The organism is Cryobacterium glaciale (genome assembly GCF_004402535.1).
GTDB classification, from domain to species: Bacteria; Actinomycetota; Actinomycetes; order Actinomycetales; family Microbacteriaceae; genus Cryobacterium; species Cryobacterium glaciale.
Genome location: NZ_SOEY01000006.1, coordinates 1 through 57,671, shown reverse-complemented (window position 1 = coordinate 57,671; position 57,671 = coordinate 1). Strand labels below are relative to the sequence as shown.

At 64.2% G+C, this 57,671-nt stretch carries 54 protein-coding genes, 1 tRNA gene, 1 other RNA gene and 2 pseudogenes (1 of these 58 running past the window's edge); 27 read left to right on the top strand and 31 right to left on the bottom strand.

Translation table 11 applies throughout. The features are described 5' to 3' along the window. The 3 genes from E3O06_RS02010 to E3O06_RS02000 form a co-directional block, all read left to right on the top strand. On the top strand, window positions 1-731 hold the end of the coding sequence (locus E3O06_RS02010; protein WP_134501359.1) for a leucyl aminopeptidase. Its footprint begins 763 nt before the window's first position; 731 of the gene's 1,494 nt are visible here — the last part of the coding sequence; its start codon lies off the left edge, out of view; its stop codon occupies window positions 729-731. Between the two features lie 99 nt (window positions 732-830). Then, window positions 831-2,204, top strand: coding sequence for a dihydrolipoyl dehydrogenase (lpdA, locus tag E3O06_RS02005; protein WP_134501358.1), 1,374 nt, complete (start codon window positions 831-833; stop codon window positions 2,202-2,204). Window positions 2,205-2,266: 62 nt separating this feature from the next. Next, the gene (locus E3O06_RS02000; protein WP_134501357.1) at window positions 2,267-3,670 is read left to right on the top strand and encodes a 2-oxo acid dehydrogenase subunit E2; all 1,404 of its coding nucleotides are present in this window, start codon (window positions 2,267-2,269) and stop codon (window positions 3,668-3,670) included. 26 nt (window positions 3,671-3,696) lie between these two features. Here E3O06_RS02000 and E3O06_RS01995 read toward each other — a convergent pair whose 3' ends face one another. Continuing rightward, complete coding sequence (locus E3O06_RS01995; protein ID WP_166788070.1) at window positions 3,697-5,658, bottom strand: protein kinase domain-containing protein; 1,962 nt, start codon at window positions 5,656-5,658, stop codon at window positions 3,697-3,699. Window positions 5,659-5,817: 159 nt separating this feature from the next. On the opposite strand from E3O06_RS01995, the gene lipB reads away from it, so the two are divergent. From lipB to E3O06_RS01980, 3 genes are read left to right on the top strand one after another with little or no spacing between them, the layout of a single operon-like run. Continuing rightward, window positions 5,818-6,498 (top strand): lipoyl(octanoyl) transferase LipB, encoded by a 681-nt coding sequence (lipB, locus tag E3O06_RS01990; protein ID WP_134501355.1) that lies wholly within the window; start codon window positions 5,818-5,820, stop codon window positions 6,496-6,498. After that, entirely contained in the window at window positions 6,495-7,484 is a 990-nt protein-coding gene (lipA, locus tag E3O06_RS01985) for a lipoyl synthase (RefSeq protein WP_134501354.1), read from the top strand. Before lipB ends, lipA begins: the two co-directional genes overlap by 4 nt. A 60-nt stretch (window positions 7,485-7,544) precedes the next feature. Beyond that, window positions 7,545-8,252, top strand: a complete 708-nt coding sequence (locus tag E3O06_RS01980) for a DUF4191 domain-containing protein (protein ID WP_134501353.1) — start codon at window positions 7,545-7,547, stop codon at window positions 8,250-8,252. 82 nt (window positions 8,253-8,334) lie between these two features. On the opposite strand, the gene E3O06_RS01975 is transcribed toward E3O06_RS01980, so the two are convergent. Continuing rightward, window positions 8,335-8,763: an RDD family protein gene (locus E3O06_RS01975; RefSeq protein ID WP_134501352.1), complete on the bottom strand. Its 429-nt coding sequence runs from the start codon at window positions 8,761-8,763 to the stop codon at window positions 8,335-8,337. 144 nt (window positions 8,764-8,907) lie between these two features. Here E3O06_RS01975 and glnA point away from each other — a divergent pair, with 144 nt between their 5' ends. After that, entirely contained in the window at window positions 8,908-10,332 is a 1,425-nt protein-coding gene (glnA, locus tag E3O06_RS01970) for a type I glutamate--ammonia ligase (protein WP_134501351.1), read from the top strand. A 93-nt stretch (window positions 10,333-10,425) separates the two neighbouring features. On the opposite strand, the gene E3O06_RS01965 is transcribed toward glnA, so the two are convergent. Together E3O06_RS01965 and E3O06_RS01960 are read right to left on the bottom strand one after the other, a co-directional pair. After that, complete coding sequence (locus E3O06_RS01965) at window positions 10,426-13,536, bottom strand: bifunctional [glutamine synthetase] adenylyltransferase/[glutamine synthetase]-adenylyl-L-tyrosine phosphorylase (RefSeq protein ID WP_134501350.1); 3,111 nt, start codon at window positions 13,534-13,536, stop codon at window positions 10,426-10,428. A 57-nt stretch (window positions 13,537-13,593) separates the two neighbouring features. Continuing rightward, window positions 13,594-14,931 carry a glutamine synthetase family protein gene (locus E3O06_RS01960; protein ID WP_092108031.1) on the bottom strand — a complete coding sequence of 446 codons (1,338 nt, stop codon included), beginning with the start codon at window positions 14,929-14,931 and terminating at the stop codon, window positions 13,594-13,596. Window positions 14,932-15,046: 115 nt separating this feature from the next. Between E3O06_RS01960 and panB the strand changes: the two genes are divergently transcribed. Next, the gene (gene panB / locus E3O06_RS01955; RefSeq protein ID WP_134501349.1) at window positions 15,047-15,931 is read left to right on the top strand and encodes a 3-methyl-2-oxobutanoate hydroxymethyltransferase; all 885 of its coding nucleotides are present in this window, start codon (window positions 15,047-15,049) and stop codon (window positions 15,929-15,931) included. Window positions 15,932-15,952: 21 nt separating this feature from the next. On the opposite strand, the gene E3O06_RS01950 is transcribed toward panB, so the two are convergent. Beyond that, window positions 15,953-16,141, bottom strand: a complete 189-nt coding sequence (locus tag E3O06_RS01950) for an SPOR domain-containing protein (RefSeq protein ID WP_092108035.1) — start codon at window positions 16,139-16,141, stop codon at window positions 15,953-15,955. A 12-nt stretch (window positions 16,142-16,153) separates the two neighbouring features. Between E3O06_RS01950 and map the strand changes: the two genes are divergently transcribed. After that, a complete protein-coding gene (map, locus tag E3O06_RS01945; RefSeq protein WP_134501348.1) occupies window positions 16,154-17,017 on the top strand; it encodes a type I methionyl aminopeptidase in 864 nt (287 codons plus the stop codon). 51 nt (window positions 17,018-17,068) lie between these two features. Continuing rightward, window positions 17,069-17,827, top strand: a complete 759-nt coding sequence (gene ppgK / locus E3O06_RS01940) for a polyphosphate--glucose phosphotransferase (RefSeq protein ID WP_134501347.1) — start codon at window positions 17,069-17,071, stop codon at window positions 17,825-17,827. 64 nt (window positions 17,828-17,891) lie between these two features. Here ppgK and rnpB read toward each other — a convergent pair. The 8 genes from rnpB to E3O06_RS01900 form a co-directional block, all read right to left on the bottom strand. Continuing rightward, window positions 17,892-18,287: RNase P RNA component class A (gene rnpB / locus E3O06_RS01935), an RNA gene on the bottom strand. Window positions 18,288-18,335: 48 nt separating this feature from the next. After that, entirely contained in the window at window positions 18,336-19,073 is a 738-nt protein-coding gene (locus E3O06_RS01930; protein WP_134501346.1) for a zinc ribbon domain-containing protein, read from the bottom strand. A gap of 60 nt (window positions 19,074-19,133) precedes the next feature. Then, window positions 19,134-19,952: a Nif3-like dinuclear metal center hexameric protein gene (locus E3O06_RS01925; protein WP_134501345.1), complete on the bottom strand. Its 819-nt coding sequence runs from the start codon at window positions 19,950-19,952 to the stop codon at window positions 19,134-19,136. 82 nt (window positions 19,953-20,034) lie between these two features. Next, window positions 20,035-20,370, bottom strand: a complete 336-nt coding sequence (locus E3O06_RS01920; RefSeq protein ID WP_134501344.1) for a hypothetical protein — start codon at window positions 20,368-20,370, stop codon at window positions 20,035-20,037. Window positions 20,371-20,518: 148 nt separating this feature from the next. After that, window positions 20,519-21,232, bottom strand: coding sequence for a GAF and ANTAR domain-containing protein (locus tag E3O06_RS01915; RefSeq protein WP_174843195.1), 714 nt, complete (start codon window positions 21,230-21,232; stop codon window positions 20,519-20,521). A gap of 9 nt (window positions 21,233-21,241) precedes the next feature. Then, entirely contained in the window at window positions 21,242-21,874 is a 633-nt protein-coding gene (locus E3O06_RS01910; RefSeq protein ID WP_166788069.1) for a GAF and ANTAR domain-containing protein, read from the bottom strand. 261 nt (window positions 21,875-22,135) lie between these two features. After that, window positions 22,136-22,208: transfer RNA gene (locus E3O06_RS01905), tRNA-Val, on the bottom strand. 72 nt (window positions 22,209-22,280) lie between these two features. Beyond that, window positions 22,281-22,751 (bottom strand): peroxiredoxin, encoded by a 471-nt coding sequence (locus E3O06_RS01900; RefSeq protein WP_134501342.1) that lies wholly within the window; start codon window positions 22,749-22,751, stop codon window positions 22,281-22,283. A gap of 257 nt (window positions 22,752-23,008) precedes the next feature. Between E3O06_RS01900 and aceE the strand changes: the two genes are divergently transcribed. The 6 genes from aceE to E3O06_RS01870 all read left to right on the top strand — a co-directional run bounded on the left by aceE (window position 23,009) and on the right by E3O06_RS01870 (window position 30,657). Next, window positions 23,009-25,735, top strand: coding sequence for a pyruvate dehydrogenase (acetyl-transferring), homodimeric type (gene aceE / locus E3O06_RS01895; protein WP_134501341.1), 2,727 nt, complete (start codon window positions 23,009-23,011; stop codon window positions 25,733-25,735). A 6-nt stretch (window positions 25,736-25,741) separates the two neighbouring features. Further along, the gene (locus tag E3O06_RS01890; protein WP_105036859.1) at window positions 25,742-26,944 is read left to right on the top strand and encodes a PucR family transcriptional regulator; all 1,203 of its coding nucleotides are present in this window, start codon (window positions 25,742-25,744) and stop codon (window positions 26,942-26,944) included. A gap of 106 nt (window positions 26,945-27,050) precedes the next feature. Next, window positions 27,051-27,971 (top strand): ACP S-malonyltransferase, encoded by a 921-nt coding sequence (locus E3O06_RS01885; protein WP_134501340.1) that lies wholly within the window; start codon window positions 27,051-27,053, stop codon window positions 27,969-27,971. Between the two features lie 35 nt (window positions 27,972-28,006). Next, window positions 28,007-29,011, top strand: coding sequence for a beta-ketoacyl-ACP synthase III (locus E3O06_RS01880; RefSeq protein WP_134501339.1), 1,005 nt, complete (start codon window positions 28,007-28,009; stop codon window positions 29,009-29,011). Window positions 29,012-29,069: 58 nt separating this feature from the next. Beyond that, window positions 29,070-29,318 carry an acyl carrier protein gene (locus E3O06_RS01875; RefSeq protein ID WP_092108059.1) on the top strand — a complete coding sequence of 83 codons (249 nt, stop codon included), beginning with the start codon at window positions 29,070-29,072 and terminating at the stop codon, window positions 29,316-29,318. A gap of 103 nt (window positions 29,319-29,421) precedes the next feature. Further along, complete coding sequence (locus E3O06_RS01870; RefSeq protein WP_134501338.1) at window positions 29,422-30,657, top strand: beta-ketoacyl-[acyl-carrier-protein] synthase family protein; 1,236 nt, start codon at window positions 29,422-29,424, stop codon at window positions 30,655-30,657. Window positions 30,658-30,830: 173 nt separating this feature from the next. Here the strand turns inward: E3O06_RS01870 and E3O06_RS01865 are convergent, their stop codons facing one another. The 12 genes and pseudogenes from E3O06_RS01865 to E3O06_RS18225 all read right to left on the bottom strand — a co-directional run bounded on the left by E3O06_RS01865 (window position 30,831) and on the right by E3O06_RS18225 (window position 43,742). Beyond that, window positions 30,831-31,301, bottom strand: a complete 471-nt coding sequence (locus tag E3O06_RS01865; RefSeq protein WP_241979811.1) for a DUF3145 domain-containing protein — start codon at window positions 31,299-31,301, stop codon at window positions 30,831-30,833. Between the two features lie 339 nt (window positions 31,302-31,640). Further along, entirely contained in the window at window positions 31,641-33,401 is a 1,761-nt protein-coding gene (locus E3O06_RS01860) for a bifunctional 3'-5' exonuclease/DNA polymerase (protein WP_241979810.1), read from the bottom strand. A 752-nt stretch (window positions 33,402-34,153) separates the two neighbouring features. Next, complete coding sequence (locus E3O06_RS01855; RefSeq protein WP_134501336.1) at window positions 34,154-34,654, bottom strand: COG4315 family predicted lipoprotein; 501 nt, start codon at window positions 34,652-34,654, stop codon at window positions 34,154-34,156. Window positions 34,655-34,983: 329 nt separating this feature from the next. After that, entirely contained in the window at window positions 34,984-36,123 is a 1,140-nt protein-coding gene (locus E3O06_RS01850) for a ScyD/ScyE family protein (protein ID WP_134501335.1), read from the bottom strand. Window positions 36,124-36,342: 219 nt separating this feature from the next. Continuing rightward, entirely contained in the window at window positions 36,343-38,232 is a 1,890-nt protein-coding gene (locus E3O06_RS01845; RefSeq protein ID WP_134501334.1) for a CASTOR/POLLUX-related putative ion channel, read from the bottom strand. Between the two features lie 204 nt (window positions 38,233-38,436). Further along, the gene (locus tag E3O06_RS01840) at window positions 38,437-38,853 is read right to left on the bottom strand and encodes a hypothetical protein (RefSeq protein WP_134501333.1); all 417 of its coding nucleotides are present in this window, start codon (window positions 38,851-38,853) and stop codon (window positions 38,437-38,439) included. A gap of 69 nt (window positions 38,854-38,922) precedes the next feature. Then, window positions 38,923-40,136 (bottom strand): annotated as a pseudogene (locus E3O06_RS01835) (MFS transporter). A 2-nt stretch (window positions 40,137-40,138) separates the two neighbouring features. After that, complete coding sequence (locus E3O06_RS17845) at window positions 40,139-40,879, bottom strand: respiratory nitrate reductase subunit gamma (RefSeq protein ID WP_134501332.1); 741 nt, start codon at window positions 40,877-40,879, stop codon at window positions 40,139-40,141. Then, complete coding sequence (locus tag E3O06_RS01825; RefSeq protein WP_134501331.1) at window positions 40,827-42,167, bottom strand: CFI-box-CTERM domain-containing protein; 1,341 nt, start codon at window positions 42,165-42,167, stop codon at window positions 40,827-40,829. The genes E3O06_RS17845 and E3O06_RS01825 overlap by 53 nt, the downstream gene beginning before the upstream one ends. A 150-nt stretch (window positions 42,168-42,317) precedes the next feature. After that, window positions 42,318-42,701: pseudogene (arr, locus tag E3O06_RS01820) on the bottom strand (NAD(+)--rifampin ADP-ribosyltransferase); the annotation flags it as partial. 146 nt (window positions 42,702-42,847) lie between these two features. Next, the gene (locus tag E3O06_RS17390; RefSeq protein ID WP_166788068.1) at window positions 42,848-42,988 is read right to left on the bottom strand and encodes a hypothetical protein; all 141 of its coding nucleotides are present in this window, start codon (window positions 42,986-42,988) and stop codon (window positions 42,848-42,850) included. A gap of 37 nt (window positions 42,989-43,025) precedes the next feature. After that, entirely contained in the window at window positions 43,026-43,742 is a 717-nt protein-coding gene (locus E3O06_RS18225; protein WP_277612232.1) for an ATP-binding cassette domain-containing protein, read from the bottom strand. A gap of 10 nt (window positions 43,743-43,752) precedes the next feature. On the opposite strand from E3O06_RS18225, the gene E3O06_RS01810 reads away from it, so the two are divergent. The 11 genes from E3O06_RS01810 to E3O06_RS18345 all read left to right on the top strand — a co-directional run bounded on the left by E3O06_RS01810 (window position 43,753) and on the right by E3O06_RS18345 (window position 54,617). Then, window positions 43,753-44,145, top strand: a complete 393-nt coding sequence (locus tag E3O06_RS01810; RefSeq protein ID WP_134501330.1) for an ArsR/SmtB family transcription factor — start codon at window positions 43,753-43,755, stop codon at window positions 44,143-44,145. Next, the gene (locus tag E3O06_RS01805) at window positions 44,063-45,376 is read left to right on the top strand and encodes an MFS transporter (protein WP_478213377.1); all 1,314 of its coding nucleotides are present in this window, start codon (window positions 44,063-44,065) and stop codon (window positions 45,374-45,376) included. The genes E3O06_RS01810 and E3O06_RS01805 overlap by 83 nt, the downstream gene beginning before the upstream one ends. Beyond that, complete coding sequence (locus E3O06_RS01800; protein WP_134501328.1) at window positions 45,322-46,002, top strand: hypothetical protein; 681 nt, start codon at window positions 45,322-45,324, stop codon at window positions 46,000-46,002. The genes E3O06_RS01805 and E3O06_RS01800 overlap by 55 nt, the downstream gene beginning before the upstream one ends. A 94-nt stretch (window positions 46,003-46,096) precedes the next feature. Next, window positions 46,097-46,690: a DUF305 domain-containing protein gene (locus tag E3O06_RS01795; RefSeq protein WP_134501327.1), complete on the top strand. Its 594-nt coding sequence runs from the start codon at window positions 46,097-46,099 to the stop codon at window positions 46,688-46,690. Between the two features lie 336 nt (window positions 46,691-47,026). After that, a complete protein-coding gene (locus E3O06_RS01790) occupies window positions 47,027-47,686 on the top strand; it encodes a M23 family metallopeptidase (RefSeq protein WP_166788067.1) in 660 nt (219 codons plus the stop codon). Between the two features lie 34 nt (window positions 47,687-47,720). Beyond that, on the top strand, window positions 47,721-48,932 hold the full coding sequence (locus E3O06_RS01785; RefSeq protein ID WP_134501325.1) for a M23 family metallopeptidase: 1,212 nt from the start codon (window positions 47,721-47,723) through the stop codon (window positions 48,930-48,932). Continuing rightward, the gene (locus E3O06_RS01780; protein WP_134501324.1) at window positions 48,925-49,890 is read left to right on the top strand and encodes a F510_1955 family glycosylhydrolase; all 966 of its coding nucleotides are present in this window, start codon (window positions 48,925-48,927) and stop codon (window positions 49,888-49,890) included. Before E3O06_RS01785 ends, E3O06_RS01780 begins: the two co-directional genes overlap by 8 nt. 66 nt (window positions 49,891-49,956) lie before the next feature. Beyond that, window positions 49,957-51,462 carry a multicopper oxidase family protein gene (locus E3O06_RS01775; protein ID WP_241979809.1) on the top strand — a complete coding sequence of 502 codons (1,506 nt, stop codon included), beginning with the start codon at window positions 49,957-49,959 and terminating at the stop codon, window positions 51,460-51,462. A gap of 374 nt (window positions 51,463-51,836) precedes the next feature. Beyond that, on the top strand, window positions 51,837-53,297 hold the full coding sequence (locus E3O06_RS01765; RefSeq protein WP_134501648.1) for a multicopper oxidase family protein: 1,461 nt from the start codon (window positions 51,837-51,839) through the stop codon (window positions 53,295-53,297). Window positions 53,298-53,343: 46 nt separating this feature from the next. Continuing rightward, entirely contained in the window at window positions 53,344-53,766 is a 423-nt protein-coding gene (locus E3O06_RS01760; protein ID WP_134501321.1) for a DUF302 domain-containing protein, read from the top strand. A gap of 332 nt (window positions 53,767-54,098) precedes the next feature. After that, window positions 54,099-54,617, top strand: coding sequence for a DUF4395 family protein (locus tag E3O06_RS18345; RefSeq protein ID WP_134501320.1), 519 nt, complete (start codon window positions 54,099-54,101; stop codon window positions 54,615-54,617). Between the two features lie 46 nt (window positions 54,618-54,663). On the opposite strand, the gene E3O06_RS01750 is transcribed toward E3O06_RS18345, so the two are convergent. The 6 genes from E3O06_RS01750 to E3O06_RS01730 form a co-directional block, all read right to left on the bottom strand. Continuing rightward, on the bottom strand, window positions 54,664-55,110 hold the full coding sequence (locus E3O06_RS01750; RefSeq protein WP_241979808.1) for a P-type ATPase actuator domain-containing protein: 447 nt from the start codon (window positions 55,108-55,110) through the stop codon (window positions 54,664-54,666). Further along, window positions 55,100-55,207 carry a hypothetical protein gene (locus E3O06_RS18340; protein ID WP_420898860.1) on the bottom strand — a complete coding sequence of 36 codons (108 nt, stop codon included), beginning with the start codon at window positions 55,205-55,207 and terminating at the stop codon, window positions 55,100-55,102. The genes E3O06_RS01750 and E3O06_RS18340 overlap by 11 nt, the downstream gene beginning before the upstream one ends. Window positions 55,208-55,552: 345 nt before the next feature. Then, entirely contained in the window at window positions 55,553-55,834 is a 282-nt protein-coding gene (locus E3O06_RS01740; RefSeq protein WP_241979807.1) for a hypothetical protein, read from the bottom strand. Between the two features lie 24 nt (window positions 55,835-55,858). Further along, entirely contained in the window at window positions 55,859-56,737 is an 879-nt protein-coding gene (gene lgt / locus E3O06_RS01735; RefSeq protein ID WP_134501318.1) for a prolipoprotein diacylglyceryl transferase, read from the bottom strand. After that, window positions 56,734-56,907 (bottom strand): hypothetical protein, encoded by a 174-nt coding sequence (locus E3O06_RS17380; protein ID WP_166788063.1) that lies wholly within the window; start codon window positions 56,905-56,907, stop codon window positions 56,734-56,736. The genes lgt and E3O06_RS17380 overlap by 4 nt, the downstream gene beginning before the upstream one ends. A gap of 96 nt (window positions 56,908-57,003) precedes the next feature. Next, window positions 57,004-57,471, bottom strand: a complete 468-nt coding sequence (locus tag E3O06_RS01730) for a hypothetical protein (RefSeq protein ID WP_134501317.1) — start codon at window positions 57,469-57,471, stop codon at window positions 57,004-57,006. Window positions 57,472-57,671 lie beyond the last annotated feature (200 nt).

The following is a 57,671-nucleotide window of genomic DNA, read 5'->3' as shown; positions in this document are numbered from 1 at the left end:
GCAAGGGCATCACGTTCGACACCGGCGGGCTCTCTCTCAAGCCGCCGGCATCGATGGTCGGCATGAAATACGACATGACCGGTGCGGCCACGGTGCTCGCCGTGGTGGTCGCCGCCGCGCGGCTCCAGCTGCCGGTGCGGATCACCGCGTGGATGTGTATCGCCGAGAACATGCCGTCGGGTTCGGCTATTCGCCCCAACGACGTGCTGCGAATGCGCGGTGGCCGCACCGTCGAAGTGCTCAACACGGATGCCGAGGGTCGCCTGGTGCTCGCCGACGGCCTCGTCGCCGCGGCCGAAGAACACCCCGACGCCATCGTCGATGTCGCCACCCTCACCGGGGCCCAGGTGGTCGCCCTCGGCAACCGGTACTTCGGCGCGATGGGCGATGACGCTCTCGTGCAGCGGGTGCTCGCGGCCAGCGCCGCGGTCGGCGAGGCTGCCTGGCCGATGCCGTTCCCGGACGAGTTGCGCGCCACCCTCAATTCGGACGTCGCCGACATCGCCAACGCGAAGATCGGCAGCACAGCGGGCGGAATGCTCCTCGCAGGGGTCTTTCTGCGGGAATTCATCGGAACCGATGCCGCCGGGCAGACGATTCCCTGGGCTCACCTCGACATCGCCGGGCCGGCCCAACACGACGGTGCCGGGTGGGGATTCACCGCAGCCGGACCGACCGGGGTTTCCGTGCGGGCGCTGCTTCGACTGGCCGAGGACTTTTCACGCCCGTAGTACAGTCGTAGGGGCAAGAAAAGCTTGTCAAACCACGCGGCCGATCAGCACAATCTGTCGGTCGTCGTGACAGAGCGTAATGCGCGAGGGAGTAGCTGAGTGTCGGAACAGAATTTTGACATTGTCGTTCTCGGTGGCGGAAGCGGTGGATACGCAGCAGCGCTGCGGGCCGTGCAGCTGGGATTCACCGTTGGCCTGATCGAGAAGGGCAAACTCGGCGGCACCTGCCTGCACGTCGGTTGTATCCCGACCAAGGCCCTCCTGCACTCGGCCGAGGTCGCCGACGTCAGCCGGGAAGCCGCCAAATACGGCGTCAAGACGGCGTTCGAGGGCATCGACATCGCTGCCGTCACCGCGTTCCGCGAGGGAATCGTGGCGAGCAAGTACAAGGGACTGCAGGGTCTGATCAAGGCTCGCGGTATCACCGTGATCACGGGTGAAGGCCACCTGGTCTCCCCCACTTCCGTTCAGGTCGGCGACGACCTGATCGTCGGCAAGAACGTGATCCTGGCCACGGGTTCCTACTCTCGCTCGCTGCCCGGGCTCGAGATCGGCGGCCGCGTCATCACGAGCGAGACCGCACTCGCCCTGGACTACGTTCCGAAGAAGGTCGCCGTGCTCGGCGGCGGAGTCATCGGCGTCGAGTTCGCGAGCGTCTGGAAGTCCTTCGGCGCCGACGTCACGATCATTGAAGCCCTGCCGCACCTCGTGCCCAACGAGGAAGAGTCGATTTCCAAGCAGCTCGAGCGCGCGTTCCGCAAGCGCGGTATCGAGTATTCCCTCGGCATCCGCTTTCAGAGTGTCACGCAGTCCGACACTGGCGTTGTCGTCACCCTTGAGAACGGTGCGACCGTTGAGGCCGATCTCCTGCTCGTGGCCGTCGGCCGCGGCCCGGTCACGGCCGGTCTCGGCTTCGACGAGGTCGGAGTCACCATGGACCGCGGGTTCGTCATCACCGACGAGCGCCTGGCCACGAATATCCCCGGTGTCTACGCCGTGGGCGACATCGTTCCCGGACTGCAGCTCGCGCACCGCGGTTTTCAGCAGGGCATCTTCGTCGCCGAAGAAATCGCCGGGCTGAACCCGATCATCGTCGAGGACGTGAACATCCCCAAGGTCACCTACTGTGACCCCGAAGTCGCTTCCGTCGGTTACAGCGAAGCCAAGGCCGCCGACAAGTTCGGTGCCGACCAGATTTCCACCTACGAGTACAACCTCGGCGGAAACGGCAAGAGCTCCATTCTCGGCACCGCCGGTTCGGTCAAGCTCGTGCGGGTCAAGGACGGCCCCATCGTGGGCATCCACATGATCGGCGCTCGCGTCGGCGAGCTCATCGGCGAAGGCCAGCTCGTGGTGAACTGGGAAGCGTACCCGGAGGACATCGCTCCGTTCCTGCACGCCCACCCGACGCAGAATGAAGCGATGGGTGAGGCCTTTCTGGCCCTCGCCGGTAAACCGCTTCACGCGATGTAGGCGGATCCCACCATTTTCATCCAATTTTTAGACAAGCAAACGGTTTTGAAGGAGACATACGCATGAGCGAATCCGTCAGCCTCCCGGCACTCGGAGAGAGTGTCACAGAGGGCACGGTCACCCGCTGGCTCAAGAACGTGGGCGACCGCGTGGAGGTCGACGAGCCGTTGCTCGAGGTATCGACCGACAAGGTGGACACGGAAATCCCGTCCCCGGTCGCCGGCATCATTGAAGCCATCCTGGTGCAGGAAGACGAGACCGTCGAGGTCGGCACCCCGCTCGTCACCATTGGTGATGGATCCGGCGCTGCCGCACCCGCAACTGAGGCACCCGCAGCTGAGGCACCCGCAGCTGAGGCGCCCGAACCGGTGGCGGCACCTGAGCCCGTCGCGGCACCGGTGGCGGCACCTGAGCCCGTCGCGGCGCCCGTCGCTGCTCCGGCACCGGTGGCAGCACCTGAGCCCGTCGCGGCGCCCGTCGCTGCTCTGGCACCGGCCGCCCCCGCCCCCGCTGCCGTCGCGCCCGTCGCTGCTCCGGCACCGGCTGCCGCCGCCCCCGCAGCTCGTGGCTCCCATGCGGGAACCAGTGGTTACGTCACCCCGATCGTGCGCAAGCTCGCCAACGAAGCCGGCGTCGACCTGTCGACGATCAGCGGCACCGGAGTGGGCGGACGAATCCGCAAGGAAGACATCGTGCAGGCCGCCACGTCTGTCGGCGCGTCCGCGGCTGCCCCCGTGGTCGAGGTATCGCCGTTGCGCGGCACCACCCAGCCCATGTCGCGCCTGCGCAAGGTCGTCGCCGAGCGTGCTGTCATCTCGATGCAGTCATCCGCTCAGCTCACCACCGTGGTCGAGGTCGATGTGACCCGCGTCGCGATGCTGCGTGACCGGGTCAAGGGCGCATTTTCCGAGAAGACCGGCAACAAGCTTTCCTTCCTGCCGTTCTTCGCTCTCGCTGCCGCCGAGGCACTTCGTGCCATCCCGATCGTGAATGCCACCATCGAGGGCGACACGATTGTGTACCCGGCCCAGGAGAACATCAGCATCGCTGTCGACACCGAGCGCGGACTGCTGACCCCGGTCGTGCGCAACGCCGGGGAGCTCGATCTGGCCGGTTTCGCCGCCCAGATCGCCGACCTCGCCGCTCGCACCCGGGACAACAAGCTCAAGCCCGACGAACTCAGTGGCGGAACGTTCACGCTGACCAACACCGGTTCGCGCGGCGCCCTGTTCGACACGCCCGTCGTCTTCCTGCCGCAGAGCGCCATTCTCGGCACCGGCATCGTCTACAAGAAGCCGCTCGTCGTTACCAACGACGGCCTCGACTCAATCGCGATCCGGTCCAGTGTGTATCTCGCGCTGTCCTACGATCACCGCATCATCGACGGTGCGGATGCAGCCCGCTTCCTCACCACGATGAAGGCACGGCTCGAGGCCGGTGCGTTCGAGGCCAACCTCGGCATCTGACCGGCCCGAACGTTCGGCTGGCTGATTCAGTAATCGAAAATCTCACGAAGACGCCAGCCGCCCTCGCCCTTGACCACAAGGACCGAGGCCGGCTGGCTTTTTTCTTCCCCTGGCGGCGGGGTCAAGGCGACGACGGCCAGGTCGCCGATTCGTTCCGCAAGCGACGGCACAAAGATCACGTAGTCAGCCAGGTCCCCGCCGGATCCGCCCTGCTGGCGGTCGCGCGCGTCGTAGCTGTCGAGCGCCAGCAGGGACGAACCGGTCTGATCCACGTCGACCAGACAGACCAGGGACGCGGCCGCCAGACAGGATGCCCGGCGGGCCAGCAGCGCCACGACCGCCGCCACCGGGTCATCGCCCGCTATCGCCGTCTGGTTCTCGTCGGCAGAGCGATCAACGCTGGATGGCCGGTCGCCTGGGGCTGCAGTGGTGCCGGCCGCGCCCGCGCCATCCGCTGCTGCATCGGCTGGTTCGGGTGCTATCGGTATCGCATCGGCGCCGACCGAGCCGCCTGCACCTTCAGTGCGGACCGGCCCGGAATCACCGGCACGCCCGGATACCGGGAACAGAGTCAAGACGAGCACGAGCATGCCGGCGCCGCCGAGCGCCGCCACCAGCAACGGGCGCCGGTGCCCGTGCACTCGTTTGCGCAGCGCGTGTCCGGCCGCTGTGAGCGGATGCGAGTCGACCACCGCGGCAACCACCAACCCGACCATCGAGTTCACCGTGGTTCCGAGTGCCTGATCGAGCCGCGCCTTCGGCTGCAGCGTCCGCAGGGTGTCCCCGCGGCGCCCGGGGACCGGGCGGAGGGCCCCCGCAAGGCGTCCGCCACGAGCTCGCGGCCGCCCACTGTCGCTCTCGCTCTCGTTCTCGTTCTCGATCTCGATTCTGAAACCGTTCGTGAAACCAGTATCGACATCGGTGTCGGCTCCGATTCCTTCGTCGAAATCGCCGCGATCGTCGGTGGGATCGGCAGCGAATTCCGGTTCTTCGTCAATCACCATCTGGTCGACCCGGCCCGACCAGAGCGGAGAGTTCCCGAGCCCAGAAACCCGGAGCCGGACACTGTCAACGAGCCGGGAACCCGTGTCCCGCGAGGGTGCGGTGAGGACGAGCGCGTTCGCGCCGGTCGCCAGAGGAAAGCCTCGAAGCGGTTCGGCGTCAGCCCAATCGAAAACATCGTGCTCGAGTGTTTCCAGGATCGAGGCCAGGGGCGCCCCGTTGCTGGCTCGCCCGGCCCTGGTCGGAATCTCGAGAGGGTTCACGGCGGCCCGGAATCGGCGCAGGAGCGCGGCCCCGCTGGCGCGGTACGAATCCGCCGCATCGAGGGCGTCCCAGAGGCTTTCCATGACGAGGCCCAGGCGTTCGTAGTCGGCCCGGAGCAGCCGCATCCGCTCCCCCGGAGGGTCGCCGAGCTGCGAGACTGCACCGAAACCGGTCAGCACTGCGCGACCATTCGCATCGAGCAGGATGGTGGCCTGGCTCATGCCGCCGTGCGCGAACCCGGCCGCGTGCATGGACCTCAGCGCCACGGTGACCGGTGCCAGAACTGTCACGACCTCCCCGGGTGACAGCCGCGGGGTGTCGACGAGGTACCTGGCCAGGGATCCCCCGGCGAGTCGTTCCAGGACCAGACAGATTCGACCATCACCGAGCTGTGCGACGTCGAGCAAGTGCACGAGCCCGGGAGCTGCCGGCGACGTGAGCACGGCGATGTCGAGCTCAATGCTCGCTGCCGCGGTGTCGGCACGAAAGATTTTCAGCGCGACCGCGTTTCCGCTTGCGGAATGCCCCAGGTAAACCGTGGCTCTATCCCCGCTGCCGAGCAAGCGAATCACCCGATGTCCGGCGACGACCGCTTCAGTCTGTATCGTGGCCGGAGTGGTGCGCTCAGAGTCCGCCGGGGGTGGGGTGTACTGGCCGCGGCGGGGACGAAGCCAGGCCGTATCGTCGACCGAGGCCACTGGCTGTTCAGCGCGTCGTTTCACACGACCATGATCGGGCAGGGCCCTCCCCAACTGGCTCGTGCACCCCGCATTCGTGCAGAACAAGCGGCGCGCTCCGCGGTGGAGGAGTCGCGGCATCCGCCAGCGGCCGGCCCGCGCTGACAGTGCCCCTCCGGCCAAGTCTGCCCCTAGACTGGGTAGATGCTCGACTTTGTCGTCGCGGGGCTAAGCGCCAACTCCGTGCCGTATGTTGAGGGCCTTGAGCTCCAACGCGCAGTCCATCGTTCCGTCGTCGCCAGAGAGCGCCCGGACACCGTCCTCCTGCTGGAGCATCCGGCCGTGTATACCGCCGGAAAACGCACCCTGCCCGAGGAACGCCCGATTGATGACACGCCGGTCATCGACGTCGACCGAGGTGGGAAAATCACCTGGCACGGCCCCGGGCAATTGGTCGGCTACCCCATCCTGCACCTGCAGGAACCCGTCGACGTCGTCGGCTACGTTCGATCCCTCGAAGGCATCCTGATCGAGGTCCTGATCGAATTTGGCATCGATGCCGTTCGGGTGCCCGGACGCTCCGGGGTGTGGGTCGGGGAGGCCGGACACGAAGACAAGATCGCCGCCATCGGCATTCGGGTCGCCCAGGGCGTGACCATGCACGGTTTCGCCCTCAACTGCAGCAACTCGCTCGAGCCGTACTCCCGCATCATCGCCTGCGGAATCCGCGATGCCGGGGTGACCACGATGTCACGCGTGCTCGGGCGGGCCGTCGATCCCGGCGAGTTGATCAACCCCATCACCGAAGCGTTCCGACGCACGCCGGGCCTGAATCCGGCCGCGAAACCCCCCGCCCGCCTCGAGACCGTCAGGACGAACGCATGAGCGCAGTACCCGAAGGTCGCAAACTCCTGCGACTGGAAATTCGCAACGCGGAAACGCCGATCGAACGCAAGCCTGCCTGGATCAAGACGGTTGCCAGGATGGGGCCCGAGTACCAGAAGCTTCAGAGTCTGGTCAAGACCGAGAACCTGCACACCGTGTGCCAGGAGGCCGGCTGCCCGAACATCTTCGAGTGTTGGGAAGACCGCGAAGCAACCTTCCTGATCGGCGGCTCGCAGTGCACAAGGCGGTGCGACTTCTGCCAGATCGACACCGGGAAACCGGCCGAATACGACACCGACGAACCGCGCCGCGTCGGCGAATCCGTGGTGACCATGAACCTGCGTTACGCCACGGTGACCGGGGTGGCCCGCGACGACCTGCCCGATGAGGGCGCCTGGTTGTATGCCGAAACGATTCGCCAGATTCACCAGCAGAGCCCCGGCACCGGCGTCGAGATTCTCGTGCCGGACTTCTCCGGTAATCCGGAGCACCTCGCCCAGGTCTTCGACGCCAAACCGGAGGTTTTCGCCCACAACGTGGAGACCGTGCCGCGCATCTTCAAGCGCATCCGCCCGGCATTCCGGTATGACCGGTCGCTCGACGTACTCACCCAGGGCCGCAACGCCGGCCTGATCACCAAGTCCAACCTGATTCTCGGTATGGGAGAGGAGCGCGCGGAGATCACCCAGGCGCTGCACGACCTGTACGAGGCCGGAACCGACATCATCACCATCACGCAGTACCTGCGTCCGAGTGCCCGGCACCTGCCGGTGGCCCGCTGGGTGCGTCCGGAAGAATTCGTAGAGCTCAACGAAGAAGCCAAAGAGATCGGCTTTCTGGGCGTTCTCTCCGGTCCGCTGGTGCGCTCCTCCTATCGTGCGGGGCGCCTGTGGGCACAGTCCATGGTCGCGACGGGCCGGGCGATTCCGCCCGAACTGCGCCAACTGGCGGATGCCCAGCTCGGGTTTGCGCAGGCCGTCTCATGATGCGAGAGCACATGCGAATTCGGTCACGCAGCATTCGAGTGACTGGGTAGTCTTATACCCATGGCACGCAGCAAGGAAAAGACCCCCAAAAAAGCAAAACAGCCCGGCCGCTTGAAGCAAATGTGGCAGGTTTTCCAGATGACGAGACGCTATGACTCGAATATCGTCTGGATTCTGGTTTTGGCCTTCCTCATCCCCGTTCTGATCAGCCTGGCCCTGGCCCTGCTGATCCCGGGCAGCAACGTCTTCACGATGGTGCTCTGGATCGTTGCCGGCGTGCTCGCCGGCATTCTGGCGATGCTCATCATCCTCGGTCGACGTGCCGAGAAAGCCGCGTATTCACAGATCGAGGGCCAGCCTGGCGCCGTGGGGGCGGTGTTGCGCAGCTCGCTCAAGCGTGGCTGGGTGGGCAGTGAGATGCCGGTGGCCGTCAACGGCAAGACGCAGGATGCGGTCTACCGTGCGGTCGGTCGCGGCGGCGTCGTGCTGATCAGCGAGGGTCCCAAGACGCGCACGGCCCGCATGCTCGACGAAGAGAAGCGCAAAATCGTGCGCATCGGCGGCAACGTCGGCGTGACGGTAATCTCCGTCGGACCCGACGAGGACGCCGTGCCGCTGCACAAGCTGGCACGCCGCCTGACCAGGATCAAGCCCACCCTGACAAAGGCCGAGGTGCTCGCCGTGAACAACCGCCTCAACTCCATGGGCACCAAACTTCCGATCCCCAAGGGCGTCGACCCGATGAAGGCCCGCCCGCAGCGCGGCTGACACCACTCAGATCAGAATGACACAGGGCCGGACGCAATGTCCGGCCCTCTGTCATTCTGGCGTCCGCTCTACGCGCGAATCCCTACCGGCGAATAAGAGCCGTTCCGGCAATCTTGTCGTGGAAGCCGCGCTGGTCGGAATCCCAGACCAGGGCGGGAAGCGCAATGCCCAGCAGCAGGGAGCGCACGACCGGACGCCAGAGGCCGACCCATCCGCCATGGATGGAAATGATGCGTAGTCCCACCAGCCGATGGCCGATGCTGGCGCCGAGCGTGGGAATGAAGATTATCTGCAGAACCACGAAAATGATCAGGTTGGCGGCCGGGTCGTAATTGAAGAAGATGGCAGAGACACCGATGGCGATCGCCCAGTCAATGGCGAAGCCGAGCAGGCGTCTGCCAGGACGGCCGATGGAACTGGGCCCGGTCTGGGGTAATCCGAGGCGCTCCCCCGGCCATTTACTGGGAGGAAGTTGACCAAAAGTGTTCGGGCGGGGGTTGGAGTCTGGCACCCGATGAGTCTACCGACGGGGCTTCCCTGTAACATGGGCGAAACATAAGCGTCACGGACCAGTAACGCAGCGCTACTAATCTCAATGAAGCCGATGTGTCCGATTCGGCCGTTTCCACGCCCTCGTCGTCTGGAGTTAATCCGCATGTTCCGCGATTCGTCCGAAGTGCTTAAATTCATCAAAGACACGGACGTCAAGTTTCTTGACATCCGTTTCACCGATCTCCCTGGTGTGCAGCAGCACTTCAACATTCCGGCATCCACCGTCGATGAAGAATTCTTCACCGTTGGCCAAATGTTCGATGGTTCCTCGATCCGCGGGTTCGCGTCGATCCACGAATCCGACATGCAACTCATCCCCGACGTCTCAACGGCGTACATCGACGCTTTCCGCACCGAGCGCACCCTGATCATGCTGTTCGACATCTACAACCCGCGCAACGGCGAGATTTACTCCAAGGACCCGCGCCAGGTAGCCAAGAAGGCTGAGAAGTACCTCGCCTCCACCGGCATCGGCGACACCGCGTTCTTCGGTTCCGAAGCGGAGTTCTACATCTTCGACGACGTGCGCTACGAAGTGAACCAGCACACGAGCTTCTACTCCGTGGACTCCAGCGAAGGCGCCTGGAATTCCGGCAAGAAGGAAGAAGGCGGAAACCTCGCCAACAAGACGCCGTTCAAGGGCGGCTACTTTCCGGTCAGCCCGGTCGACCAGCACGTCGACATGCGCGACGACATCTGCCTCAAGCTCATCGAAGCTGGCCTCATCCTCGAACGCAGCCACCACGAGGTCGGTACCGGCGGCCAGGGCGAGATCAACTACAAGTTCGACACCATGGTGCACGCCGCCGATGACCTGCTGAAGTTCAAGTACATCGTCAAGAACACGGCGCACGACTGGGGCAAGACGGCGACCTTCATGCCCAAGCCGCTGTTCGGCGACAACGGCTCCGGAATGCACACGCACCAGTCCCTGTGGGCCGACGGCAAGCCGTTGTTCTACGATGAGGCCGGCTATGGCGGGCTGTCCGACGTGGCCCGCTGGTACATCGGAGGCCTGCTCAAGCACGCGCCGGCCGTCCTCGCCTTCACAAACCCCACGGTCAACTCCTACCACCGTCTCGTCCCCGGCTTCGAAGCCCCGGTCAACCTGGTCTACTCGGCCGGTAACCGTTCGGCGTCGATCCGCATCCCGATCACCGGAACCAACCCGAAGGCCAAGCGCCTCGAGTTCCGGGCTCCCGACGCGTCCGGTAACCCGTACCTCGCCTTCGCCGCGCAGCTCATGGCCGGCCTCGACGGTATCAAGAACCGCATCGAGCCGCACGAGCCCGTCGACAAGGACCTGTACGAGCTGCCGCCCGAGGAAGCCAAGAACATCCCCCAGGTTCCCGCGTCACTCGAGGAGGCCCTGCAGGCCCTCGAAGCCGACCACGACTTCCTGCTCGCCGGAAACGTGTTCACGCCGGAACTCATCGAGACCTGGATCGAGTACAAGCGCGAAAACGAGATCAAGCCGCTCGCCCAGCGTCCGCACCCGTTCGAGTTCGAGCTCTACTACGGCGTCTAAGCAGTAACAAAGCAGCAGTAGCAAAGCAGGAAAGGGACCGCATCTTCGGATGCGGTCCCTTTCTCGTTGCGGCAGGCGCGGCGACCGACCCGGTCAGCCTACGGTGGGGCCTGGCCGTTCCACGGGGCCGTAGAAGAGGCGCTCGAACACGGCGCGGGAGCGTCGGGTCACGGCGAGGTAATCGTCCTCGAGCTGGTTTCCCGACCCTGGAGGGTATTCCATGACCCGAGCGATGCCCTCGAGGGCCGCACGATCGGTCGGCAACACGTTCGAGGTGTGGTTCGTCCACAGTGTGATGGCGGAGCGGGCGCGGGACGCGAAGATCCACGCGCTGCGCAACACCGCGGCATCCGCTGCCGGTATCAGTCCGGCACTGACCGCTTCAGCCAACGCCGACAGCGTCGACGTGGTGCGCAGCGCCGGAATCGCCGCCGCGTACTGGAGCTGCAGCAACTGCACCAGCCACTCCACGTCGCTGAGCGAGCCGCGCCCCAGCTTGAGGTGCCGGTTCGGGTCCGCGGCCTGCGGCAGACGCTCGTTCTCCACCCGAGCCTTGATGCGGCGAACCTCCCGCACGGCCTGCTCGCTGATCGCGGTCGGGTACCGCACCTCGTCGGCGACGGCGTCGAAGTCGCGTAATAACGTGGCATCGCCGGCCACACCGCGTCCGCGGAGCAGCGCCTGGGCCTCCCAGGTCAGCGACCAGCGGCGGTAGTAGGCCTGGTAGGACTCCAGGGATCGCACCACCGGCCCGTTGCTGCCTTCTGGCCGCAGCCCGATGTCCAGATCGAGCGGCAACCGATTGTCTTCGGTGAGCCGGTTGAGTTCCCGCACGATATAGCGGGCCCGTTCGATGGCCGCTTCACCCTCGAGGGTACCCGCCCGGAACACGTACATGACGTCGGCGTCGGAGCCGAATCCGAGCTCGGCTCCGCCGAATCGACCCATCCCGATCACGCCGAATTCAATTCCGTCGCCGTCGGACCTGCCGGGGTCGGCCGCGCCGTCGCGAGCCGCCTCGGCAGCACTCTGAACGGGCAGGTCTCCCCCACGGATTGCGGCGATGACGCCCTGAATGTAGGTCGCGTTGACATCGGTCAGGCCCTGGCCGAGCTGGTCGAGGTCGATCTGGCCGAGCAACGAGGCGAAGGCCAGCCGAAGCATTTCGCGGCGGCGGGCCGCGCGCAGAATCGTCGCGGCGGCGTCCGGACTTTCATGCCGACCCAGCACCGCCCGGGCTTCGTCCTGTAGCGCCTTGAGCGGCCGGGGCTGAAGGTCGGCCTCGTCTTCGAGCCAGGCGACCGCTTCGGGAATCTTCTCCAGGAGCTCGCCGATGTACCGGCTTCCGGACAGTACCCGGGTCAGACGCTCGGCGGCACCCGAGGAATCCCGCAGCATGCGCAGAAACCAGTAGGTCGAACCGAGGTTGTCGCTCAATCGTCGGAAAGCCAGAAAACCGTAGTCGGGGTCTGCCCCTTGGGACAGCCACTGTAACAACACGGGCAGCAGGTGCCGCTGGATGGCCGCGCGCCGGGAGACTCCGCCGGAGAGGGCAGCGATGTGCGCGAGCGCACCCTTGGTATTGAGAAAACCGATCGCCGCCAGGCGGGCCTCCGCCTGCGCACTCGTCAGGTTCAGGCCTTCCGCAGGCAGCGACGCCACCGCCGACAGCAAGGGCCGGTAGAACAGCCGCTCGTGCAGGCCACGCACCCGCTGTTTCGTCTCGGACCAGCGGATGGTCAGCCCGGCAGCGCTCGTGGCCAGACCGGTCGACCGGGCCAGCACCCGCAGCTGAGCTTCGTCACGCGGAACGAGGTGGGTGCGGCGTAGTTTCTGCAACTGCAGCCGATGTTCCATCAGCCGGAGCATGCGATAGTCCTGGGCGAATTCGGTGGCTTCCGCCCGGCCGACATACCCGGCCGTGGCCAGGGCGGTCAGCGCCGGGAGCGTGCCGGCCTGGCGAACGTCCGCGTCGGTCTGGCCGTGCACCAGCTGGAGCAGCTGTACCGTGAACTCGATGTCGCGCAGCCCGCCAGGGCCGAGCTTGAGCTGCACATCGACCTCGTCGTCGGGGATGTTGTCGGTGACCCGCTCCCGCATCCGCTGTACTGATTCGACGAAATTCTCTCGGCTGGCGCTGCTCCAGACCTTGGGCGTGACCGCGTCGATGTAGCGGGCGCCGAGTTCACGGTCACCCGCCAGGGTGCGGGCCTTGAGCAGGGCCTGGAACTCCCAACTCTTGGCCCAGCGGTCGTAGTAGGCCAGGTGCGATTCGATCGAACGTACGAGGGCGCCGCTCTTGCCTTCCGGGCGCAGGTTGGGGTCAACCTCCCACAGTTCCGGTTCAATCCCGGATTCCCCCAGGCCCCGCATGATCAGCACGGCGAGTCGGGTGGCGATTTCAACGGCACGGGAGCTTTCCAGACCGGCCGTCTCGTCGCCATCCGCGACGAAGATGACGTCGACGTCGCTTACATAGTTCAGCTCGCTCGCGCCGGCCTTGCCCATTCCGATAACGGCGAGGCGCGTGGCGCGGACCTGGTCGGTCGGAAAGACACCCCGCCCAGCTGTCTCTCCGCTCGACATGGTGCGGGCAACAGCGAGGGCGGCCTCAAGCGCCGCGGTGGCCAGATCGGACAGGGTGCGGGCTACGCCGTCGAGACCGGCCACCGGGTCGGCTTGCTCGAGGTCGAAGGCTGCGAGCTGCGCTAGCCGCCGGCGGTACCGAACCCGCAGGGCGACCCAGGCCTCATCATCGATCAGGAGCGAGAAGCCATCGACCGCGCCGACCGCATCAAGCAGGTCGTGCACCAGATCGTGGACGCTCGGGAGTACGTCCAGCGGGGTCGCCAGCACCGGTAATTCTTCGGGGTGCCGGAGGAAGAATTCGGTGAGCCCGCTCGACGCCCCGAGAACTTTTAGCAGTCGCCCAGCCGCCGCGGACGACTGGAGGAGTGCGAACACTTCAGCTGACCCCTGTCGCAACAAGGCGACCAGGGCGACGAGCGCGGCATCCGGGCTGGCCGTTGCTGTGAGCAGTGGCAACAGCGCCTGGGTGTCGGTCAACCGACCGGCCGGACGGGTGCCGCTGGGCGGGCCATCCGCCCCGAGCTGGGCGACCTCGTCGAGGCGCCCATGCACCTCGGCGAGATCAACGAATCCGACCCGAACAAGTTCGGTCAGGGTCAAGTGCAAACGCTCCATCGCGGGTGGTTCCTTCGATCATCGACACCTATGAGGAGTTAGAGCAACTCCGAGGAGTTAGAGCATCTCCAGGTTCTTCTGCAGTTCGAACGGGGTGACCTGCGACCGGTAATCGCGCCATTCCTGCCGCTTGTTCAGCAGGACATAGTTGAAGACCTGTTCGCCGAGGGTCTCGGCGACGAGCTCGGACTCCTCCATGAACTGGATGGCGTGGTCGAGGCTGGCCGGCAGCTGCGTGTAGCCCAGCGCACGACGTTCGGTGTCGCTGAGGCTCCACACGTTGTCTTCGGCCTCCGGCGGCAGTTCATAGCCCTCTTCGATGCCCTTGAGGCCGGCGGCCAGCATGAGCGAATACGCGAGGTAAGGGTTGGCCGCCGAGTCAATGGCACGGTACTCCACCCGGGCGCTCTGGCCTTTGTTGGGCTTGTAGAGCGGCACGCGCACCAATGCTGAACGGTTGTTGTGACCCCAACAAACGAAGCTCGGAGCTTCGTCGCCGCCCCAAAGCCGTTTGTACGAGTTGACGAACTGGTTGGTCACGGCGGTGATCTCCGGGGCGTGCTTGAGCAGCCCGGCGATGAACTGGCGGCCGATCTTGGAAAGCTGGTATTTGGCACCGGCCTCATAGAAGGCGTTCGCGTCGCCCTCGAACAGCGACATGTGGGTGTGCATACCGGATCCCGGGTGCTCAGACATGGGCTTGGGCATGAACGTCGCGTAGACGCCCTGCTCGATCGCGACTTCCTTGACCACGGTTCGGAAGGTCATGATGTTGTCGGCGGTAGTCAGTGCGTCGGCGTAGCGCAGGTCGATCTCGTTCTGGCCGGGACCGGCCTCGTGGTGGCTGAATTCCACGGAAATTCCGAGGTCTTCGAGCATACGCACGGAGCGACGACGAAAGTCGTGGGCGGTTCCGCCGGGAACGTTGTCGAAGTAGCCGGCCGAATCGACCGGAATCGGTCCGTTCTTGCCATATTTCGACGACTTGAGAAGGTAGAACTCCACCTCGGGGTGGGTGTAGAACGTGAAACCGCGGTCGGCAGCCTTCGCGAGCGTGCGCTTGAGCACGTTGCGCGGGTCGGCAACCGCGGGCTGGCCGTCGGGAGTGGTGATGTCGCAGAACATGCGAGCAGTCGGATCGACTTCACCGCGCCAGGGCAGAATCTGGAAGGTGGTGGGATCCGGGTGGGCCAGCACATCCGCTTCGAAGGAACGGGTGAGGCCCTCGATGGCGGAGCCGTCGAAACCGAGGCCTTCGTTGAAGGCACCTTCGACCTCGGCCGGTGCGATGGCGACCGATTTCAGGGTGCCGACGACGTCGGTGAACCAGAGTCGAACGAACTTGATTCCCCGTTCCTCGATGGTCCGAAGAACGAAGTCGCGCTGCTTGTCCATTCACGCTCTTTCTGATTGCTCCAACAGGTACGTATACAAATAGCCACTGTCCTACATAGCTACTGTCTAGGCTACTGGCTCCCGGCACGATTGCTTGCCTGACTACACTTGTCGCATGCCAGAGTTGAGCGCACCCGAGCCCAAGCCAACGGAATCTCCCGCGGATGCCGCGGTACAGCATCCCTATGGCGCGGCTGCCGGGCCCAAACGGGTACGGACCCGCCACTTTCAGACCGCCAAGTTGCAGGGGATCCCCATTACGGGCCTGACCAGCTACGACATGCTCACCGCCCAAATTTTCGACGAGGCCGGGATCGACTTTCTGCTGGTGGGGGATTCAGCCGGCAACAACGTCTTCGGGTACGAGACCACCCTTCCGGTTACCGTCGACGAGCTCATCCCGCTCACCCGGGCCGTTGCTCGTGCGGTCACCCGAGCCCTGGTCGTGGCCGATATGCCGTTCGGTTCGTACGAAAGTGGTCCGGACCAGGCCCTGGCCACGGCCGTGCGGTTCATGAAGGAGGCCCAAGCGCACGCGGTGAAGCTCGAGGGCGGCCGCCGTAGCCACAAGCAGATCCGGCAAATCATCTCGGCCGGCATCCCCGTGATGGGCCACGTCGGCTTCACTCCACAGAGCGAACACGGCCTCGGCGGCCATATCATCCAGGGCCGCGGGGACGCAGCCGAGGAACTCATCGCCGATGCTCTCGCCGTGCAGGATGCCGGGGCCTTTGCCGTCGTGCTGGAGATGGTGCCGGCGGCCGTCGCAGCTCGCGTGACGGAACGGTTGTCGATCCCCACCATCGGTGTCGGGGCTGGCCCCTCTGTTGACGGCCAGCTGCTCGTGTGGACCGACTTCGCCGGGATGAGCAGCGGGCGGGTGCCTAAATTCGTGCGCCAGTACGCCGACCTGCGCACGGTACTGACGGATGCTGTGCAGCGGTTCACCGCGGATGTCGTCTCCGGAGCCTACCCGGCTCCGGAACACAGCTACGAGTAGAACCTGCAGGGTCCGGACGGATCAGCGGGCGTCGCGGGCGTCGTCTTCCGACCATTTCGCGCTGTTCGCGCGCAGCTTCTCCAAAGCATGGGCTGCCTCGTCGCGCGTCGCGAACGGCCCCACGCGATCCAGCGATGCCGACTGCAAGCCGTGCTCCACTTCACCGGTGCGCATGTTGTACCAGAATGCGTGTTCTTTGTCCTCGGCCATAAGCTTGATCCTATGCCTAAGGATTCTATCGGTCACCTCATTCCGGGAACGGTGTCATCGACCCGTTCCGTCCCCTCCCACATCGTTCGCCCCGAGTACGTGGGCAAGAAAGGGCCGACCGCCTTCACCGGCTCTGACGTCTATTCGGCCGAGAAGATCGAGCTCATTCGCGAGTCCGGCCGCATCGCCGCCCAGGCCATCGCCGCTGTCGGCCGGGCCATCGTTCCCGGCGTCACCACCGAGGAACTCGACCAGATCGGGCACGACTTCATGCTGGCGAACGACGCCTACCCGTCGACCCTCGGCTACCGCGGCTACCCCAAATCGCTCTGCAGCTCGGTCAATGAGGTCATCTGCCACGGAATCCCCGACAACACGGTGCTGGACAACGGCGATATCGTCAACATCGACATCACGGCCTATAAGAACGGCGTGCACGGCGACACCAACGTCACGTTCATCGTTGGCGAAGCCAGCGACGAGGTGACTCTGTTGGTCGAACGAACCAGGGAGGCTCTCGCCCGCGGGATCAAGGCCGTCGCCCCGGGGCGCCAGGTCAATGTGATTGGACGCACCATCGAGTCCTACGCTAAACGCTTCAACTACGGCGTCATCCGCGACTACACCGGCCACGGCGTCGGCGAGGCGTTTCACTCCGGACTCATCATTCCGCATTACGACGCGCCGCAGTACGACACGGTCATGGAGGTCGGGATGGTCTTCACCATCGAGCCGATGTTGACCCTCGGAACCAGCGACTGGGACATCTGGAGCGATGACTGGACCGTGCTCACCCGTGACCGAAGCATCACCGCACAGTTTGAACACACTCTCGTCGTGACCGAGCGCGGCGCCGAGATCCTGACCCTCGCCTGACCGACTTTTTCGAACGGCTCGGCCTCGGCTTCACAGAGAGAGAATAAGCACATGACTGCAACGACGGCAATCGGTATCGACATCGGCGGTACCGGAATCAAAGGTGCGGTGGTCGACCTCACGACCGGTGCGCTCCTCTCCGACCGGGTCAAGCTGCCCACGCCGAAGGGCGGCCGCCCGCAGGACATTATCGAGGCCACCCGCACCCTGCTCGCCACTATCTCCAAAGACGTCGACAAACTGCCGGTCGGCGTCTGCTTTCCCGCCGTCGTGAAAAACGGGCACACCATGTCGGCAGCGAACGTGTCGTCGAAGTGGATCGGCTTGGCCGCCGAAGCGCTGTTCGAAAAAGGACTCGGGCTGCCGATTCATTTCGTCAACGATGCGGATGCTGCCGGTTACGCCGAATCACAGTTCGGTGCTGCGCAAGGAGTGGCCGGCGTCGTCCTGCTGACCACCCTCGGCACCGGAATCGGTTCGGCGCTGCTCAACGACGGTGTGCTCGTGCCCAACACGGAATTGGGCCACCTTCAGATCGACGGCTACGATTATGAGACCCGCGCGGCCTACTCGGCCAAGGAGCGTGAGGACCTCAGCTGGGACAAATGGGCTGCCCGCCTGCAGAAGTACTACTCAACGCTGGAATTGCTCTTCTCCCCCGACCTGTTCATCGTCGGCGGCGGGGTATCCAAGCACCACGAAAACTTTCTGCCCCTGCTCAACCTGAAGACGCGAATCATTCCCGCTGTGCACCGCAACAACGCCGGAATTCTCGGCGCGGCAGCGTTGGCAGCCCGGTTTTCCAGCTAGCATCGGCCGGGATCGCACCCTGACAGTACCGGTGCGGCACCGAAACCTGCGGGGGCGATGGGGTGGAATGGGCCAGCTAGTACGCCGGGTTCTGTCCAGGTGTTTGCACACCGTCGACGGCCATCTATCTCGTGACTACGTTGCCGCAGCCCTCTAGCGGTCTACCCGAAAGCTCGGCGAGCCGCCTCAACGCTTTCTGTCTGACCTTGCTCCGGACGAGGTTTACCAAGCCGACCAGGTCACCCTAGCCTCTGGTGGTCTCTTACACCACCGTTTCACCCTTACCTCCGACGCCGTTCCCGAAGGCTCGACACCGAAGGCGGTCTACTTTCTGTGGCACTGTCTCGCGGGTTGCCCCGGGTGGGTGTTACCCACCATCCTGCTCTGTGGAGCCCGGACGTTCCTCGGCACCCGCTTGCTCCGAAAACCAAACGAATGACGCGACCGTCTTGCCGACCCATTCCGAGAATCCAGCCTACAGTGCGGTTGGGCCCGCACCGGACCCGGGCTAGATTCCGGACTCGTCGGTGCGCACCAGCACCGCACCACAGTCGGGGCAGAAGATGACCTCGTCGATCGGTGCCTGGCGGGCATCGGCGAGGTCGCTCCCGGTCAGTGTCATCGTGCATCCGCTGCAGGTGCGGGCCCGCAGCAGGGCCGCAGCGTTTCCGTGGCCGGTAATGCGCAGGCGCTCGTACAGGGCGGCGAGGTCATCGGGGATAGTAGCGGCCACCGTGGCACGGTCTCGGGTCAGTTCACCGAGCTGGCGGGTCAGGTCGACGAGCACCTCATCGCGCGCTGTCTCAGTAGCGGTCACCCGCTCCGCGATGGCGTCGCGTTCCTTCTGCACCACGGCAACGGCCGCCTCGTGCTCTTCCTGACGTTCCAGGACGGCGATCTCAATCTCTTCCAGGTCGAAGAGACGCTTTTTGAGCGAGGCGATTTCGGAGTCCAAGGCCTGGATGTCCTTGATCGACGAGGTGTGTTGCAGGCGGTCGCTGTCGCGGGCGATGCGCTTCTCGACGACCTCGACGTCGCTCTCGATGCGTCCCAGTTCGGTGCGAACATCGTCGAGCTCGCCCGATCGACCGAGCAGTTTCATCCGGCTGGCTTCGGCCTCACGATTAAGCGCGGCCAGCTCGGTGTGTTGCACGAGCGACTTTGACTGGTGGCTGAGTTGAAGAACCTTGATGTCCAGAGCCTGAAGCCGCAGAAGTTCCTTCTGCTCGAGTGGTGATGCCTTCACGATGTCCTGACCTAACGCTGGAAATGAGATGTGGTGCGGAAAAATGGGGTGAATCGGAGATTAGTGCACAACGGCGAAGGACCACGGATCGGAGTTCAGATCGCTGACCGTGACGAGAATCCCCGGCAGGGCTGCGCGCAACTGCGCGGCCGCCGGTTCCAGCCACAGCCATTCGCTCGCCCAGTGCGACACATCCATGAGAGCGGGGCCGCCGGCACAGAGCGCCTGCTCGCGCGCTTCAGAGGCCGGGTGGTGGCGCAGGTCGGAGGTGATATAGACATCCGCTGCCAGGACCCTCGGCTGTCGAAGAAGCGAATCCCCAGCGCCGCCGCACAGCGCGACGGTCGTGACAGGTGCGGAATAATCACCCGCGACCCGCACCCCCGACGCCGTGGCCGGCAGCAGGGCCAGCAGAGCGTGTGCGAGGTGTCCGAGGGTCGTCGGGTGCGGAAGTCGGCCGACCCGGCCGATACCCGTACCGGGCAGCGCGTTGTCCGTGATGGGGGTCGTGTCGACCAGACCGAGCCGAGTGGCGATGATGTCGGAGACCCCGTCAGCGACGACGTCGGCATTCGTGTGAGCTGACAGCAGAGCGCACTGGGCGCGGATCAGGCGACTGAGCAGTGCACCCTTGTAGCGGTCCTCGGCGACGCTCGTCACACCGCGAAGCAGCAGGGGGTGATGCGTCAGGAGCAGGTCGGAACCGGACGCGATGGCCTCATCGACCGTCGCGGCGACGGCGTCAACAGCCAGATGGATGCTGCGCACCGGTCGCGACGGATCGCCGCTGACCAGGCCAGGGGCGTCCCAATCCTGCGCACCGTCGAGGGGCCACAGGGTGTGGGCGACGCGGGTGACGTCGGTTAGCGAGAATGACACTCCTTCAGCCTACCGGGAGACCGAGGGCGGAGCTTCGTCGGACACGGCGCAAGCCGATGCGCCGTGTCCGCCGAAAATGCGGTCAGTAGTCGAAATCGTCGAACTGCGCGACAGCCGACTCCTCACGGGTCCAGGCGGCGGGAATCATGGCACCGGTTTGGGCCTTACGGTGCAGAAAGTCGGTGGTCTCCGGTTCGACAAGTTCGGGTGACAGGCTATCCGCGGTCACGCTGACCAGCTGGCTGGCCGAACCGATCAAAAACTGGGCCCGCAGTAAGTTCCCGTCGTCGCCCATCACGGGAATGTCCACGACGTCTACCTGGCGTCGGTTACACAGCGCCTCGGCGTAGAGCAGCACAGCATCAGCCAGATCGCTGCCGGTTATTACTGAACCGCCCGGGTGAAATATGCGTTTCATGATCGCCCCTCGAAAGCTCGGAAAAGTCACGTGCTACCAGGGTCCGGGGTCGCCGAGGCCAGTATATCCCCCGTCTACCCCAAGACGGTGGAATCTCGGCTATCTCGCATGTTGAACCGTGTCAGTGGAGCGGGCCGAACCCGAGACGCTAAAGAGTGAGCGTGCGATTCACGATGCGTTCGGCAACGTCGGCCAGCGGAAGGCCATTGTCTCTAGCGTATTCACGAATCCTGTCGAAGGCATCGCCCATGTGCACGCCGTGGGTGTAGGCCACCACGCCCTTGGCCTGCTCGATCAAAACCCGGCTGCTGAGTGCGTGTTGGAGTTGCTGTCGAACAATGTCGCTCTCGCGGATAGCGCGCTCCTGCAGGATGCCGATGGTCGCGACATCGGCCAGGGCCTGCACCGTGTTGGTGTCCCCCGTGCTGAGTCCCCCGGTGCGATCCCAGAACAGGTTGAGGGAACCGATCGTCGTGGTGCGCAGCCGCAGGGGTACGGCGTGCATGGAGGCGAAGCCCTGGGCGAGGGCACCTGCCCGAAACTTGGGCCATTTGTCACCGGTGACTTCGATATCGGGAATGGCTACCGCCTGGCCCGTCGTGAAGCTCTCCACGCAGGGGCCGCTGCCAGCGCGCAGCTGAAGGATCTCGACGAGGCGGCTGCGCTCATTGGTGGAAGCTACAACCTCTAATTCGCCGTCGCCCGCCGACAGGATGATACCCGCCGCGGAAGCCTCGAGCAGGGCGGCGCATTTCTCGACCAGCGTGTGCAGCAGGTCGACGACATCGTAGTCGGCGACGAGAGTATCGGCCAGGGTAACGAAGGTCTCGACGAGTTGACCTTCCCGGGTTTTTGTCACCATAATTCCATCCTAAGACTCGAGGATCGACGAAAAATCCAGTCGTCGTGTCACTACATCCGCGGCGACTTCCCGAACCGTTCGTCCGTGAGAAAACGCGTGGCCGTGAATAATCAGGAGCGCATCGGCCGCGGAAAGATTGAGCTGGGCCAGAACCATTCCGGTCGCCTGATGCACGACGCGCCTCGAATATCCTTCATTATCTTCCAGATTTGTCTTCAGTGTTCGCGACGCGAGGGATCGGCGCAAAACCTGGCCTGCGGTAATCTGGGCGAGCGTTTCGGCGTCGACGATCTGCCCGGGGGCCAGTGCCTGCGACCCCTGAGTGAACAGCGAAACCGCGCCGATATCGAGCGACCCCATGGTGAGCGGGAAAGCATAGACGGCCCGGACGTCGATGTGTCGTGCTGCCTTCTGGAGTGCCGGCCACGGTGCGTGCCGCAGCGAATGGAGGTCATCGATCAACACGGGACGCCGGGTCGTCATGGCGTCCCAGGACGGTCCTTCACCCAGGTCGAACTGAAGCTCGTCAAAGGTGGCGGCCAGTGCGGTGCTCGCGCAAATGGTCTCGGACCCGAACGGAGCGCCAAGCGTGCAGACGCTGGCGGCGTCGACCGGCAGCACCCGTACGAACGGCTGGCACATGCTCGTGCGTCGTTCAAAGGAACCGGTCAGGGAGTCAATGGCCTTGCCGAACTCCCGCCGATCAGTCATCGTCGACCGGTTCGGCTGTGCGCGTGGCGGCTGTGCTCGTGACGGCTGTGCTCGTGACGGCTGCGGTGACCGCATCGTTCTGTCATACGACCTCACGATCACGTCACTTCGAGCGAAACGCACATCGCTTCACTTTGCCTGCACGCCACTGCATCCGTCTGCCTGCCCGAGGGCGGCTACGACTGTTGTGTGTGGGCCCTACCGGGCTCGAACCGATGACATCCACGGTGTAAACGTGGCGCTCTACCAACTGAGCTAAAGGCCCCGACGACGACGGATAGTCGCGGGTCTATTCAGTATAGGTCAGAGTCGATGTGCGATCGGCGACCGACGCGGGTTAGACGACCGGTGCAAGCTGCCCGAGGGCGGCGCGGTAGGAGTCGATCGAGCGCGCTTCACCGGGAGCGGTGATGAAACTGGCACGGATGATGCCGCTCGGGTCGATCAGGAACGTCGCCCGATTCGCGAACCCCTTTTCCTCGAGGAAGACGCCATATTCCTTCGCGACGGCGCCGTGGGGCCAGAAATCAGCGACCAGGTCAAAGGTGTATTTCTCCTGCTCCCCGAAGGCGCGCAACGCGTGTCGGGAGTCGACCGAGATGCCGATCAGCTCGACACCGCCGTCCTCGAACAGTGCGAGGTTGTCGCGGAGCTCACACAGCTCTCCGCTGCAGATTCCCGAGAACGCCAGGGGAAAGAAGACGAGTGCGACCGACTTCGTACCGCGGTACTGGCTGAGCTGAACACTCTCGCCGAACTGGTTGATGAGCTTGAAATCGGGTGCCTGGGTGTCGTTTTCGAGAGCCATGATTGCTCCTTTCCTGGTGCGCTTGGGACACCGGATAGACCGAAGTCACACTCTAGCCGGGCATTGTGCGCGGATTCACCGAACTCGCCGGTTTCGGCGGTACGCACCCCGTGCGCGGACAACGGGTGAAATCTGTAGGCTTACGTCGTGCCGCTGGTTGCAATCCAACCTGCTCATTTACGGCACGTGTTCTCGTGGTGGCTCAATATGTCGTCATGAAGCACCATCGCTGCATAAACCCCAGAGAGAGGTCGACTGTGACGGTCAACGACCAGGACCCGTACTCGACGAACAATGCCGACTCCGATCCGGAGGAAACGGCGGAGTGGTCGCAATCCCTCGATTCGCTCGTTGCCGAACACGGCCACGAACGCGGACGCGAGATCATGCTCAGCCTGCTGAAGCGCTCGAAAGAGCTTCACCTTGGCGTACCGATGGTACCGACGACGGACTACATCAACACGATCGCCCCGGAGAACGAACCTGACTTTCCCGGCGACGAAGATATCGAGCGCCGCTACCGCGCCTGGATCCGCTGGAACGCTGCCGTTCTGGTGCACCGCGCGCAGCGCCCCGGCATCGCCGTCGGCGGGCACATCGCGACCTATGCGTCATCCGCTGCCCTCTACGAGGTTGGTTTCAACCACTTCTTCCGCGGCCAGGATCACCCCGGCGGCGGAGACCAGATCTTCATCCAGGGCCACGCCTCCCCCGGGACCTATGCGCGTGCCTTCCTCGAGGGCCGGTTGACGGAGAACCAGCTCGACGGGTTCCGCCAGGAGAAGTCGCACGCCCCCGACGGCATCTCGTCGTACCCGCACCCGCGGTTGATGCCGGAGTTCTGGCAGTTCCCCACGGTCTCCATGGGACTCGGCCCGATCAACGCCATCTACCAGGCGCAGCTCAACCGATACCTAACCAACCGTGGCATCAAGGATGCCAGCGACCAGCAGGTCTGGGCGTTCCTGGGCGACGGTGAGATGGACGAGGTGGAAAGCCGCGGCCAGCTTCAGGTGGCCGCCAACGACGGCCTCGACAACCTCAACTTCGTCATCAACTGCAACCTGCAGCGCCTCGACGGCCCGGTGCGCGGTAACGGGAAGATCATCCAGGAGCTGGAAAGCTTCTTCCGCGGCGCCGGCTGGAACGTCATCAAGGTGGTCTGGGGCCGCGAGTGGGACAACCTGCTCAAGAACGACGTCGACGGCGCCCTGATCAACCTGATGAACGTCACGCCCGATGGCGACTATCAGACCTACAAGGCCGAGAGCGGCGCCTACGTGCGCGAGAACTTCTTCGGCCGCGACCCGCGTGCGCTCAAGCTCGTCGAGCACTTGAGCGATGATGAGGTCTGGAACCTCAAGCGCGGCGGCCACGACTACCGCAAGGTGTACGCGGCGTTCAAGGCCGCATCGGAGCACAAGGGCCAGCCAACCGTCATCCTCGCGAAGACGATCAAGGGTTACGGCCTAGGTCCGAGCTTCGAGGGCCGCAACGCGACCCACCAGATGAAGAAGATGACCCTCGACAACCTCAAGTCCTTCCGAGACAGCATGCACGTGCCGATCACGGATGCCCAGCTCGAGGAAAACCCATACCTGCCGCCGTACTACACTCCCGGCGACAAGGACGAGGCCATCGAGTACATGCACGAACGCCGCCGTGCGCTCGGCGGCTACCTGCCCGAGCGTCGTACCACGCACGCCAAGCTCAACCTCCCCGGCGACGAGACCTACAAGGTGGCCAAGAAGGGGTCCGGTACGCAGGAGATCGCTACGACGATGTCTTTTGTGCGGCTGCTCAAGGAGCTCGTGCGCGCCAAGGACTTCGGCAACCGTATCGTTCCGATCATCCCCGACGAGGCACGTACCTTCGGTATCGACGCGTTCTTCCCCACCGCCAAGATCTACAACCCGAATGGTCAGCATTACACGTCCGTTGACCACGCCCAGCTGCTCTCCTACAAGGAGAGCCCGCAGGGCCAGATTCTGCACGTGGGCATCAACGAGGCCGGCGCTGCCGCAGCATTCACCAACGTCGGCACCTCGTATGCCACCCAGGGTGAACCGCTCATTCCGGTGTACGTCTTCTACTCCATGTTCGGATTCCAGCGCACGGGCGATGCTTTCTGGGCAGCCGGCGACATGATGGCCCGCGGGTTCATCATTGGCGCCACGGCCGGCCGCACGACGCTGACCGGTGAAGGCCTGCAGCACGCCGACGGACACTCGCCGCTGTTGGCGTCGACCAACCCGGCCGTCGTCTCCTACGACCCGGCCTACGGCTACGAGATCGGCCACATTGTGCGCGCGGGACTCGAGCGCATGTACGGCGGCACCCACACCGACCCGAACGTCATGTACTACGTGACGGTGTACAACGAGCCGGCCGTGCAGCCGGTCGAGCCCGCCGACGTGGACGTTGACGGCATCCTGCGCGGCATCCACCGGGTGAGCGCATCCACTGTGAGCGGTCCGAAGGCGCAGTTGCTCGCCTCCGGTGTCGCGGTGCCGTGGGCGCTGGAGGCCCAGCAGTTGCTCGCTGACGACTGGGGCGTCTCGGCGGACGTCTGGTCGGTCACCTCATGGACCGAACTGCGCCGCGACGGCCTGGCCGCTGAGGAACACAACTTTCTCAACCCCGACGACGAGCCACGCATCCCGTACGTCACCACGAAGCTCGAAGGTGCCGCCGGCCCCTTCGTGGCCGTGTCGGACTTCATGCACGCCGTGCCCGACCAGATTCGGCAGTTCGTTCCGAGCGACTTCGCTACGCTCGGCGCCGACAGCTTCGGATTCTCGGACACCCGCCCGGCCGCACGTCGGTTCTTCAAGATCGACGGCCCGTCGATGGTCGTGCGCACCCTCGAGCTGCTCGCCCGTCGCGGCGAAGTGGACCGCAGCCTCGCCGGCCAGGCAATCGCCAAGTATCGCCTGCACGACGTGAGCGCGGGCACCACCGGCTCTGCCGGGGGCGAGAGCTAAGAAACCGTGGCACCGGCGCCCAAGACGAAAGAGCAGACTCTCAACTGGCTGCGCACCATATCCGGTGAGCTGTCCACTCAGACGCTCAAACGACTCGAAGACACGCTGTCCTGGTATGGCGACATGCCACCAGGGCGGCGGTCCGCAGTCGGCCTGGTAGCCCAGGCCGGGATCACGAGTTTCATCTCGTGGTTCGACGATCCGCGATCGACACCGTGGATCGCCGCAGACGTCTTCGGCGCTGCCCCGCGAGAGCTGCTTCGCTCGGTGAGCCTGCAGCAGACGCTGCAGCTCATTCGAGTGACCGTCGAGGTCGTCGAAGAACGCGTCAAAGACGGCGGTGAGGCCCTGCGGGAGGCGATTCTGCTCTACTCGCGCGAGATCGCCTTCGGGGCAGCGGATGTCTACGCCCGCGCCGCTGAGGCGCGCGGCCTCTGGGACGCGCGGCTCGAAGCTCTCGTCGTCGATTCCATTCTCAGCGGGGAATATGACGACGAGCTGCCAAGTCGGATCGCAGCCCTCGGTTGGCACGGCCACGGTGAAGTCTGCGTTTTGGTCGGCACAACGCCGCAGATGCTCGACGTCGACCAGTTGCGCCGCGCCGCCCGCCACATGGCCGCCGACGTGCTCATCGGTGTGCAGGGAAACCGCCTCGTGCTCGTGATCGGTCGTGCCCGTCCGGCGCCGGCTGACAGCGAAGACGTCGGCACGGCTGCGGCGTTGACCTTCATGGAGATCGCCATGCAGCTCGAGCCGATCTTCGGCCCCGGGCATCTGGTGCTCGGCCATGAGGTGCCCAACCTCGTGGACGCGTCGAAGAGTGCCAAAGCCGCGCTGGCCGGTTTCGCCGTCGCCCGGTCGTGGCGGAATGCTCCCCGGCCGGTGCAGGCCGACGATCTGCTCCCCGAGCGGGCGCTGGCCGGTGATCCGCTCGCCCGGGCCACGCTCATCCATCGCATCTATCGGCCCCTGCAGGCGCACTCCACCGAGCTGCTCACCACGCTGTGGTGTTACCTCGACAACGGCCGCTCGCTCGAGGCAACCGCGCGCGAACTCTTCGTCCACCCCAATACCGTGCGTTATCGCCTGAAAAGGGTCTCGGAGGTCATCGGCTATGACGCCACCGGAGCTCGGGAGGCGCTCATTCTGCAGTCGGCATTGATCATCGGCTCGATCAGCGACCATGACGGTTCGACTCGCCGTCGCTGATTTGCTCCATGAAACGCCGTCGATGTGCGGTTGCCGACAAAGCTTTCTTGGATACTTAGTGCGATCTGCACATTCATTTGCGCCATCAGATTGGAAGACTAACTAAGTGATCGTTGTCGTCTGCCCGGGTCAGGGCTCCCAAACTCCCGGATTCCTCGAACCCTGGCTGGCCCTGCCCGCCTTCGCTGCCGGCCTGCGGCAGATCTCCAGCGATCTCGACCTGGACCTCGTCGCCCACGGCACGATCAGTGATGCCGCTACCATTCGCGACACCGCGATCGCCCAGCCCCTTATCGTGGCGGCCGGCATCCTCACCCTCGAAGCGCTGCTCACGCCGGAACGCCGCGACCGCATCGCTGGTTTCGCCGGGCACTCGGTGGGCGAACTGACCGCTGCTGCGGGAGCCGGCATCCTGAACACCGCCGACGCGGTGCGGTTCGTGCGCGAGCGCGGCCTGGCTATGCAGGCCGCCGCAGCCCTCGTGCCCACCGGGATGAGCGCCGTGATCGGCGCCGACGAGACCGAGCTGCTGTCCCGAATCGACGAGCTCGGGCTGGAACCGGCCAACTTCAACGGCAGCGGTCAGATCGTGGTCGCCGGAGCACTGGATGCTCTCGCCGCCCTCGCAGCGACTCCCCCGCACCGTGCCCGCGTCATCCCGCTGCAGGTCGCCGGTGCATTCCACACCCGGTATATGCAGCCTGCCGTCGAACGGATGACCGTAGTCGCCGACTCTTTGCGCCCCGCCGATCCGACCCTCCCCATCTGGACCAACCGTGACGGTAGCCAGGTGAGCGACGGCATCCGTTTTGTGGATCTGCTCGTCGGTCAGGTGTCGTCGCCGGTACGGTGGGACAGGTGCATGGAGGCTTTCGCTGCGGCGGGAGTCACCGGAATCATCGAGGTCGCGCCCGCCGGCGCCCTCGTCGGCCTCGCGAAGCGAGGCCTCAAAGGCGTCCCCAGCGTCGCCATCAAGACCCCGGACGACCTGCCCGCCGCCTGGGCCATGATCGACCAGCAGTCCTGAACGTGCCAGCAGTGAAGAATGTGATGAAAGAGACAATGCCAAAGCCCACACTTCAGCAGTCCCACGGACCGCAGTACACCCGCATCCTGTCCGTGGGCGCTGCCCGCGGTGAAAACCTCGTACCGAACGACGACCTCGTCGCGGCCATAGATTCTTCCGACGAGTGGATTCAGCAGCGCACCGGAATCATCACTCGTGCCCGCTCCGGGCAGGACGTCGGCGCCGTCGACCTCGCCACGGATGCTGCGCGTGAGGCTATCGAGAGAAGTGGTATCGACCCCGCTCTCATTGACGCCGTGATCGTCGCCACCATCAGTAACAGCCGCCAGACCCCGTCGATCGCTGCAGTGGTGGCCGACCGGGTCGGCACCAACCCGGCCGCTGCCTACGACATCAACGCGGCCTGCGCCGGGTATGCCTACGCCATCACCCAGGCCGATGCCCTGATTCGCGCGGGTGCCGCGCACTACGCCCTGGTCATCGGCGCTGAAAAGCTCTCCGAACTCGTCGACCCCGCCGACCGGAGCATCTCGTTCCTGCTCGGCGACGGTGCCGGCGCCGTCGTCATCGGCCCGAGCGACTACCCCGGCATCTCCACCACGGTCTGGGGCTCCGACGGCTCCAAGGCCGAGACGATCCAGATGGACCACACCCTGCAGGAATATCGCCGCGGTGAAGCCGCCTGGCCCACCCTGCGCCAGGAAGGTCCCGCTGTCTTTCGGTGGGCCGTCTGGGACATGGCCAAGGTCGCCAAGAAGGCCCTCGAAGTCGCCGGAATCGAAAGCTCCGACCTCGCCGCGTTCATTCCGCACCAGGCCAACATGCGCATCATCGATGAGTTCGCCAAGCAGCTCAAGCTGCCGGAAACGGTGGTCATCGCCCGCGATGTCGCCACGACCGGTAACACCTCGTCGGCCTCGATCCCCCTCGCCACCCACCGTCTGCTCGAGGAACACCCCGAGCTCAGCGGCGGGCTTGCGCTGCAGATCGGCTTCGGTGCCGGACTCGTGTTCGGCGCGCAGGTCGTTGTGCTGCCCTAACCACCCCACCCCCTAAACTAGGTCTCGGTCAACCGAGACACCCTCAAGGAGAAAAAACATGGCATTGTCCACCGAAGAAGTTCTGACCGGCCTGGCCGAGCTCATCAACGACGAGACCGGAATCGCAACCGACACGGTTGAGCTGGGCAAGTCGTTCACCGACGACTTGGACATCGACTCCATCTCGATGATGACCATTGTCGTCAACGCAGAAGAGAAGTTCGACGTGAAGATCCCCGACGAAGAGGTCAAGAACCTCAAGACCGTCGGCGACGCCGTTGAGTTCATCGTGAAGGCACAGGACTAGCTCAGGCCTGAACCAGGTCGGCCGGAAATCGGCCGACCTGTTCATTGGGCTGGTGCCACAACGCGCCGGCCCACACGTTTGTCGTTCCATGGAGAGTTGACTTATGACCAAGAAAATCGTTATCACCGGTATCGGTGCCACTACGCCGCTGGGCGGCACTGCGGTCGACACCTGGACGGCCCTCCTGGCCGGCGAATCGGGCGCCACCCCCCTCGAGCAGGCCTGGGTTGCTGAAACGGCGATCCCCGTAACTTTCGCCGCACAGGCGCGTGTCAAGACCGCTGATGTGCTGCAACGATTTGAGGTCAAGCGCCTCGACCCGTCCAGCCAGTTCGCCCTGATCGCCGGCCGTGAAGCCTGGGCCGATGCGGGCTCACCCGAAGTCGAGCCCGAGCGCCTCGCCGTGGACTGGGCGACCGGAATTGGCGGAGTATGGACCCTGCTGGACGCGTGGGACACCCTGCGCGAGCGTGGCCCGCGCCGCGTGCTGCCGATGACCGTGCCGATGCTCATGCCAAACGGCCCGGGAGCGGCAATCGGAATGGACCTGCACGCCCGTGCCGGCATCACCACCGTGGTCTCGGCGTGCGCTTCGAGCACCGAAGCCCTCATCAACGCCTACAACCGCCTGCAGGCCGGACTGGCCGACGTTGTCATCGCCGGAGGGTCAGAGGCCGCTATCCATCCGCTGCCGATCGCCTCCTTCGCGGCGATGCACGCCCTGTCGACACGCAACGACGACCCGGCCACCGCGAGCCGGCCGTACGACGTGACTCGGGACGGCTTCGTTCTCGGTGAGGGTGCTGCCGCCCTCGTGATTGAAACCGAAGAGCACGCCAAGGCACGGGGTGCCCACATCTACGCTGAGCTCGTCGGCGGCGTCGTCAACAGCGACGCCTACCACGTGACCGCGCCGGACCCCGAAGGATCTGCCGCCGCCCGCGCGATGGTCTCGACCATTGAGAACGCTGGCGGAACCCTCAAGGACGTGTCCCACATCAACGTGCACGCCACGAGTACCCCGGTCGGGGACATTGCCGAGTACAACGCCCTCAGGCGCGTGTTCGGAGACCTGCTCGACGGTATCCCGGTGTCGGCGACGAAAGCGTCGACCGGTCACCTGCTCGGTGGCGCCGGCGCCCTCGAAGCGTTCTTCACGGTGAAGGCTCTCGCCGAGCGCACCGCGCCGCCGACGATCAATCTCACGTCACAGGATCCGGAAATCCCGCTCGACGTGGTCACCACACCCCGTGCCCTTCCGGCCGGAGACCTGCTCGCGCTCAGCAACTCCTTCGGGTTCGGCGGTCACAACGCCGTCGTGGCGTTCCGTTCCGTCTGATCCCGAATGCAGGAGAATGACCCCGTCCGGGTTCGGACGGGGTCATTTCTATAAGGCGATTCACCGTGCCCAGGGGCACAGGCTGTGACTTCGCGGGATTGCCGCCGGGAAATGTCACCGGTCGACAGGCCACGCCGCCACGGGCGAACCGCACGCTTGAGGGTGCCTGCTCTTCAGCCGACCTGATGCAGCCAGACCACCGCGTTCAGGTCGCTCGCCTGCCGGAACGGTTCCAGTTCGTCATCCCACGATTGCCCGAGGGCCAGGCGCAGCTGCCGGTGCAGTTCGAGGGCATTGGCCCCTGCACTGTCCATAGCCGATCGGATGCGATCTTCCGGCACGACGACATTGCCCACACTGTCGGTCTGCGCATAGAAGATGCCCAGTTCGGGTGTGTGCAGCCACCGGCCGCCATCCGAATCGGGCCCGGCGTCTTCGGTGACTTCAAAGCGCAACTGTTCCCACCCGCGCAGAGCGGATGCGAGCGCGGCGCCAGTACCCGGGGATCCCTCCCAGTAGTACTCGGCCCGGAAGGAGCCGGGCAGGGCTGGCTGTTCCGACCAGTCGAAATTTACGGCCTCGCCGAGCGCACGGCCAGCCGACCACTCGACATGCGGGCAGACGGCTCGCGGAGAGGAGTGCATGAAAAGCACCCCCCGCGCAATCGGCGCCCGACGGTTGGGTATTGCATCCATCGTGTTTCTCCGTTCCTAGTAGGTGCGTCTTCCCCAACGACCTCGGAACGACCGCGCTCTCAACTTCGAGTTTTTATGACTCAGTGCTGTGGGCACGATGGCGAATGTGAAATTGTTCGGCGCTGGAACCCAACGAACCGATAGCGCCATTATGCCCCAGCCACCTGCGCTTGTACAAGGACGCGGCCGTGCAGATCACCCAGGACCGCGGAGTGGTTTCCAACTTCGTGTACACCAACAACGGCGCCCGCAGTGGTCGTTGGACGGCGCCGGGCCTGGCGACTCGCTCTATTTGGCCTGGGCATAGTTGTCGACGATGGCGACCGTGAGCATGAAATCCACCGGAAAGTCACCGAACAGCAGCCGCCCGGCCGTCTCGGCGGCCGACGTGATGATGCGGGCCACGGCGTCGGCGTGCACGGCCGGCGTGTGCACGATGACTTCGTCGTGCAGAAAGAACACCAGGTGCGGCGAGCTGTCGAAGGGCGCGCGCGCCCCCGGAGAACCAAACCCTGCCGCACGGCGACCGGACTCGCCGGCCGGCCCGGGTGCGGCATCCGCTCTGGTGAGGGCTGTGAGTTCGCGTCGGATCTCCGCCATCCAGCACAGAGCCCACTCTGCGGCACTGCCCTGCACGATGAAGTTGCGGGTGAAGCGTCCCCAATCGCGGGCCTGGCTGCGGGCGCGCCGCTCGTCGGTGGCCGTGGCCGCCGGGTCATACGCCTGCGCCTGGGACTCGTGCCAGCCCGGTCCGGGTATCGGTGACGAGCGCCCGAGCCGGGTCGTCACGACTTCGCCGCGTTCCCCGGCGCGGGCGGCCGACTCGGTGAGCGCGATGGCCAGGGGGTAGGCGCGGGCCAGTCGCGGCATCAGTCGGCCGCTCTCCCCTGTCGTCGCTCCGTACATGGCGCCGAGCATGGCGACCTTGGCGTGGTCGCGCGTTTCGACGACCCCGCTCGACACGATCCCGGCGTACAGGTCGGTGCCGCGACCGGCCCGCGCCATACTCGTATCCTGCGCCAGCGCGGCGAGAATGCGGGGTTCGAGCTGGGCGGCATCGGCGACGACGAGTTTCCAGCCGTCGTCGGCGACGACGGCACCGCGAATCTGCTTGGGCAGCTGCAGCGCTCCCCCACCGCGGGTCGCCCATCGGCCGGTCACGACTCCGCCCGGCACATAGTCGGGGTGGAATCGGCCGTCGACGACCCAGGATTCCATCCACGTCCAGCCATTGGCGCTGAGTAGTCGGGACAACTTTTTGTACTGCAGCAACGGTTCGATGACCGGATGCTGCAGCTTCTTCAACTCCCACCCGCGCGTCGAGGTGACGGCGAGTCCTGCGCGTTGCAGCGCCCTGAACAGTTCCTGGGGGGAGTCCGGGTTGAGCGCGGCATCGTCGAGTTCTGAGCGGATGCGCTGCGCCAGTCTCTCCAGTCGCCCCGGCCGCGCGCCGGGTGCGACCCGTGCACCCAGTTCCCTGGTGAGGAGGAGATCGTGCACGTCGGTGCGCCAAGGCAGCCCGGCGTAGCGCATCTCCGCGGCAATGAGCGCACCGGCGGACTCGGCCGCCAGAAGCAGGCGCAGCCGCCCCGGTTCGGCAGCGCCTGCGACGGCGTCGAGTTGCCGGCGAAGTTCCCGCAGCGAAGATTCATCGGCGCCGTCAGCGACCGAGGTGACGTCGAAGTCAAAGAGTGTCGCCCGCGCTTCGGCCTGATCACTCGCTGGGGAACTCGCGAGGTCCCAGCGACCCGGCGCGGCCAAGGCGAGGTCACTCGTTGACGTCAGAGCCGAATTCTTCAGGATTACATGGCACAAGCGAAGGTCGTGGCAGCGCTGCACTCGGATTCCGCCGGCCAGCAGCGCCGGATAGATGTGTGCGGTGTTGTCCCAGACCCAGCGCGGCGCGGTCGTGCCCGGTTCGACCGACGAGACGAACGATGAAAACGCGACCGGAGTGAGGCTGCGTGCCGCCTCGATCGGAGTGCCGGCGTCGTCCAGCGTGTCGACGAGGAATTCACCGCCGCTCGCCTGTCGCACCAGTACATACACCCGTCCATTCTGCCTCGTTGACACGTGGCACAGCACCGCGCCCATCGCTGCCCCACTGCCGGAAAGCGCCGCGCCCATCGGCTTCGCGGTTGCCGCACGGAACCGCGCGTAGCCGCGCCCATCGCTGCCCCACTGCCGGAAAGCGCCGCGCCCATCGGCTTCGCGGTTGCCGCACGGAACCGCGCGTAGCCGCGCCCATCGCTGCCCCACTGCCGGAAAGCGCCGCGCCCATCGGCTTCGCGGTTGCCGCACGGAACCGCGCGTAGCCGCGCCCATCGCTGCCCCACTGCCGGAAAGCGCCGCGCCCATCGGCTTCGCGGTTGCCGCACGGAACCGCGCGTAGCCGCGCCCATCGCTGCCCCACTGCCGGAAAGCGCCGCGCCCATCGGCTTCGCGGTTGCCGCACGGAACCGCGCGTAGCCGCGCCCATCGCTGCCCCACTGCCGGAAAGCGCCGCGCCCATCGGCTTCGCGGTTGCCGCACGGAACCGCGCGTAGCCGCGCCCATCGCTGCCCCACTGCCGGAAAGCGCCGCGCCCATCGGCTTCGCGGTTGCCGCACGGAACCGCGCGTAGCCGCGCCCATCGCTGCCCCACTGCCGGAAAGCGCCGCGCCCATCGGCTTCGCGGTTGCCGCACGGAACCGCGCGTAGCCGCGCCCATCGCTGCCCCACTGCCGGAAAGCGCCGCGCCCATCGGCTTCGCGGTGCCGATGGGCGCGGTGATCTGCGAGAGACCGCCTGCTGAGATCGCGCTAGCCGGCGATCTTGTCGCCGTTGGGTGCGACAACCCACCAGACTTCGCCGACGGCCTGGCCGGTGGTGTCACCGGCCGCAGCGTCGTTTACCCAGTAGTACAGCGGCAGACCGTTGAGCGTGACCTGCTTGGTGCCGTCCGTGCGGGTGATGACACCAACGGTTCCGGTGACACCGTCAGCGACGGGAGTGTCGGAATCGGCGACGACCGCGGGCCATTTGACGAGGCACTCGCCCTCACAGGTACTCTCCCCCGAGTCTGCGACATCCTTGTCGTAAACGTACACGGTCATTCCTGCTGAATCGACGACGATCGTGCCGAGCGAGCTGTCGGCGGTTGCGAGTGTGGCCTCGGCGGCCGGTTCGGCCTCCTCGCTCGACGAGCTCGACGTGTCGGCTGCCGGTGCCGTCGTTCCCTGCGAGCATCCGGTCAGCGCGAGAACGCTCAGGGCCACCGCCCCGACGACCGGCCCGACCTTGATCCAAATTTTGCTGTTCATGATTGCTTCCTTCTCTCGATGCACTGGTCTGAATGGTGCGTGATGAAGTGGTGCTTGTCGATGACTGCCGTAGTCACTGACTGCTGTTGTCACTGGCCGCTGCTGTCGATGACACGGTGCGCTGTTCGGGCGTGCAGGCGTAGGGGTCCTTGGAGCTACCACGACGTACGACAGGGAATGGTTCAGCCCTGCGGATGATCAGCGCCGAATAGTTGCCTGGCCGACGGAGCCGGCATTCTGAGGCTGCACAGCAGCAGCGGGTGAATCGCCGGCGGCCAGGGCTGACGACGATTCACCCGCTTCACAGACCGGACAGCGGATGCCGCGGCCTAGTCGCCGCCGAGGCTCACCGAGAGCTTCACGACCTTGCCAATCGGCTGCGGAGCCCCGGTCGCGTCGGGCACGAAGGAATTCGTCGTGACGTAAACGCTGTTGCCGGCCAGCTCGATCGCCGACGGAGACGTGACCGGAACCTCCAGCATCCGCTCGGGCAGGGTCGGGTGGAACACGGAGACCTGTCCAGTGCCGTTCGGGCCGCCGAACAGTTCGGTCACGGCGATCAGACCGGTGCGTTGGGACACCGCGAGGTCAGTCGCTCCGACGAACCCGCCCCTCACGAGCTGCACTTCGCCGTCGGCCGGGTTGAACCGGTAGACCGCGCCGCGGGCGCCGAGGCTCGCGTCTTCGGGGCCGCCGGGCAGGCTCGTCACATAGAGCCAGCCGTCCCCACCCTGCTCGACGTCGGTCGGCACCGGTTCAAACCGGTAGCTGGCTCCGGCAACACAGGCCGGGAAGCCGACGCCCGCAGCGAGTTCGGCACTGACGACGATCGGGTCGCCGGCGGGGAGTACGGCAGCGGTGCTGACCGTGCCGTCGTAGGCGACTTTCAGTACGGCGTTCGCACCGGCATCCGCCACGTAGACGCCATCGTCCAGAGGGAGGCTGGCATACGGGTGGGTGTCGACGATTCCGGTGTAGGTAGCCGGCCCCAGCGGTGACGCCGGATCGAATTGGTCGAGGCAGGACTGCGGAAGGTCGACGAATCCGTAGGTGTTGACCTGGTCCGCGTTGGCCGTGCTTTCATGGGCGTAAATGTCGCCCAACGGCGCGGCTACACCACCGGCGGGCAGAGCGTACAGGGCTGATGCCGTGTGGTCCTGCGTGTTCGTGGCGTAGTACACGGTGCCTTTGCGCACCGAAACGGCCCCGAGCTCATCGCCGGGGGTCGCACTCGCGATGACACTATTCGTGCCGTCGGGACTGATCCGGTTGAGCAGCCCCGGGCCGTTCTGGGAAACGTACGCGGTTCCGCCGGCGCCGACAGCCAGGCTCAGGGGTAGGAAGAGATCGTTCGCTAGCACCGTAGGGCCCCCGAGGGTGGGGATCTCCACAGCGGATGCCGGGGCTGCGACCATCGCCGAAGCGAGGGCGGTGACGCAGGCAGCGGCGGTGATGACCAACTTTTTCACAACGTGCTCCTTGACTCGATGTCGCTTTCAGGGTGATTGTCCGAGAAAACACGACGGGTCGCGGAAGAACGGTGTTACTGGTGGATGCGTCAGCCAGTACTGCGTGTGTGCGGCGCACCAGTGCGACGTGGATCGAGCTGTCCCGAAGGAGCCGACGCACACAGACGCCGACTTGGGCACAGTAGCCCCGAAGCTGAGAGCTGTCTAGGCAATTTCGCCCTAATCGTTGGCGAGCACGATGATCTTGTCGGCGGCGGCGAAGCTGCGCTTCAGGCCCTTCTTCGGGTTCACGGCCACCCCATAGGCGTGGGCGCTGCTCCGGGCGTGTTCGGCTACCCGGTAGCCGATGGCGGTCTCACCACGACGCCGGGCAGCCTCGAGCACGGTGTAGAAGTCGACCTCCGCGCCCGGGCGAATGTAGACATCCGCTGGGCGCAGGTAGATCTCGCTGCCGTCGCTGGAGAACAGCGTGCTGAAGACATCGGTCAGCTGCTTGTTCTCGGAGATCTGTGACAGCACCAGGCTGATGAGCTTGTCGCTCACGATGAAGTCGTCGGCCTGGGTCACTTCGGCCAGCTCACGGTTGGCATCGTCGAGCATTTCACTGACAACATTGAGGTCGACTTCCGCCTGGTCAGCCATGTCCCGCAGGTGCAACAGGGTGATCAGTGTGCGCGCATCCGAACGCTGCGGTTCCACATTCTCGCTCTTGTCCGCCAAGACAATAATGTGGTCGTACGTCTCCACCCCGAGGCTCTCCAGCAGCGCCCGGCTCGTGGTGTCGCCGTTCTGAACTGCGACCGACATGTTCGCAAAGACGGGGAAGAGCGGATGCTCGGTGTCGGCCACCACCGTCACGGTCGAGGCCGCGGTGACGTACTCGTTCAGCTCGGCAAGCATGGCGTGCAGACCAGAATTGTAGCCGAGCACCAGCGTTCGCTCGGGGGCGACTGCGAGCACGCTGGCGTCGTTGATCGCCTGCTCGTCGGCGGCACCGGGCACGCTCACGCGGATGGTGCTGTCATCTTCGGCAATCACGATGAGCTGATCGCCGCTCTCGTACTGCAGGTCGGGTTCGGGGTTGAGGTGCACAACCCCGCCCTTGACCATGCCCATGACGGAGGATTCGGCGAACGACAACTGCGTGTCGTAGTAGGTGTGGCCGACGAGGTTCGGCTGCTCGGTGAAATAGATCTCGTGGCCATCGAAGTCGAGCAGCTCGGTGTAGACCACGCTGAGCCCGCTCTGCCGGCAGCTCTGCACGGTGATTCGGCTGATCAGGTCGCTCGCCAGTACCCAGTGTGCTTCGTCGCGACCGACCAAACGGGCAGCTTCCAGATTGCCGGGCTGTTGGATTTCGCCGACGATGTGGTACGCGGACTCCTTACGGCGCGGATTGTTGGTCAATGCCAGCGCGGTCTTGATCACGACGGAGTCCGGGTCGCTGTTGCCCTCCGGTGCGAGGATGACAATGCTGCGGGCCGTGTGCGGATTGCTGATCTCCAGATCGGCGAGGTTCATCGGGTCGCCGCTGCGGCAGATGATGCGGGTCTTTCCGGTATTCGGCACCTGGGCGCGCAGGTCGTCTTCCATGTCGACTTTTCCGCGGGTCGACAGAACGACGATGGTCGAGCGCTTACGGGAATCGTTGGCGACGCAGATCTCGCTGACGATGGCGTAAATCTTGGGGCTCCAGCCCAGGATGAGGGTGTGATCGGACTCGAGCACCTTGGAACGACCCTTGCGTAACTCGTCGACCTTAGAGTCGAAGGCGCTCGAGATGATGCCGATCAGGCTGGCCACCATGATGACGCCGCCGATGGTGACGACGAGCATGGCGCCCCGGAATCCCCAACCCGCGTCGCCGCCCATCGTGCCGCTGTCGAGGGTACGCATCAGGTTGCCCCAGAGCACTTCAAAGAACCCTGGAGACGGGTCTCCGGGCTCGGCCGTGGGAAAGAGTCCAAAAACCATCACCACGAGGGCGACCAGAGCGATGAACACCAGGCTGGCGAGGGCCAGCAGGGCCATCAGGGCGCCAGCGCCCTTGGCCATGACACTGTCGAACCAGTACCGGAATCGTTCCTGAAAGCTCGTGCTGTTGGCCATGGTTCCTCTGTCAACGCGTGTGGTCGTGACCTCGTACGGGTGCGCGCGAGAAGTTGCGTTCCACCCCCTGCAGAAGGAACTACCGATACGGCGACCCAGATGTCGTGCAGCCCCGGTGAACGAAGTCTGGCGTGAAAGCCATCGGAGGTTCCAGCGGACACACCCAAACGTGTACCCCCACTTGTGGGCATCGCTGGTGAACCGTCACGCCGCGCTGACGGCTTTCTCCAGGAGCGCTACCACCACCTTCTGATCAGCGGCGGTCAGCTTCGAGACGGCATAGGAGGTCGGCCAGAGATTGCCGTCGTCGAGGTTCGCGTCTGGCTGGAATCCGATCGTGGCATACCGCACCTTGAACTTGGCTGCACTCTGGAAGAACACCACCACTTTGCCGTCGCTGTTGGCGTAGGCCGGCATTCCGTACCACGTCTTCGCCCCGAGGCTCGTGTGCTTCGTGACCAGCTGGTGCAGGGTCTCGGCCAACTCCTTGTCTGTACCGGTCATCTCGGCGATAGCAGCGAGGCATGCTGTCTCCAGGTCGGCTCCCGCTTGTGCGGCCTTCGCTTCGGCCGCCGCCGCTCGCATTGCAGCCTTTTCCTCTTTGCTGAAAGTGGTGCTCATGGTGTTCCTTTCACTGGTGCGCCCTGAACCACCCACTGTAGGCGGAACCGCGGGTGTCCGACTCCGGTGTCAGCGTCCGGAACCTGCCGGTTGGATGGAACGTTCATGCACGGCCACAATAGTGAAGACCAGCGCAACGGCGGCCGTCCCCGCCAGCAGCAGCAGACCGATGGCATAGCTGTTGTCGGCGGCGTTGTAGGTGGCCCCCATCACGAGTGGGGGAAAATAGCCGCCGAGCCTTCGTCCGCGCTGACGATGCCGCTGACCGACCCGACCTTGTCGGGTGGCGCCTTGCGTCCCAGCCAGGCGAAGACTCCGCCAGCTCCCAGCCCGAGGGCTGACGCCATCGCAACAAAGGTCAGTCCGGCCGGTATCTCGCCGTCGGGGCGCAGATTGACTATCCAGGCGAGCACCGCGACGGCGGCCAGCGACACGATGACGACCGGTTTGGGACCCATCCGATCGGCGAGGATCCCACCGACCGGGCGCAGCAGAACCGCCGCCACGGCGAATCCGGCCGTGCGAGTTCCCGCCGCTGTCAGATCGAAATCGTAGATATCACGCAGGTAGGTCGGCAGATAGGTCGAGAAGGCCACGAATCCGCCGAACACCACCCCGTAGAGAAAGTACATCTGCCAGGTCACACCGAGTTTCGAGGCGGCGACAAGCTTGGGAACGAACGGTTGGGTGTTGGACACCCAGGTCGGCGCGTTCCCCATGCAGGTGCGCACGAGGACCGCCGTCGCGACCAGCAGGCCGGCCAGGATCAGGTGCGTGGAAAAGTAGCCGAACCAGTTCACGAATCTGGGCGTGAAAAAGGCGGACAGTGCCGTGCCGCCCATTCCCGCGCCGAAGATGCCGGTGGCAAAGCCGCGTCGCGACAACTCGTACCAGTTGCTCACGAACGGGATCCCCACGGTGAACACCGTTCCGGCCACGCCCAACAGAAGAGCGCAGAGCACGCGGGCCCAGTAGACCCCGAGTGTTCCGGCCAGCGCCACGAGCAGAAGCGCCGGCACGGTGGCCAACAGCACCGCGGTGAACATGAGCGGACCCCCGAAGCGATCCGTCAGCACGCCCACCGGAATACGTCCGATCGAACCGACGAAGACGGGCATGGCCACGGATGCCTGCGTCGACGTCAGATCTAGATCGAGGCTGTAGCGCACCCCGAGCGGTGCCACGCTCGTCCACGCCCAAAAGCACACCACGGACGACAAGGTCGCGAGAACGAGATTGACGCCCTTGCTGGCGCGGGCGCGTTCCCGCACTGTTCCAGCCATGGCTATTTCTTGTCTCGCGTTCGATCTTCGGTGCCGATCGGTGCCCAGCGCCGCCGGATCGGCCGAATCGCGCCGGGCACCTTGTCGCGGGTGCGGTAGACGATGTAGCGACGGAACAGATAGTGCAGCGGGGCGGTGAAGGCGTGCACCAGCCGGGTGAACGGCCAGATCGTGAAGAGCAGCATGCCGACGAGGGTGTGGGGCGTCGACACATCGTCGTAGCCGGTGGCCCAGTCGCCGGGCAGCCCGGGCCGGCCCACCCCGTACTGCGCCATCATCAGGTCGAACACCGTCGTCACGAGGTGGCCGGCGACGCGGCGCACCGGCACCCCGCGGGTGAGGATCGAGCCCTCCCCCGAGGTTGCTTCGAAACACGGCAAACGGATGCTCTCGGCCTCGCCGTTCGCTCCGTTCAGGAGGGACAGCGCCGGGTCGACACCCTCCAGGTCGAGGTTCCACTTGCCCTGCCCGGTCTCGCCGTAGCGGTAGCCCATCGAACCGTTCGGCACGACCGGCTGGCCGGTGTTCGCGTCGAGCAGCACCGTCTTGAACGCGGCCCCCTCGGTGCCCGCCTGCTCCGGCAGGTCGGCCGCCACGAGGAACTTGGTGGGCACGTGGCCCTGTCCGTCTGGGTGTTCCTCGAGTCGCACCAGGAAGGGCAGGTCACTGAGTTGCGTGCCGCCACGAGATTCAATTCGTGCCCGAACGGCGTCGGCCGTCCAGCTTGCGAACGACAAAGTCAAGGAATCGCCTCACAACGCGGTTGAGCACGCTCGCATGTTCAAGTCGCTTGGCAATCGCCGGGCTGGTTGCGTAGTAGAAGCGGATGAACGCCCGCCCCGCCCCGGACTGTGCCAGGTTCTCGTCGCGAAAGTGGCGGAGTGTCAGCACGGGTGGCGCCTCGGACGAACCATATACTGCTGTGGCGATGTAGCAACCGCCGCCGGCGCGTGCCTGTTTTTCCGGATCCTCGCGGTCCGGCGCGCTGGGAGAGCCTCCTGCCGCCCGAATATCGGCTTCCTCGGTGCGGGCGCGCTCAACGAACCGCGGGTCGGCACGCACACCACTGGCGACCAAATGCTCGAAGCTGGCCAGGGCGCGAGCAATCATCGACGTGGCTTCCGGGATGTCGCCTGCACTGCGAAGAAATAAGGCCTGTTGCGTCAAGTGCTCGGCGAGAGGCGGACCGAACTCACGCAAATCCGAGTCGGCTAGGTGTTCCAGAACCGCAATCGAGGCCGCTTGACCGCGCAGTGCGTCAGTAAAGTTGCCAGTCTCCGCGAAAATCACCGCGCGGCTCGCCAACGCCTTGGCGATATCGAATTTCACACTGTCATCATCAACGGTCTTTTGCACCTCCACGAGCAGGTTGAGCGAACGTTCGATTGCCGCTCGAGCTCCCACACGGTCTCGGGAATTCCCGAGATAGGCCTCAAGGTGGTACAGGGCGACCGCGAGGTCGTGCCGGTAAACTGTGGACACAGTAGTGATCAGCCGCTCGAGAGTGCTCACGGCGCGCTGCACAGTCACGGCAGCTCCGGCCCAGTCACCGTCACCGGCTTGTCGCTTGGAGCCGTCGATCGTGGACATTGCCTCGGCCCAGTCGACATCTACCAGGTCCCGAACCAGGTCGACGGTCGTCTGATAGGCGGTGACTCTCTTGCCCGCAGCGACCTCGTATGGGTAGGGATACGGTTGCCAGCGGATCCCCTTGAGCTTGTAATCAGGAGTTGAAGTGAGCAGCCCGAATGCATGGGCGCGCCCCTGAGGAGACATACTGGCGAGGTCCTCCTGAAACTCCCCCAAAGTTGCCTTGCCTTCTCGCATGAGATGTCCCGCCAGCGCTCGCGACCGTTCCACTGGATTCACCGGGACGCCGTCAATCAAGGCTTCCCACACCAGCATCCGCGCTTCTGGAGTTAGGCGGCCGAGAGAATCCTCCAATTCCGAGGCTGGCAGTGCATCAGTGGCCCGCTCGAGGAATTGTTGTGCGTCCATGCCAGCTTGCTCAGCTTGATTACTCACACTCATGCGGTCGACTCTAGTGAGTAGAACACCGCTTTGGAGATGCGCCCTGCGCCCCAGAACGCGTGCTGTCCTGTCGCGCGCCGGTATGGTAATCGGGTTCGACACGGATAGTGGCACTGTGGATCCAGATGCTCGACTCCACTGAGCGCGGGATCAGCGGCTGCTTATCTTCGCAAATTCCCCTGCCGGTCCGCCGCCAGCGAGTCCTCCAGCACTGTCGCCGATGACCGCGAGGCCCTGGCGCGTCAGCGTCGCGAGACTTTCTCGCATCCGCTTCAGCTGGTCGGACGAGTGTCCTACCCAGTCCACGAGTTCACCGACCACCTCCACCGGCTCGCGGGTGCGGTACGAGTGAGTGGGAATGCCGGGGAATTTCTTGTCGGTCACGCTCGGGTCGTCTTCGAGGGCGCCGGTCGGTTTCACGATGTAGATGCGCCCGCGGCCCTCCCCTGCGGCCAGCTCGGCGCCCCACGTTGCGGAATCCAGGGTTGCCGTGACGTAGACATGATTCGCTCGTCGGCCGGCTTCGAAGTTCGAGTCGCGGCCGGCCGGGACTCAGGTCCTTCATTTCTGGATTTCCCCACCTGAGCGGGCCGAATCCGGCGCCGGACGAGAGGGAACGGACACCGGTCATGTCGATACGGGGTGAGCACCCCCCGCCAGTGGGAGAGCAACCTGAACGCTTAGTCGAGATAGTCGCCGGTGCCAGCCCCGGCCGGCGTAAGCACAGAGAACGCGACGACGTTGAACCAGAAGAATCCACCCGCCGCGAGAATAGGGCCGGCCAGGGTAGCCGTGCCCGCCGCCCCGAAGTTCATCAGCATGTCGTTGGCACCCGAATCTCGGTCGACATCGATTGGTTCAGTAGCGACGATCCCCGATCAGGCACGCCGACCAGCCGAGGCCGAGCACCGTGAGCGTCAGCGTCAGCGACATCTGCAGCGGCCCCGCCGTGTCAGAGCGATCTCGTTGAATTCCGCGCGTGAGTCTTCGCCTGTGTCCCCGCGAAGCCGCCGAGCCCGCTGCGGCCGTGGTGCCCGACAACTCCTCGGCCAGAACACCGCCCACCGCGATACCGGATGCCACTCCCACGCCCGAAAAGAGTTGGCCGATGATCAACACGATCTGGTTGCGCTTGCGACCGTTCACGCTGCGGCACCGATCGACAGCCGGGCAGCATCGGCAACGGGCATGCCTTCGGCAAAGTGACACGCGACTAGGTGACGCCCACCCACTGCAACGACGTGCGGTTCGCTTTCGGCGCAGGGCGAGGCGACCGAGCGTGGACTTACCCGAGCCGGATTCGCCGACCAATGCAAACGTTTCGGAGTGGGCAATCTCGAGCGAGACGCCGTCGACCGCCTTGAGCACGGCCGGGCGGGCGAACATGCGGGTGGATGTGTGCACCTCGAAGTGTTTGGAGACGTTGTCGAGTTTCAGCGTGGGACTCTGCAGCGGAATTGCAGCGGTCTGGCTGGTGACGGTTATCGGAGAGCTCCCGTAGAGGCCGGCGCCAGTAACAGGTCGGAGTTCCAGCAGGCGACCGCGCCTGCATCGCAACAGCGAATACTTGTGCAATAATCTGCGTATGAATGCAGACAAGAAGATGTGCACGCTTGATTCGGACGGGGAGTACGTCGAGCTGGCGGTCGAGGTCTTCTCAATGCTCGCCGACGCCACCCGAATTCGCATTATTCTGGCCCTCCGCGACACGGAGTTGTCGGTGAACCAGCTCGCCGAGACGGTCGATAAGTCTCAAGCTGCCGTCTCCCAGCACTTGGCGAAGCTGCGGCTCGGGCGCATCGTGGCGACTCGCCGCGAGGGCACGCGGGTGTTCTACCGTCTGGCCAATGAGCATGCTCGCCAGCTCGTTGCGGATGCGATTTTCCAGGCGGAGCATGCCGTTGGGGGCACACCGGCGCACCACCGGCATCCGCTTGAGCGGGCTGCTGACGCTCACGATGCGGGCGCTCATGCTTGAAGTTCTGCGCAACCGAACCTATCGTCGGTTGTTCAGCGCGCAGATCGTGGCGCTGGTCGGCACCGGACTGCTCACCGTGGCGTTGGGCCTGCTTGCGTTCGACCTGGCCGGCGGCGACGCGGGCATCGTGCTCGGCATCGCACTGACCATCAAAATGCTCGCCTACGTCGGCATCGCCCCGGTGATCTCCGCATTGACGGCGCACGTGCCGCGCAAGACCCTGCTGGTATCAGCGGATGTGCTGCGCGCGATCGTCGCGCTCTCGCTGCCGTTCGTCACCGAGGCCTGGCAGATCTACGTGCTCATCTTCGTACTGCAGGCCGCCTCGGCCACCTTCACCCCGGCATTCCAGGCCCTCATCCCGGCCGTCCTTCCAAACGAGAGTGAATACACCCGAGCGCTGTCGCTGTCCCGACTGGCCTACGACCTCGAATCGCTCCTGAGCCCGATCCTGGCCGCCGCCCTGTTGACCGTGATCAGCTACCACTCCCTGTTCCTGGGAACTGTCGTCGGCTTCGTTGGCTCCGCCCTGCTCGTGCTCACAGCGACCCTGCCGACACACCACGTCTCCCCTCCGACACCGTTCTGGGAACGCCTCACCCGCGGTGCACGCGTCTTTTCGCGCACACCGGAATTGCGCGCTCTGCTCGCCATGAACATGGTCGTCGCGACGTCGACAGGCATGGTCATTGTCAACACGGTCGTGCTCGTGCAAAGCCACTTCGGCCGCGCTCAGTCCGATTTCGCCCTCGCCCTGGCCTGCTACGGATTGGGGTCCATGCTCGTCGCGCTCGCGCTGCCGCGGGTACTCGAACGCTTCGCCGACCGAAACGTCATGCTGCTCGGCTGTGCGGTACTACCCGTCGGGCTGCTGGCCCTCGCCGGTGTTGTTTCCCTACCGGCAACAACCCTGACCTGGGTTGGTCTTCTCGTGATCTGGTTTGTGCTCGGCGCCGCTACCGCACTCATCCTGACGCCGTCGGCACGACTATTGCGCCGCTCGTCCGACGAAACGAATCGCCCGGCCGTCTTTGCCGCACAGTTCTCGCTCTCGCACGCCTGCTTCATCGTGACGTATCCTCTCGCCGGGATACTCGGCGCCCTGCTCGGGCTGGCACCAACTGCAGTGGTGCTCGCCGGCATCGGAATACTCGCCGGCATCATTGCGCTTCGGGCGTGGACGACTCAGACAACATCTTCGTCACCCGTGGACGCACCGATCGTCGTCTGAGAGAAAAAGTGCTGTTTGCCGTGCTCCCCGCAGAAGAGGTTGTCACGATCCGCGGTTTTGCTCTCGTGAAACGGGCATTCAGGATTCACCGCACGCTGTGGGGTACTCTGCGAGGGAAGACATTGTCAGTTCAGTCCAGAGCTGTCGGCGAAGAAGTAGGTGAAATGACGTTGAAGCGTGCGGTACGACGGCTGGTCGCACCCGTCTCTGTGTCGCCTTTCGTCGCCTTGCTCGCTCTGGCCGCGCTGCTCTTTGCGGTCTTTGCCATTCATTCCGAGGCGACCGGGCATGCCATGCACACGCAGGCCCCTGCTTCATCAAGTGTTGCTGCTTCATCGATTGTGCCGGAGCAGCAAACTTCGGTGATGGGTATGGCTGCCGTCATGGCTGCTCCCGTCGTCGCGGCGATCTCGCCCGGAAGCCTGGACGGGATGCTTGATTGCGCTCTGCTGGCAATGACGTGCGTCCTGCTACTCACTCTCGTCGTGATGGTGTTCCTGACTCGGCTTCCGGCTACGTATCGGCGCCTGCTCGATGCCGGCGGCATCATCCTGAACTCCTGGCGCACCGCCGCCCTGCCTGTTGAGCGCCCCAGCCTCACCCTTCTCTCCATCTGTCGCGTTTAGACCGTGATGTGGTTCCGAGCCAGCCAGTAGCTTCGGAACTTTGCCGTCCCTGCGGCCACTCGGTTTCTACTACTTATCGACGAATGGATGAACGATGCTCAAACCACGAACTTTCTTCTATGCTGCTGCGGCCCTGGCGGCCACTCTCACCCTCAGCTCATGCGCTGGCGGCAGTCCCGCCACCGACTCAGCCAGCCCCTCCGCCAGCCAAACCACAGCGGCATTCAATTCCGCGGACGTGACCTTTGCGCAGATGATGATCCCCCACCACGAGCAGGCAGTTCAGATGAGCGATGACCTCCTCGCCAAGGACGGTATCGACCAAAGCGTGATCGACCTCGCAACGGAGATCAAGACTGCCCAAGAACCGGAGATCACGCAGCTGAAGGACTGGTTGACGGCGTGGGGCGAGGATGACAACAGCATGTCCGGCATGGGCGGCATGGGCGGCGGCTCTGACGGAATGATGTCCGACGACGACATGATGGCCCTGCAGGACGCCTCGGGAATCGAGGCTAGCAAGCTGTTCGTCGAACAGATGACGGTGCATCACGAGGGCGCTATCGCGATGGCGCAGCTCGAAATGGATGATGGTGAAAATGCGGATGCCCAGGCGATGGCCGCCAACATCGTCAAGACGCAGACGGCTGAAATCGCCGTCATGGCCGAGCTCCTCACCTCGCTCTAGAGCGACACGTTCGGGACGGGCTCTTCTCTGGAAGAGCCCGTCCCTGGAGCCCACCTTTCATTTTCCGAACGACCTGCAAGGACATAAGTATGCATTGCCGTCACACTCTTCCTCTGGTGCGCGTCGCGGGTTCGGTGCTCCGTGGATAGCACCGGTCACGTCGCCACGGCGCCCCACATCTCCGGCGCGTTGCCACCAATGTCTCGTCGCGACATGCGCGCGTTAGAGACCAGGCTGCGCGCGCACCGATCCGGCCCGACTGAATCTGCCGTTCAGCCGGCGCGGGCAGTGCCCCGGCCCGTCTCACTACGCCAGCGCGCTGCGGCCGTAAGCGCCATGGCGATGATCGCCCTCTTTGCGATTAGCACGTCCCTGCCCGCGCTTGCGGTCGACACGGAAACACCGCAATCCGCACCGACTGCCGCGGTCGAGGTGGACGATCTCCAAAGCGTCAGTGCCGCCGGTACAACAACCGTGCCCATTCAACGCGACGGATACACCATCACGGAAGCACCTGAACCGGCGTCGTACACCGAAATCGCCAGCAACGGGGAATGGGCCAGCCTGAGTCCGGGCCAGCTCAGCGATCAAGGCTGGGCTTTACCGGTTCTGGGCCGGATATCGAGCCCCTTCGGTTCTCGCCCGAACAAACCCGTTGATGGTGTCGGCGACTTCCACAACGGAACCGACATTGCCGCTCCCTGCGGCCAACCCGTCTTCGCGGCGACCGGAGGCAAAGTTGTCACCTCGGGCTATCAGGGCTCGTATGGCAACTGGATTCTTATCGACCACGGCAACGGCGTCGAGACGGGATATGCCCACAATAGTCAGCTCCTCGTCGACTCCGATCAGCTGGTTGTGGCCGGTGAAATCATCGCGATAGTGGGATCAACCGGTGCGTCCAGCGGCTGCCACGTGCATTTTGAAACACGCGTCGACGGTGAGCGCATCGATGCCGAGACATTTATGAGCACCCGGGGGGTGTCCCTTGGCTAAGCGCAGAGGCGCGGCACGGATCGCGATTGTAGCGGTGACAGTTTTTGCGCTCTTGGGGATCGCGGCGCCGGCAGGCGCGGCGGAGTACCCGAGCTGGTCGGACGTGGAAATCGCACGGTCGTCCGAAGCCGGTAAACAAGCGCAGGTCACAGAACTGACCGGACTGATCGCAGGCCTCACCGCCGAAGTGGATGCGGCGCGTGCGGAAGCATCTCGTCGTGCAGCCACCTACGAGGCCGCGCAAAACGCGTTCGACGACGCGACATTGCGAGCGACAAACTTGCAGGACCAGGCCGACGCTGCTTCGGCCGCCGCCGCTGTTTCGGGCGAACAGGCCGGACGGCTGGCGGCCATGCTCGCTCGGTCTGGAAACAGCGACCTGTCACTTTCGCTGTTTTTGGACGGGCCCAGCGCGAGCGACCTCCTGAATCAACTTGGTTCCATGAGCAAACTGACAGAGCGGATGAGTGTGGTCTATGAGTCCGCCGCCGCCGACGAAAACTCCGCCAGATCGCTCACGGATCAGGCCCAGATCGCTCAGCAGACGCTCGGCGCGCTGGCGGAGACTGCCGAAACCGCGTTGGCCGAAGCGATGGCCGCGAGCGTCCGGGTGGAGACGGCACTAGCCGACCAGCAGGAAATTGCCGCAACATTACAGGCGCAGCTTGCAGTTCTGACCGAGGATCGCGCCGCGACGGAAGCCGACTACGCCGCGGGCGAAGAAATCCGCCGGGCAGCCGAAGCAGCCGCCGCGAAAGCGCGCGCAGCCCAAGCCGCTGCGGCGGCAGCTTCAGCGGCAGCGAGCAGGCCCGCGGGCGGCAGCCGCGCGCCCAACGCACAGGGCTGGACCTTGCCCGTATCAGGCTGGATTAGCTCAGCGTATGGGGCTCGGCCCAACAAACCAGTGGCCGGAGTCGGTGCGTTCCACTATGGAACCGACATAGCTGCGGGCTGCGGGCAGAACGTGTCCGCAGCATCCGCTGGAACAGTCAGCTACGCCGGCTGGCTTGGCTCCTACGGAAACTGGGTCCTCATCGACCACGGTGACGGTACCCAAACCGGTTATGCACACAACAGCTCACTGCTCGTCAGCACCGGGCAACAGGTTTCCACAGGCGCCACCATCGCTCTCGTGGGAACGACTGGTGCGTCCTCTGGCTGCCACGTGCACTTTGAAACACGAGTCAATGGTGCCCGCGTCAATCCACAATCCTTCATGAGCACTCGTGGAGTCACCCTTGGCTAGATTCAACCGGTCACGTCGCCGGATCATCGCACTCTCGTTCCCGCTCGTAGGCCTCATGGTTCTCACGGGGTGTTCCGCCAATGACGTGGATTCGGCGGGAGGGTCGCCCAGCATTGACGCGGCAGCGAACGCTTTCGAGCACGTGCATGGCCTCGGCGCCGATCCCCTCACCGGAGACACCTATGCAGCCACCCACCAAGGGGTGTGGCTCATCCCCACCGGCGTGCTGCCCGACACCTATCTGACCGGAGCGCCACGCGCGAACACGACCCAGCCGCTGCAGATCGCCGGCCGGGCGCAGGACACAATGGGCTTCACCGTGGCCGCGCCGGGTCAGTTGCTGGCGTCTGGTCACCCCGATCCGACCGAACCCAGCGACCTGGCGCTGCCCAATCTGGGACTTATCTCCAGCACGGACGGTGCGTCCACCTGGACGCCGCTGTCGCTGGCGGGCAAAACCGATTTTCACGATCTGGACGCCGTCCCCCTCGACGACGGCACCCTGCGTGTCTACGGGTACGACGCGGGCGCCGGGACCCTTTCCGTCAGTGACGACTCCGGCCTGACCTGGTCAGCGGGAGCGAACCTCGCCCTCCGCGACATGAGCGTGCATCCATCCCAGGCCGATCAGCTCTACGCAACCACCGCCGCAGGCGTCGTGGTGAGCACCGATGCGGGTCGCACGTTCAGCGCATTGGCTGGCGCACCGGCGCTGCTCTTGATGGACACCATCGACGCAAACGCAGGCGGAGGAATTGTCGGTCTAGATCCCAGCGGCGCAGTCTGGCGCCAGGTCGCCGAGACGTGGACCCAAACCGGAACGACCGGGCGTGCCCCCGAAGCGTTCACCGTCGTGGGCGGCTCCTCACCGTGGATCCTCGTCGCGGACGCCACCGGCATCTCCGCCAGCAATGACTACGGGAAAACATGGACCGCGCTGGTATCGCTGTCCAGTTAGCATCCGCACCACCGAACGACACCGGCCATCCGACCGACGTCCGCATCATCGAGAGAAGGAAATTTGATGAATTCGTCTTTCACGCGTCGAGCCTTCCTCGGCGCCTCCCTGGCCACGGCAACCACAGCAGCACTGGCCTCTTGCGCACAGTCGGCATCTCCGGCTGCAAAACCTATCGATCGCATCCTGCCAACAGATCGGCTGGTTTCACAGTACGAAGAGGCTCGCCCCTCGACCGGGACAACGGTCACGCAGAAGCTCAGTGCGGGAATCTTTGACACGACCGTCGCTGGTGTTGCTTTGAGCACGTGGGGGTACAACGGAGCCATCAACGGGCCGATCATCCGCGCGAAAATCGGGGACACGCTCAACGTCCCAGTCGCCAACAGTCTCGCTGAATCGACGAGCGTGCACTGGCACGGCCTGGCTCTGCGCAATGACGCTGACGGTGTTCCCGGCGTGACGCAACCGGCGATCCCAGCAGGCGGCAGCTTTGACTATCAGTTCCGACTCAACCAGCCAGGGACGTACTGGTATCACTCGCACGTTGATATGCAACGCGAACGCGGCCTCTCCGGCGCGCTCATCATCGAGGACCCGCGAGAGCCTTTGCTGTATGACCAGGAGTGGGTGATCCTGCTCGACGATTGGCTCGACGGCATCACCGGCACGCCTGACGACGCTTTCGAGGAACTGTCCATGGGTATGGACATGTCCGGAATGGATATGCCCATGACGCACATGCTCATGGGCGCTACAAGTACCTACCTCGGCGGAGACGCCGGGGACGTGAGAATACCCGCCCATCTGTTCAATGGACGGGCCGCGCAGGATGCTGAGGTATTCCAGAGCAAGCCGGGCAACCGTATTCGTTTGCGGATTATTAATGCGGCCGGAGACACCGCCTACCGGGTTGGGGTGCCGGGGCAGAAGATAACCCTGACGCACACGGACGGATTCCCGGTGCAACACGAGGATGTCGACGCGGTTGTGCTTGGCATGGGCGAACGCATTGATGCGATCCTCACCGTTCAGGACGGATACACGCCGCTTCTGGCCATCCCCGAGGGGAAGGACGGCCGCGCCTACGGCCTCATCAGCACCGGCAGCGGCACCGCCCCAGATGTCGGCGCACTTCCGTCAACCCTGGACGGTCAAGTCACCGACGGTGGCCGCCTCACCGCAGACGAATCCGTGCTCCTCACCGCTAAGGCACCCGACCGCATCCACACCGTGCGCCTAACGGGCAGCATGGGCAAGTATGACTGGAGCATCAATGGGCGACGCTTCGACATGAAGAAGCCGTCTGCGGGCGCCTTTGATATCAGTCTGGATGAACGCGTTCAGGTCAAGATGGTCAATGACACCACCATGTGGCACCCCATGCACCTGCACGGACACAGCTTTCAACTGGCCAACAACGGGGCACGCAAAGACACGGTTATCGTGCGCCCGAAAGAAACCGTTACGTTCGAATTTGACGCCGATAACCCCGGTCAGTGGATCGCGCACTGCCACAACGCGTACCACGCCGAACGCGGCATGATCGGACTGTTCTCCTACGTGCGCTAGCGCACCGGCCCAAGCTCCGGTCAACCATCCGATCTAAATTTGTGCGGCTGACATCCAGTCGGATGGTATACCCCTAGAGGTATACTTAGGTGATTTACGAATTACGAAGGGAATAACATCATGATGTGGGGCAATGGAACTATGGGGTGGTCCTGGGGGTTCGGACTGCTGGCTATGGTCGGCATAGCAATACTCGTGTACGTCATCATTCGCTTATCGACCAAAAACGTGGAGCGTGGCCCATCGTCACCGCCCCCCTCAGCGCCGTCTGATCTAACCAGCGCACGGAAGATCCTTGACGAGCGATTTGCTCGCGGGGAACTGACGGCAGAGCAGTATCGCGAACAGATACGGGTGCTCGGCGAAGGCCGATGATGATTGACATCAGCCGCCGAAACGCTCTCATTCTGGGCGGTGTAGGTATTGGCGGGGTGGCCATCGGCGGGACCGGCTTCGTTGTGAATCTACAATCGGGGAGGCCGCAGACTTCGGAAGGGTCGCTTGGAGTCGCTCTCGTTCAGCCCACTGAACTGCGTAGCTCCAATGGCGTGCTGACGGTGGCCTTGGAGTCGTCGTCTCAGCAGGTCAGCATTGCCGGCCGGGACGTGCGTGCGCTCAGCTACAACGGGGGCGTCCCCGGCCCCACACTGCGCGTTCGGGCGGGCGACATCCTCAATGTCAGCCTGCGCAATGGACTGACCGACCCGAGCAACCTGCACGTGCACGGCCTCCACGTCTCGCCGGAAAACAATAGCGACAACATGTTCGTCACGGTCGACGCCGGCGACTCCTTCGACTACCGGTATGAGCTACCCACCAATCACCCGCCGGGCGTGTACTGGTACCACCCGCACCACCACGGACTCGTCGCCGATCAGGTATTCGGAGGCCTGTACGGCGCGATCATTGTAGAAGATGCCGAAGAGATCCCGGCCACCCGCGAGCGCGTACTCGTCATCTCCGACATGACCTTCGATTCTTCCGGCACCATTTCAGCTGCCACCGAAATGGAGAAGATGTCGGGCCGGGAGGGCGAGCTCGTTCTGGTGAACGGGCAGCTTGTTCCTGACCTGAGCGCCAGCCCCGGCGAGCGGGAACGCTGGCGAGTTATCAACGCGTGTACCTCCCGCTATCTGCGGCTTCGACTCGACGGGCAGCAACTCACCCTCCTCGGCATCGACTCCGGCCGGTTCGAATCCGCGCGCGACGTCGACGAAGTCGTCTTGGCTCCGGGCAATCGCGCAGACCTGCTCGTGACCGCACGCGCGGGCACATCCACCCTTCGCGCTCTCCGCTATGACCGTGGTGCATCTGGCGGAATGATGGGCGGCGGCACGACCAGTTCCGCTGATGTCGTACTGGCCACGTTCGCCGTCGCCGGCGCCGACACCGACGAATTCACTGCGGTACCCGACCAGCTCGCACCACGGGACTTGCGTTCCGCTGCCGTCACCGCTCGGCGCGAACTGGTGTTCGCTATGGGAATGGGGGGCGGCATGGGCGGCAGCATGATGTCAGCCACCATCAACGACCGGACATTCGATGCCACCCATGTCGACACCACCGTGCAGTTTGGAAGCGTCGAAGAGTGGACCCTCACCAACACCAGTACCCTCGATCACCCGCTACACCTGCACGTCTGGCCAATGCAGATTATCGAACAGGATCGCCAATCAGTCGAGTCAGCGATCTGGCAGGACGTCGTGAACATACCGGCACGCAGCATGGTGCGCGTGCGGATCGCATTCGACGATTTCAGCGGACGGACCGTCTACCACTGCCATATCCTCGACCATGAAGACGCCGGCATGATGGGCATAATCACCGCACGCTGACACCGGCTGCAATCACCAATTCAAGAAAATAGATCAGGAGAAGCCAATGAACTATGCGCACACCATCACCGTCCCGGTGCCCTACGAGAAAGCCGTCGCCAGAGTGAGGGAGGAACTCGCAAGCCAGGGATTCGGCATACTTACCGAAATCGACGTCCACGCGACCTTCGAAGCGAAACTCGGCGTGGAAAGCGCGCGCACACTCGGCGACTACCTGATCCTGGGCGCCTGCAACCCGCCGCTCGCCGAACAAGCACTCACCGCAGAGCCCGACATGGGATTGCTGCTTCCGTGCAACGTCGTCATCCGACGAAGCCCGTCAGCGAATACCACCACGGTGCAAGCCATCAACCCACAAGCCATGGTCCAACTGAGCAACTCCCCAGCGATACAAAACGTTGCTGATCAAGCCGATGCACGTCTTCTCGCCGTGCTCGCAGCTCTACAAGGAGAAAACAGCAGCAAGTAACAGGCGATCCACCGCTGAAGCACGGTCAAGACTTTGTCGTTGAATCTGTGACCCGAAACGCTCAGCGGCGCTCTGCTCTAGCGCGGGGCTATGAAGTTAGCGAAATCATTGGTCTCGTCGGCGAAAATGGTTTAGGCAAGTCGACACACATGAACGTTCTCCTAGGTGCTCAGCTTCGATTGCGGAGAAGGAACTATGATGACACCGGGTTCGAATGGCTATTTCCCGCCGGAATCGATCCTCTACGAGCGTCTCACCGGTGACCAGGACTTCCGGCTCTTTGACCTCGCCTGCGGTCTGGAGCACACTGCCGTCGACCGTGCCGCCAACATATGGGATTGTCTATGGCCAGCATTAAGGAATTGGTAATGACGGAACTGAGAGAATCAACGAAGGCCAACCTGGATAAGCAAGGATTCGGAGGTCTCAATGATGATGCCAAGTCCTGTTACGCATGGCCCCTACGATTCACTCCAGCAGTAGCGACCGTCCTGCTCGTTCTTGGATTGGTTTTGCAGTCGCCTTTATTTCTTGGATTGGGAGCAATCGTTCCCCTTACCGGGGCATTATTTCCTCGTGGCATGATTCTTGATCTGGTCTATAACTTGGGTGTTCGCCATCTACTTCGTGCTCCGGCGCTTCCGTCCACGCCGAGTCCACGACGATTTTCCTACCTACTATCCACCGTGCTAATTTCAGGGTCCGCCTTGTCCTTCTACTACGAACTACCCGCGCTGGGATTCGTGCTGGGGGGTATGGTCGCTCTCGGCGGCATAATCCTCACCACCACCCATTGGTGTCTCGGATCATGGGTCTACAGACTACTTTTCGCTCACTCAGCGGCAAGGTAGAAGGCGAGCAGGTCCACTCAGCCGAGCCGCTCCGCGAGCCTGAGTCTCAGTTCACGGGTTGCACGATTCCGAGGTCGGTCTTCACTCCTTGGAGTCTGCTTTCACGTGATCTCGCCAACCGCGTGAGTCTGCTCGGTTCCTCAACCCGGTGTGTCGTGGTATTACGAGTGGCTCCGACAACGTTGGAGCCGACCGACTTCTCGACCGGGAGGCTTTCCCCGGTCACCATCGACCCATCGACATCGGATTGGCCGTCTTCCACAGTTCCGTCGACTGGGATCTTGAACCCCGGACGAATAAGCAGCAGGTCCCCCGACAGCACGTCGCCGGTTCGCACTTCGACCGGTTCTCCATCTCGGATCACCAGAGCGACCGACGGGGCCAGTTCCAAGAGGGTTCGGATCGCTTCGCTCGCGCCGCCGCGCGCCCGCATCTCCAGCCAATGGCCGAGTAGAACGAACGACGCCAGGATGCTTGCGGCTTCATAGAACACCTCGCCACCGCCGGTCAGCGTGACGATAGCTGATGCTGGCCGTCTGCGATGCCGGATTCGCGTCGGCGGAGATAACCCCGGGACGACGGGAAAGCACCTTCTCGACGACAGTCTTCGAGGTTGCCCAGTGCAGGCCCCTGACTTCGACCACGACGCTTCTGCGGTCCTGCTTCAGGATTCTCTCCCATAGCCTACGACTGAAATCGGTCGAATGGGCGTGCGAGTAACCGCGACGCCCGATGCCCGTGACGCGGTATCGTTTGTGGCTTCAACGCTACTGATGCGCCATAGACCCAAGTAGGGGCTTAAGACCCGGAAACACCCACGCCAGGCCGGCGCAGTAACGCCCCGGCCCTCTTGATCGGGCGCCTCCGCTCGGTCCCGGCCGACATCGCCGACGCTGCCGCGACCGCCCGACGACTCGCATGGGTTATCTTCCTGCTCATGGCAATTTCTTACCGGCCAGAATCGCGCCAACGATGAGCAGAATCCCTCCCATGGGATATCCAACTGCAAGATCCAACCAACCCGCAGGTTGCCCCGGCCCGAACGCTTCAATGTGCGCGAGCCAGTGCACGAGGGCGACGAGAACGCCTGCGAGCATGAGCATCTGCCCGCTACGGACGAACCGGCGCTTGCGCCAATACGTCTTCCGGGCCAATTCCTCTACGCTCAACGTCGACACAGCGACGACCTTGGCTGTTTTTCCGCGTGGGTGCTTCATTGCGTCCTCCTGTTGGGACGGGGGTTAGAGGCTGTCGACCGGAGTTTTTTCGGATGACCATGCCCGGCCCGGCAGGTACGGGCTGGTCTCTGGTTCCCGGTGGCGGAGCGATTGGACGACGATCACAATGAGTCCGATGATCGCGACAACGGCGGCGGTGATCATGTTGATCTTGACCCCGAGCAGCTCGAATTCCGTGGGGTCAAGCCGGAAGGATTCGAACCAGGTACGGCCCGTCCCATAGATGACCAGGTAGAGGCCGAGTGCTCTCCCCCAGCGCAGGTTGAATTGACGATCGGCAAGAAGAATGATGATGACGCCGAACAGATTCCAGAGAATCTCGTAGAGAAACAGTGGATGAAAGAGGGTGTCCACCGGCAATCCCACTGGGAAGGCTGGTTGCGACGGGTCGATCTCCAGCCCCCATGGCAGGGTCGTGGGCGTGCCGAAGAGCTCCTGGTTGAAGTAGTTGCCGAGGCGCCCCAACGCTTGCGCGAGCAACATTCCGGGCGCCAGTGCGTCGGCGAAGGACAGGAAGCGCAGTCCTGCCCTCCGGCAGGCAATATATGCACCGACGCTACCGAAGATGACGGCGCCGAAGATTGCCAGACCGCCCTCCCACACATAAAGCGTCTTCCACAGGTCAGCGCCAGGGAAGAAGTAGTCGTTCGGGTGAGTGACAACGTGGTACAGCCGTCCACCGACAATTCCAAACGGAACAGTCCAGATGGCGATGTCAATGACGAGGCCTGGCTGGCCGCCGCGGCGGCTGAGCCGCCGGGACGTGAGGACGACGGCCGCGACGATGCCACTGAGAATGAACAGGGCGTAGAAGTAGATTCGGAATGGCCCCAGTTGGATGAGATTGATATCAGGACTCGGAATACTGTCAAAAATGTTCATAGGGCAGACGTCACATCGGCTTCATTGAAGGCAGCGGACGCCCTCGACGGGTTCATCATTTTGGAGTCGCTGCCCATGTCCATGCCGGCCATTCCGTCAGAGCAGGCGCTGAGGGTGAGCGCTGTTGCCAGTGCTGCCGTGGCAAGGAGGTATTTACGTACTCTAAGCATTGTTCTTCCGTTCATCGTCAAACATTCCGAAACCGAGGGGCCGTAGGGCACGGCAAAGCTACGCGGCCTGTTACTGGCGCGTGGGTCGGACTCGGTCTAGGTGCGACTGATGGAGAGAACAGTCAGGCTGGGCCTGTGAATGTGGAGAGGGGCATTGTAGACGGCATCAGCCAAGCGACCACCGGCGTCGAGTAGACGATCGTACTCAGCAGGTAAACGGTCTGGTAGCACCCGTGTTGCGAGAATGAGGAGAACAACGCACACCATAGCCATGAGCGCGCAGCCGAGAGTGCCGATTTCTCCCCTGATGAATGATCCGTTTACGGCGTGAACTGCAGCGGTATCCGCAGCGACACCGCCGGCCGCACTAGCATCGCGGCTGCTAGGCGAATCGGCATGTATCAGTGCGGTTGAAGCCGCGACGCCGACCTCCTGCTCATCGCCCGCCGAGTGAATGGCGAGCAAGCCGAGCAGCATCGCGGCCATGGCAACCACCGCAACGATCGTTGAGCGGGTGACATATCTGTGGGGGCGGTCCGTGATCGAGCTGGCCTTCAGAATCATGTCACCTCCGCTTCAGATTCCGGTCGAATAAACGATTCACGCCGAGCCTATATCCCGTAGAGTACCCGATGGGCGGCGCTCCCACCTGAGCGAACCGGATCAACCGACCGACGCGAAATCGGCGTCCATTCAGGGGTGTTCACTCTGCACAACTGATGCGGTCTTCACTGCTGCGAACCTGCGCAGCCTGAGGCTGTTAC

Bases quoted from the DNA above. Each gene is read 5' to 3' on its own strand.
- lgt (WP_134501318.1), bottom strand. From the start codon at position 56,737: ATGAACATTTTTGACAGTATTCCGAGTCCTGATATCAATCTCATCCAA.
- E3O06_RS01960 (WP_092108031.1), bottom strand. From the start codon at position 14,931: ATGGACAAGCAGCGCGACTTCGTTCTTCGGACCATCGAGGAACGGGGA.
- E3O06_RS01730 (WP_134501317.1), bottom strand. From the start codon at position 57,471: ATGATTCTGAAGGCCAGCTCGATCACGGACCGCCCCCACAGATATGTC.
- E3O06_RS01875 (WP_092108059.1), top strand. From the start codon at position 29,070: ATGGCATTGTCCACCGAAGAAGTTCTGACCGGCCTGGCCGAGCTCATC.
- E3O06_RS01900 (WP_134501342.1), bottom strand. From the start codon at position 22,751: ATGGCTCTCGAAAACGACACCCAGGCACCCGATTTCAAGCTCATCAAC.
- E3O06_RS01775 (WP_241979809.1), top strand. From the start codon at position 49,957: ATGAATTCGTCTTTCACGCGTCGAGCCTTCCTCGGCGCCTCCCTGGCC.
- E3O06_RS02000 (WP_134501357.1), top strand. From the start codon at position 2,267: ATGAGCGAATCCGTCAGCCTCCCGGCACTCGGAGAGAGTGTCACAGAG.
- E3O06_RS01765 (WP_134501648.1), top strand. From the start codon at position 51,837: ATGATTGACATCAGCCGCCGAAACGCTCTCATTCTGGGCGGTGTAGGT.
- E3O06_RS01880 (WP_134501339.1), top strand. From the start codon at position 28,007: ATGCCAAAGCCCACACTTCAGCAGTCCCACGGACCGCAGTACACCCGC.
- E3O06_RS01915 (WP_174843195.1), bottom strand. From the start codon at position 21,232: ATGGTGACAAAAACCCGGGAAGGTCAACTCGTCGAGACCTTCGTTACC.
- E3O06_RS01810 (WP_134501330.1), top strand. From the start codon at position 43,753: ATGAATGCAGACAAGAAGATGTGCACGCTTGATTCGGACGGGGAGTAC.
- lipB (WP_134501355.1), top strand. From the start codon at position 5,818: ATGCTCGACTTTGTCGTCGCGGGGCTAAGCGCCAACTCCGTGCCGTAT.
- E3O06_RS17390 (WP_166788068.1), bottom strand. From the start codon at position 42,988: ATGCTGATGAACTTCGGGGCGGCGGGCACGGCTACCCTGGCCGGCCCT.
- E3O06_RS01865 (WP_241979811.1), bottom strand. From the start codon at position 31,301: ATGCACTCCTCTCCGCGAGCCGTCTGCCCGCATGTCGAGTGGTCGGCT.
- E3O06_RS01740 (WP_241979807.1), bottom strand. From the start codon at position 55,834: ATGAAGCACCCACGCGGAAAAACAGCCAAGGTCGTCGCTGTGTCGACG.
- E3O06_RS01920 (WP_134501344.1), bottom strand. From the start codon at position 20,370: ATGAAACGCATATTTCACCCGGGCGGTTCAGTAATAACCGGCAGCGAT.
- E3O06_RS18345 (WP_134501320.1), top strand. From the start codon at position 54,099: ATGGGATTGTCTATGGCCAGCATTAAGGAATTGGTAATGACGGAACTG.
- E3O06_RS01965 (WP_134501350.1), bottom strand. From the start codon at position 13,536: ATGGAGCGTTTGCACTTGACCCTGACCGAACTTGTTCGGGTCGGATTC.
- ppgK (WP_134501347.1), top strand. From the start codon at position 17,069: ATGACTGCAACGACGGCAATCGGTATCGACATCGGCGGTACCGGAATC.
- E3O06_RS01805 (WP_478213377.1), top strand. From the start codon at position 44,063: ATGCCGTTGGGGGCACACCGGCGCACCACCGGCATCCGCTTGAGCGGG.
- map (WP_134501348.1), top strand. From the start codon at position 16,154: ATGCCTAAGGATTCTATCGGTCACCTCATTCCGGGAACGGTGTCATCG.
- E3O06_RS01840 (WP_134501333.1), bottom strand. From the start codon at position 38,853: ATGAGCACCACTTTCAGCAAAGAGGAAAAGGCTGCAATGCGAGCGGCG.
- E3O06_RS01855 (WP_134501336.1), bottom strand. From the start codon at position 34,654: ATGAACAGCAAAATTTGGATCAAGGTCGGGCCGGTCGTCGGGGCGGTG.
- E3O06_RS01790 (WP_166788067.1), top strand. From the start codon at position 47,027: ATGGCGATGATCGCCCTCTTTGCGATTAGCACGTCCCTGCCCGCGCTT.
- lipA (WP_134501354.1), top strand. From the start codon at position 6,495: ATGAGCGCAGTACCCGAAGGTCGCAAACTCCTGCGACTGGAAATTCGC.
- panB (WP_134501349.1), top strand. From the start codon at position 15,047: ATGCCAGAGTTGAGCGCACCCGAGCCCAAGCCAACGGAATCTCCCGCG.
- E3O06_RS01980 (WP_134501353.1), top strand. From the start codon at position 7,545: ATGGCACGCAGCAAGGAAAAGACCCCCAAAAAAGCAAAACAGCCCGGC.
- E3O06_RS01870 (WP_134501338.1), top strand. From the start codon at position 29,422: ATGACCAAGAAAATCGTTATCACCGGTATCGGTGCCACTACGCCGCTG.
- E3O06_RS01845 (WP_134501334.1), bottom strand. From the start codon at position 38,232: ATGGCCAACAGCACGAGCTTTCAGGAACGATTCCGGTACTGGTTCGAC.
- glnA (WP_134501351.1), top strand. From the start codon at position 8,908: ATGTTCCGCGATTCGTCCGAAGTGCTTAAATTCATCAAAGACACGGAC.
- E3O06_RS01825 (WP_134501331.1), bottom strand. From the start codon at position 42,167: ATGAGTGTGAGTAATCAAGCTGAGCAAGCTGGCATGGACGCACAACAA.
- E3O06_RS17380 (WP_166788063.1), bottom strand. From the start codon at position 56,907: ATGCTTAGAGTACGTAAATACCTCCTTGCCACGGCAGCACTGGCAACA.
- E3O06_RS01910 (WP_166788069.1), bottom strand. From the start codon at position 21,874: ATGTGCCAGCCGTTCGTACGGGTGCTGCCGGTCGACGCCGCCAGCGTC.
- E3O06_RS01760 (WP_134501321.1), top strand. From the start codon at position 53,344: ATGAACTATGCGCACACCATCACCGTCCCGGTGCCCTACGAGAAAGCC.
- E3O06_RS01795 (WP_134501327.1), top strand. From the start codon at position 46,097: ATGCTCAAACCACGAACTTTCTTCTATGCTGCTGCGGCCCTGGCGGCC.
- E3O06_RS01950 (WP_092108035.1), bottom strand. From the start codon at position 16,141: ATGGCCGAGGACAAAGAACACGCATTCTGGTACAACATGCGCACCGGT.